The organism is Pedobacter rhizosphaerae, from assembly GCF_900111155.1.
Lineage (GTDB): Bacteria > Bacteroidota > Bacteroidia > Sphingobacteriales > Sphingobacteriaceae > Pedobacter > Pedobacter rhizosphaerae.
Map to the genome: position 1 here is coordinate 248,488 of NZ_FOGG01000003.1, position 57,138 is coordinate 305,625.

47 protein-coding genes (1 of these 47 only partly in view) are annotated in these 57,138 nt (G+C 37.2%); 16 read left to right on the forward strand and 31 right to left on the reverse strand.

What is annotated here, in order from left to right:
* Positions 1-4,918: the 5' end (the start) of a DUF7507 domain-containing protein gene (locus BMX11_RS03725; protein ID WP_139180122.1), read on the reverse strand. It extends 12,329 nt beyond the left edge of the window; only the first 4,918 of its 17,247 coding nucleotides appear in the window; the start codon lies at positions 4,916-4,918; its stop codon lies beyond the left edge, outside the window.
* 808 nt (positions 4,919-5,726) lie between these two features.
* On the opposite strand from BMX11_RS03725, the gene BMX11_RS03730 reads away from it, so the two are divergent.
* Positions 5,727-5,915, forward strand: a complete 189-nt coding sequence (locus tag BMX11_RS03730) for a hypothetical protein (protein WP_090881567.1) — start codon at positions 5,727-5,729, stop codon at positions 5,913-5,915.
* Positions 5,916-5,943: 28 nt separating this feature from the next.
* Here the strand turns inward: BMX11_RS03730 and BMX11_RS03735 are convergent, their stop codons facing one another.
* The 5 genes from BMX11_RS03735 to proS form a co-directional block, all read right to left on the reverse strand.
* Positions 5,944-6,591, reverse strand: coding sequence for a response regulator (locus BMX11_RS03735; protein WP_090881569.1), 648 nt, complete (start codon positions 6,589-6,591; stop codon positions 5,944-5,946).
* A gap of 762 nt (positions 6,592-7,353) precedes the next feature.
* Positions 7,354-7,968 carry a Crp/Fnr family transcriptional regulator gene (locus tag BMX11_RS03740; protein ID WP_090881572.1) on the reverse strand — a complete coding sequence of 205 codons (615 nt, stop codon included), beginning with the start codon at positions 7,966-7,968 and terminating at the stop codon, positions 7,354-7,356.
* A gap of 117 nt (positions 7,969-8,085) precedes the next feature.
* Complete coding sequence (locus BMX11_RS03745; protein ID WP_090881574.1) at positions 8,086-8,940, reverse strand: TIGR02757 family protein; 855 nt, start codon at positions 8,938-8,940, stop codon at positions 8,086-8,088.
* 80 nt (positions 8,941-9,020) lie between these two features.
* On the reverse strand, positions 9,021-10,160 hold the full coding sequence (locus BMX11_RS03750) for a cystathionine gamma-synthase (protein ID WP_090881676.1): 1,140 nt from the start codon (positions 10,158-10,160) through the stop codon (positions 9,021-9,023).
* Between the two features lie 203 nt (positions 10,161-10,363).
* On the reverse strand, positions 10,364-11,836 hold the full coding sequence (gene proS, locus BMX11_RS03755; protein WP_090881576.1) for a proline--tRNA ligase: 1,473 nt from the start codon (positions 11,834-11,836) through the stop codon (positions 10,364-10,366).
* Positions 11,837-12,030: 194 nt separating this feature from the next.
* Between proS and BMX11_RS03760 the strand changes: the two genes are divergently transcribed.
* Positions 12,031-12,969 carry a hypothetical protein gene (locus tag BMX11_RS03760; protein WP_090881578.1) on the forward strand — a complete coding sequence of 313 codons (939 nt, stop codon included), beginning with the start codon at positions 12,031-12,033 and terminating at the stop codon, positions 12,967-12,969.
* A 17-nt stretch (positions 12,970-12,986) separates the two neighbouring features.
* Entirely contained in the window at positions 12,987-14,516 is a 1,530-nt protein-coding gene (locus tag BMX11_RS03765) for an OmpP1/FadL family transporter (RefSeq protein WP_090881580.1), read from the forward strand.
* 499 nt (positions 14,517-15,015) lie between these two features.
* Here the strand turns inward: BMX11_RS03765 and BMX11_RS03770 are convergent, their stop codons facing one another.
* Entirely contained in the window at positions 15,016-16,848 is a 1,833-nt protein-coding gene (locus BMX11_RS03770; protein ID WP_090881582.1) for a UbiD family decarboxylase, read from the reverse strand.
* A gap of 199 nt (positions 16,849-17,047) precedes the next feature.
* On the reverse strand, positions 17,048-17,527 hold the full coding sequence (locus BMX11_RS03775; protein WP_090881584.1) for a Dps family protein: 480 nt from the start codon (positions 17,525-17,527) through the stop codon (positions 17,048-17,050).
* 281 nt (positions 17,528-17,808) lie between these two features.
* Between BMX11_RS03775 and BMX11_RS03780 the strand changes: the two genes are divergently transcribed.
* Positions 17,809-19,329: a LysM peptidoglycan-binding domain-containing protein gene (locus BMX11_RS03780; protein WP_090881586.1), complete on the forward strand. Its 1,521-nt coding sequence runs from the start codon at positions 17,809-17,811 to the stop codon at positions 19,327-19,329.
* Positions 19,326-19,976, forward strand: coding sequence for a uridine kinase family protein (locus BMX11_RS03785; protein ID WP_090881588.1), 651 nt, complete (start codon positions 19,326-19,328; stop codon positions 19,974-19,976). The genes BMX11_RS03780 and BMX11_RS03785 overlap by 4 nt, the downstream gene beginning before the upstream one ends.
* A 38-nt stretch (positions 19,977-20,014) precedes the next feature.
* Here BMX11_RS03785 and BMX11_RS03790 read toward each other — a convergent pair whose 3' ends face one another.
* The 5 genes from BMX11_RS03790 to BMX11_RS03810 form a co-directional block, all read right to left on the reverse strand.
* Complete coding sequence (locus BMX11_RS03790; RefSeq protein WP_090881590.1) at positions 20,015-20,677, reverse strand: CoA transferase subunit B; 663 nt, start codon at positions 20,675-20,677, stop codon at positions 20,015-20,017.
* Positions 20,678-20,705: 28 nt separating this feature from the next.
* Complete coding sequence (locus BMX11_RS03795) at positions 20,706-21,410, reverse strand: CoA transferase subunit A (RefSeq protein WP_090881592.1); 705 nt, start codon at positions 21,408-21,410, stop codon at positions 20,706-20,708.
* A gap of 297 nt (positions 21,411-21,707) precedes the next feature.
* Positions 21,708-22,751, reverse strand: coding sequence for a PQQ-dependent sugar dehydrogenase (locus BMX11_RS03800; RefSeq protein WP_245738570.1), 1,044 nt, complete (start codon positions 22,749-22,751; stop codon positions 21,708-21,710).
* 209 nt (positions 22,752-22,960) lie between these two features.
* A complete protein-coding gene (locus tag BMX11_RS03805; protein ID WP_090881596.1) occupies positions 22,961-25,333 on the reverse strand; it encodes an endonuclease MutS2 in 2,373 nt (790 codons plus the stop codon).
* A 1-nt stretch (position 25,334) separates the two neighbouring features.
* Positions 25,335-25,721 carry a DUF4296 domain-containing protein gene (locus tag BMX11_RS03810; RefSeq protein ID WP_090881598.1) on the reverse strand — a complete coding sequence of 129 codons (387 nt, stop codon included), beginning with the start codon at positions 25,719-25,721 and terminating at the stop codon, positions 25,335-25,337.
* A gap of 70 nt (positions 25,722-25,791) precedes the next feature.
* Between BMX11_RS03810 and BMX11_RS03815 the strand changes: the two genes are divergently transcribed.
* The 4 genes from BMX11_RS03815 to BMX11_RS03830 all read left to right on the forward strand — a co-directional run bounded on the left by BMX11_RS03815 (position 25,792) and on the right by BMX11_RS03830 (position 29,574).
* Positions 25,792-26,493 (forward strand): YggS family pyridoxal phosphate-dependent enzyme, encoded by a 702-nt coding sequence (locus BMX11_RS03815; RefSeq protein WP_090881600.1) that lies wholly within the window; start codon positions 25,792-25,794, stop codon positions 26,491-26,493.
* A gap of 3 nt (positions 26,494-26,496) precedes the next feature.
* The gene (locus tag BMX11_RS03820; protein ID WP_090881602.1) at positions 26,497-26,964 is read left to right on the forward strand and encodes a GNAT family N-acetyltransferase; all 468 of its coding nucleotides are present in this window, start codon (positions 26,497-26,499) and stop codon (positions 26,962-26,964) included.
* A gap of 1 nt (position 26,965) precedes the next feature.
* Complete coding sequence (locus tag BMX11_RS03825; protein WP_090881604.1) at positions 26,966-28,228, forward strand: aspartate kinase; 1,263 nt, start codon at positions 26,966-26,968, stop codon at positions 28,226-28,228.
* A gap of 161 nt (positions 28,229-28,389) precedes the next feature.
* Positions 28,390-29,574 (forward strand): class I SAM-dependent methyltransferase, encoded by a 1,185-nt coding sequence (locus tag BMX11_RS03830; RefSeq protein ID WP_090881606.1) that lies wholly within the window; start codon positions 28,390-28,392, stop codon positions 29,572-29,574.
* Between the two features lie 66 nt (positions 29,575-29,640).
* Here BMX11_RS03830 and BMX11_RS03835 read toward each other — a convergent pair whose 3' ends face one another.
* From BMX11_RS03835 to BMX11_RS03850, 4 genes are all read right to left on the reverse strand, one after another.
* Entirely contained in the window at positions 29,641-29,838 is a 198-nt protein-coding gene (locus BMX11_RS03835) for a cold-shock protein (RefSeq protein ID WP_090881608.1), read from the reverse strand.
* A 209-nt stretch (positions 29,839-30,047) separates the two neighbouring features.
* The gene (locus tag BMX11_RS03840; protein WP_090881610.1) at positions 30,048-30,683 is read right to left on the reverse strand and encodes a peroxiredoxin; all 636 of its coding nucleotides are present in this window, start codon (positions 30,681-30,683) and stop codon (positions 30,048-30,050) included.
* A 237-nt stretch (positions 30,684-30,920) separates the two neighbouring features.
* On the reverse strand, positions 30,921-32,021 hold the full coding sequence (locus BMX11_RS03845) for a S1C family serine protease (RefSeq protein ID WP_090881612.1): 1,101 nt from the start codon (positions 32,019-32,021) through the stop codon (positions 30,921-30,923).
* A 5-nt stretch (positions 32,022-32,026) separates the two neighbouring features.
* On the reverse strand, positions 32,027-32,593 hold the full coding sequence (locus tag BMX11_RS03850) for an RNA polymerase sigma factor (RefSeq protein WP_090881614.1): 567 nt from the start codon (positions 32,591-32,593) through the stop codon (positions 32,027-32,029).
* A gap of 204 nt (positions 32,594-32,797) precedes the next feature.
* Between BMX11_RS03850 and BMX11_RS03855 the strand changes: the two genes are divergently transcribed.
* The 5 genes from BMX11_RS03855 to BMX11_RS03875 all read left to right on the forward strand — a co-directional run bounded on the left by BMX11_RS03855 (position 32,798) and on the right by BMX11_RS03875 (position 35,900).
* Positions 32,798-33,019 (forward strand): hypothetical protein, encoded by a 222-nt coding sequence (locus BMX11_RS03855; protein ID WP_090881616.1) that lies wholly within the window; start codon positions 32,798-32,800, stop codon positions 33,017-33,019.
* A gap of 155 nt (positions 33,020-33,174) precedes the next feature.
* Entirely contained in the window at positions 33,175-33,393 is a 219-nt protein-coding gene (locus tag BMX11_RS03860; protein ID WP_090881618.1) for a hypothetical protein, read from the forward strand.
* Between the two features lie 125 nt (positions 33,394-33,518).
* The gene (locus tag BMX11_RS03865) at positions 33,519-33,740 is read left to right on the forward strand and encodes a hypothetical protein (protein ID WP_090881679.1); all 222 of its coding nucleotides are present in this window, start codon (positions 33,519-33,521) and stop codon (positions 33,738-33,740) included.
* 173 nt (positions 33,741-33,913) lie between these two features.
* A complete protein-coding gene (gene purB / locus BMX11_RS03870) occupies positions 33,914-35,260 on the forward strand; it encodes an adenylosuccinate lyase (protein WP_090881619.1) in 1,347 nt (448 codons plus the stop codon).
* An 88-nt stretch (positions 35,261-35,348) separates the two neighbouring features.
* On the forward strand, positions 35,349-35,900 hold the full coding sequence (locus tag BMX11_RS03875; protein ID WP_090881621.1) for a NifU family protein: 552 nt from the start codon (positions 35,349-35,351) through the stop codon (positions 35,898-35,900).
* A 90-nt stretch (positions 35,901-35,990) separates the two neighbouring features.
* Here BMX11_RS03875 and BMX11_RS03880 read toward each other — a convergent pair whose 3' ends face one another.
* From BMX11_RS03880 to BMX11_RS03895, 4 genes are all read right to left on the reverse strand, one after another.
* On the reverse strand, positions 35,991-36,779 hold the full coding sequence (locus BMX11_RS03880) for an inositol monophosphatase family protein (protein ID WP_090881624.1): 789 nt from the start codon (positions 36,777-36,779) through the stop codon (positions 35,991-35,993).
* A gap of 38 nt (positions 36,780-36,817) precedes the next feature.
* Positions 36,818-37,975, reverse strand: coding sequence for a prolipoprotein diacylglyceryl transferase (locus BMX11_RS03885; RefSeq protein ID WP_090881626.1), 1,158 nt, complete (start codon positions 37,973-37,975; stop codon positions 36,818-36,820).
* A gap of 602 nt (positions 37,976-38,577) precedes the next feature.
* Complete coding sequence (mtaB, locus tag BMX11_RS03890; protein WP_090881628.1) at positions 38,578-39,900, reverse strand: tRNA (N(6)-L-threonylcarbamoyladenosine(37)-C(2))-methylthiotransferase MtaB; 1,323 nt, start codon at positions 39,898-39,900, stop codon at positions 38,578-38,580.
* A gap of 138 nt (positions 39,901-40,038) precedes the next feature.
* On the reverse strand, positions 40,039-40,605 hold the full coding sequence (locus BMX11_RS03895) for a UbiX family flavin prenyltransferase (RefSeq protein WP_090881630.1): 567 nt from the start codon (positions 40,603-40,605) through the stop codon (positions 40,039-40,041).
* Positions 40,606-41,225: 620 nt separating this feature from the next.
* Here BMX11_RS03895 and BMX11_RS03900 point away from each other — a divergent pair.
* Positions 41,226-43,097, forward strand: a complete 1,872-nt coding sequence (locus tag BMX11_RS03900; protein ID WP_090881632.1) for an ATP-binding protein — start codon at positions 41,226-41,228, stop codon at positions 43,095-43,097.
* On the opposite strand, the gene BMX11_RS03905 is transcribed toward BMX11_RS03900, so the two are convergent.
* From BMX11_RS03905 to BMX11_RS03925, 5 genes are all read right to left on the reverse strand, one after another.
* Positions 43,094-43,294, reverse strand: a complete 201-nt coding sequence (locus tag BMX11_RS03905; protein ID WP_090881634.1) for a cold-shock protein — start codon at positions 43,292-43,294, stop codon at positions 43,094-43,096. The two genes, BMX11_RS03900 and BMX11_RS03905, sit on opposite strands and share 4 nt — an antisense overlap.
* Before the next feature lie 175 nt (positions 43,295-43,469).
* Positions 43,470-44,333 (reverse strand): OmpA family protein, encoded by an 864-nt coding sequence (locus BMX11_RS03910; RefSeq protein WP_090881636.1) that lies wholly within the window; start codon positions 44,331-44,333, stop codon positions 43,470-43,472.
* A 116-nt stretch (positions 44,334-44,449) separates the two neighbouring features.
* A complete protein-coding gene (locus tag BMX11_RS03915; protein ID WP_217643799.1) occupies positions 44,450-45,631 on the reverse strand; it encodes a glycoside hydrolase family 88 protein in 1,182 nt (393 codons plus the stop codon).
* Between the two features lie 200 nt (positions 45,632-45,831).
* Entirely contained in the window at positions 45,832-48,351 is a 2,520-nt protein-coding gene (locus BMX11_RS03920; RefSeq protein WP_090881638.1) for a beta-L-arabinofuranosidase domain-containing protein, read from the reverse strand.
* Positions 48,352-48,527: 176 nt separating this feature from the next.
* The gene (locus BMX11_RS03925; RefSeq protein WP_090881640.1) at positions 48,528-48,920 is read right to left on the reverse strand and encodes a nuclear transport factor 2 family protein; all 393 of its coding nucleotides are present in this window, start codon (positions 48,918-48,920) and stop codon (positions 48,528-48,530) included.
* 291 nt (positions 48,921-49,211) lie between these two features.
* Between BMX11_RS03925 and BMX11_RS03930 the strand changes: the two genes are divergently transcribed.
* Complete coding sequence (locus tag BMX11_RS03930) at positions 49,212-49,529, forward strand: RNA recognition motif domain-containing protein (RefSeq protein WP_090881642.1); 318 nt, start codon at positions 49,212-49,214, stop codon at positions 49,527-49,529.
* A 97-nt stretch (positions 49,530-49,626) separates the two neighbouring features.
* On the opposite strand, the gene BMX11_RS03935 is transcribed toward BMX11_RS03930, so the two are convergent.
* The 5 genes from BMX11_RS03935 to BMX11_RS03955 form a co-directional block, all read right to left on the reverse strand.
* Complete coding sequence (locus BMX11_RS03935) at positions 49,627-50,073, reverse strand: protein-disulfide reductase DsbD N-terminal domain-containing protein (RefSeq protein WP_090881644.1); 447 nt, start codon at positions 50,071-50,073, stop codon at positions 49,627-49,629.
* A gap of 812 nt (positions 50,074-50,885) precedes the next feature.
* Positions 50,886-52,139: a DUF2264 domain-containing protein gene (locus tag BMX11_RS03940; RefSeq protein ID WP_090881646.1), complete on the reverse strand. Its 1,254-nt coding sequence runs from the start codon at positions 52,137-52,139 to the stop codon at positions 50,886-50,888.
* 432 nt (positions 52,140-52,571) lie between these two features.
* Positions 52,572-54,101, reverse strand: coding sequence for a SulP family inorganic anion transporter (locus BMX11_RS03945; RefSeq protein ID WP_090881648.1), 1,530 nt, complete (start codon positions 54,099-54,101; stop codon positions 52,572-52,574).
* An 8-nt stretch (positions 54,102-54,109) separates the two neighbouring features.
* Entirely contained in the window at positions 54,110-56,416 is a 2,307-nt protein-coding gene (locus BMX11_RS03950) for a family 20 glycosylhydrolase (protein ID WP_090881650.1), read from the reverse strand.
* Between the two features lie 422 nt (positions 56,417-56,838).
* Positions 56,839-57,138, reverse strand: a 300-nt coding sequence (locus tag BMX11_RS03955) for a transposase (protein ID WP_139180107.1), incomplete at its 5' end; no start/stop codon positions are given.

Sequence of the window (57,138 nt, forward strand, 5' to 3'; positions counted from 1 at the left end):
TGGTGTTTAAAGTTACTTTTCCTAAACTGTTATTACTGTTTTGGGTAATCGTTACGTTAGAAGAGCTAGCCGAATTCGCCACACCGTTATATGTATCGTTGCTCAATACAGAAGCAATTGCCTGACCGCCCGAAGTTGCATTCGAAGTGCCTGCATCTGCAATTGCAGCAATGGCACCATTAGCTATGGTTACGGTCACTGTAATCGGGTTAGAAACTACCCCACCCGATGTTAAGGTATATTGATAAGTATCGGTTCCGATATAACCGTTAACAGGGGTATAAGTCACCGTACCATCGCTTTGAACAACTGCAGTGCCATGTGATCCAGTGGCCAAAATGGTTACTGTTCCATTTGTAACTGCATCGTTTATTCTTACATCATAATTCTTCGGGGTATTGATTGAAGTACTAATATTATCGTTCTGGCCTGTAGGCTTAACAGTAATGGTAGCACTTTGATTAGATATGGTTTTAATGCATCCTTTATTATCATTAATGCTAATTAAATTATAAGTAAAAACACCAGCTGCGGCGGTAGATTGACTTACCGTTACCGAAGATAAACTGGTATTAATTACCTGGTTAGCACCACCATTAACGTTATAACTCAATGTAAAAGGAGCTGTGCCACTGGTTATATTGAAGGTAATATTTGGATTTGAAGCACCAATATTAACTGTTGTTGAACCTGCAATATTTGCATCAGCTATTGGACTTACGCCAATTGCCAGTGTACTGGCCGGGCTATTTCCACAACCGTTGGTTGCGATTACCGAAAGGGTACCGCCAGTTGCATTTGAAGCAAAAGTTAAAGATGCGGTATTGTTAGTGCTGCTGATCGTTACACCTGTACCACTGTAGCTCCAGATATAACCAGTAGCATCAGTAACAGCGGTAATCGAATAATTTTGACTTGAAGCAGGTGCACAAATTGCAGTATTTCCTGCTATCGTTCCTGGTGTAGCTGGTGCAGGACCAACCAATGTAGCCGAAGTAGCCGCCGATGGACAACCCGTATTCGTTACCGTAATGTTGGTGTAAGATCCAGCCGATAGATTATTCATGCTCACCGAATTGGAAGACGCAACTTGAACAATAGCCGTTTGGGCTACCCCTCCTTTATTATAGTTAATGGTATAACTCACACCATTGGTTAAACCACCAAATACAATCTTTCCGTTAGTACCCAAACAAGTAGTCGGGTTAGTTGGTGTGGTACTGCTAATTATTGGTGTTCTGGTAACACCAATAACTAATGTAGAAGCAGTGCTGTTACCACAACTATTGGTTGCAATAACCGAGAGTGTACCGCCGCTTGCGTTTGCAGCAAAAGTTAAAGATGCCGTATTGTTACTGCTATTGATAGTCACTCCCGTGCCACTGTAGCTCCAGGTATAACCGGTAGCATCAGCAACGGTAGTGATCGAATAATTTTGATTTGAAGCAGGGGCACAAATTGCCGCATTTCCGCTTATTGCTCCTGGCGCAGCTGGTGCAGGACCAACCAAAGTAGCCGAAGTAGCTGCAGAAGCACAACCGGTATTCGTTACCGTAATATTGGTATAAGATCCTGCTGACAGGTTGTTAATGGTTACCGCATTGAAAGCAGCGACTTGAACAATAGCCGTTTGGGCAACACCTCCTTTGCTGTAATTAATGGTATAACTTACACCATTCGTTAATCCGCCTAACACAATCTTTCCGTTTGTACCTAAGCAGGTAGTCGGGTTGGTTGGCGTAGTGCTGGTAATTACAGGTGTAGTCGTAATTACTTTACTACCGTTCATTGAGACAGTACAACTCGTAGAAGCATTTGTCGCAACAACCGTATAATCGCCTGCTGTTGTAGTAGCAGGAAAAGTAATTATATTGCCGGTACCTGCAACAACAGAACCTACATTGGTATTATCTCTTTTTAGCTGATAATTAACACCACTTTGGCTTCCATCTAGTCCAATAACAGTACTGGTTCCGGTACTACATAAAGAACCCGAAGCAGTTATATTGAATACTGTAGGTAATGGATTAACTGTAACATTAACAGCATCAGACATTGGGCTTGAACAGGTACTATTTCCACCTACAACACTATAACTACCTGAACTGGTTGCACTATAGGTTTCTGCCGTAGCACCAGAAATTAACACACCATTTCTATACCATTGATAAACAGTTACCCCTCCGGTACTGGATGAGGTTAAAGTAACTACAGATCCGGCACAAACTGCCGAAGGTGTACTCGGAGAAATGGTTCTTTTTGCAGGTGCTGTTCCATTAACAGTCACCGTCCATTGTCTTCTTTCTGCAGATATACATCCTCCTGCACTTACCGTCTGAATATAATAGCTAGTAGTAGTGGTTAATGCGGGAGTAGTAAAAGGTAAGGTTCCCAGATAATTTCCGTTGGTTGGATCAGAATATACGTGGTAAGTGTTGTTAGCATTATAACCCTGTATCAAATTACTCGTCAACGTTGCGGTACTTCCAGAACAAACGGTTTGCCCGGTGATAGACGATGGACTAGTCGGTACAGTATTAGAATTGGTTAAAACTACATCATCAGTAAAAGTTCCGCAACTACCTCCAGATATAGTCCATCTCAAGGTAACGCTTGAACCTGCATTAAGCCCGGTAACAGTAGTGGTATTACTCGAAGGAGTTGTGATCACAGCTCCATTTGCCGCCCCAACAATGCTCCAGCTTCCGGTATTCGTGGCTGTAGCGTTCGCAGTCATGGTGAATGTACCGCTATTACAATTGATTTTATCTACTCCTGCATTTGCACTGTTAGCAATTACATTAACGGTAACCGTAGCACGGGGTCCCTCACAACTGCCATTAGTCTGACTTACATAATATAAAAATGTTCCACCCTGTGTTCTGCTAGGTACCGGTGCATTCGCACTTCCTACTCCACCCGAATTCGTATAATAAAGAAGCGAGTAAGCCGGGTCTGTTGTTGTAGCAGTTATCGCTGTTGCAGATTGTGTAGGGTGTTGACAATAATTATATACCGCCGGTGATACATTTGGAGCAACAGATGGTGCCACTACAGCTGTATTTGAAGAACTATTATTAGTTGTATTTCCTTCCACATTAACAGGCGTAGCTGTGTCATCAGTATAAGAAACAGCTGCGGTATTTGTATACGATGTAGTTCCAGAAGGAGCTTTCAAAGTCATTGTAATGGGATTCGCATCGGTAATACCCGCCCCTAAAGCCACGTTCGACTTATAAAAGGTGTAAGTTCTGGCGTTAGGTGCCGTTCCCGTAATAACAGGGCCGGTCCAGCCAGCGTGGCTTTCACTTACTACCGTATAGTTGGCAGGAACACTAACATTTACACTGTATCTCCGGTTTGTGGTAGTGGTTGCTGTTGAAGCCGACAAATTAGTAACCGTGTAGGTGTAGGTATTTCCATTAGTTAAATCCAAACAAGGATTGTTAATAGTAGAATTGAGCGTTAAATCTACACCTGATGAATAAATCGGAGTTTCAACAATAGAGGTATTATTATCTAAGTCCTGATCAGTAATATCAGTCGGCATCACCACCACCTTATTCAGAATTTTATTCCCAACAGGCATGGTTGCTCCTGCCTTGAAAGTACCGTTCACGGTAATTGTACCCGTAGAATTCTTGGCCAGGTTTAATGTGGCAGCAAAGTTGTTTGCAGCAGAGGAAGAAGGCATTAAAGTTCCTCCGCTAAAGCCCGAATAACTAATGCTGTTTATCGAATAATCTGATACAGGATAAACTGCTCCGTCAGCATTCTTAAGGGTATCTGTTAAATTGATATTGAACAAATCTGCCTGAGTATCGTTCACTACATCAATTTTATAATTATAATTTTGATTTGTACCTAAGGTTAGTGAGTTCTGAGTAGTTGTTTTTACCGCTCGAATATTCCCTGGTGTAGTTACCAGCAAGTTCCTGATCTCATGAAAGTTGATTCCACCACCAGTAGATGCGGCAAAACCCAGTTTTAAGTACTGCGGCGGAGCTGTCGTAGTCGTATATCTTAACAATTCCTGGAATTGCCCATTTGGAGTCTTAGTCCATCTAACAATAATTTCATATAAACCATTTACAGGTGTAATTTCGACCTGAACACGTCTGTAAAAAACAGCATCAGTTGGCCTGGTACCGGTTAGTGTATTATAATCCAATTCATCCGCAGTAGAATTTGTATTTAACTGTATCCCAGTCAAATATTTATTGGTTGGTTCTATTCCATTAACCGTTAATGGACCCGGATTAGAGGTAGTTGGTCCTCTCATCACTACAGAGTTTGGCAACAAGCCTGAACCACCATTTCTACCTTCAGTAGCATTTGAAAAGTTCCCGTACTCATCTAATCCTATCCCTACATATCCACCTGCTAAACCAGTACTTACTGGCGATGAACCACCTGTATTTGGTGCATAGCCCAATGATCCGCCTAATCCCCCTAAAGAAAAGGTAGAATTAGCATCGAATAGGAAAATACCAATACCATCAGCACCATTATAGCTATCACTATTGGTACGCCATGTCTTATATTCAAAATCGACTAATACACCAAGTGTAGTTGGAAAAGATTTATTGACATATGCATACCCTTTTTGATCTCCCAATCCCTTAGTTAGCCTCAGCCAACCGTTCCCATTCGGATCATCCCGTCCGGAAGTAAGGTAAGCTGTTCCCTGAGAACCACCTCCTCCCCCTAAAACAATGCCATTGGCATTACTGCCTTTAAAATTCTCAACGATGGTAAATTGAGCAGATACTGGTGCTAAGTTCGATACAATCAAAAAAAGTAAAACTGATAGCACACGAAAAACTAACTTAAAGCTAAACTTAGTTGAGCTCGTATTTGTTGGGTTGCTCAAAAATGATCGTGTGAGGCCACACGAATAAAGTAAAATTTTATTCATACACGGGATGTTAATGAAGATCACGCAGCATAGGGATGATGCAGACAACAATTTTTTGTAATTGCCTGCTTTTTCACGCTGTATTAAAAACTAGGTTCAAGAGCGCAGAAGAGAAGACAAATATTATGGCTCAAAGATAATATTCAAAGATGTATTTTTAATCAATAACGTTTCAAATTTGTAGTTTTAATAATACAATTAGATTTTTTTTTGACAATTATCATTAAGTAATTATTGCTGATTACACAGGGATGACGATTGGTGCATGCGAGTTCCCAAATCTGTTGACATTAATCAAACCCACACACAACCTTCAGTTGTAGATGTTCTGCACAGCTGCTCAAAAAATGATAATAAGCTGACCAACTGACTATAAACGAACAATTCTTTTGACCAGCACAGAAAAACTGCTGTAAAAGCATTTTCAGAAGTAAAAATATTTTTTATGGGTGAAATATTTATGACAGCTCATGGCTGAAGTTATCCAGGTTTTGGGAATCAAAAATCAGGTTTTAAATTTCGAATTCCTTACTATGGTAACTGAATATTGATTTCTTTAAAGATTGACAGACAAAATCGTATCGTTTAATAGCTGTTATTAGTTATTTTAATTATCTAAAAGATCATACATCAAGTAAAAGTTAACCTACTTATTTCAATGCAATTGTCTTTTTTGAAAAATAAGTCAGTGTAGAACCAGGCGAAAAAATTAGCTTATTTTAAAGTTCGTAGTACATTAAAATTAGTCAAAAGTAAATTTGATAAACTATTTACTCAACCAATTGTTCTTTGAATAAGAATAGGTATTATGGAAAGTAAGAAAGAAAAATCAGAAGCGGAAGACCAGAAGAAGACAACTGGCACATCGAAGGAAAAGGCAACTTTTGATCAGAATGGAAAGGGTGCCTCGGATAAATATGGAGAGGCGGGAGAGTCATCTAATGAATCAGGAGATGAAGATGGCCCTGGAACTACCAATAAGCACAGGGAAAAATAGAAAAGATAAAAAGAGCCGTTAACTCTTTTTATCTTTCGTAGATGCTCATCTTTTCAGCGAGTTCTATAATACTTTTTATCTTTAACTTTTGAAAAAGCCTTAATTTATAAGTACTTACGGTACCCATTTGTAAATTAAGCTGATTGGAAATTTCAAGTACCCCTACTCCTTTAGTCAGTAATTCTGCAACCTCCAGCTCTCTTCCCGAAAGTTTGGTAAACGGATTGTCAACATCATTTCCTAAAATACTGTTGAACATATTTTCTTTAACATTTCTGCTAGAATATCTGCTTCCCGCCAAAATCGTTGTGATGGCTGTAACAATCTCAGATTCTTCTGCATTTTTAGTTAAGTAACCAGAAGCACCCGATTTTAAATAAGGAACAGCATAAATATTTTCGTTCAAGGAAGAAAATACTAAGATCTTCGCATTAGGTTGAATTTGCTTTAACTGTTCAATAACTTTCAGATTATTACCACCCGGCAAGTTAACATCAATAATGATTAAACTTGGCGACTTCTCTGTTTCTACTAATGCCTCTTCTAAAGTAGAAGCGCCTATAATTTCAACACCAGGCCAAAAGTCAGAAATTAAACTTTTTAACCCTCTCCTGATAATTTCATGATCATCGGCGATAAGGACCGTAAATGTGCTTACTGCATTTTTTGCTTTCATTATATTATGTATTGTGTCGCAATGTACTAAAAGTTATTTATTCTACGTCAATGTAATTGAATTTATTGTCTAATTCTGTAAAATTTATTATACACATTTTCTCAGTTTTGAACCTAAAAAACATTTTCAAACTATAAATTGTACAAGACCCTCTCAAACAAAAAGCTAATAATGAAACAAATAACACTTATATACAGGCGATTACAAAACAGTTTCAAGATTAAATGAATTAGCTTTTATAACCACAACAGCAGTCGTTACCCCAAAAAGATGAGTTCAAAATCAAACACTCAAAAAATCATTAAAAAAGTAGTGCTTATCTTACACCATACCCAAAAAAAGACAAATGATATTATCAGTTGAGTGGATTACTCACGTTTTTTAGCTGTTCATGATGAGGTATTTATTCGCCCTGGTTCGTGACCCACGAACCAGTTTCGATTGAAAGCTTAATACTCCCCCCTGGTCCGTGCCCCACGAACCGGTTTCAATGAAAGTTTAAATGACTCCCCCTGGTCCGTGCCCCACGAACCGGTTTCAATGAAAGTTTAAATGACTCCCCCTGGTTCGTGCCCCACGAACCAGCTTCTACGAAAGTTCAATCTAATTTTGCTCAAGAATCGAACACCCAACTTTGTGTCCTCTGCGCCATATCTCTGCGTACTCTGTGGTTAAACCTGCGCCTTATCTCTGCGCACTCTTTGGTTAAACCTGCGCCTTATCCCTGCGTACTCTATGGTTAAACCTACACCCCTGCTCTACTTATATCTTCGCCCTGATCCGGCTTAGCGTTTCTAATCTTATAGCTAAAAAAGAAGCAATATACTTTAACGAAACACGATTAATCAAGTCAGGAAAGGAAACCAGAAAACGCTTATAACGCTTTTCAGCAGAAGAAATTCTACAGAGATAAGCACGTTCCTCCGCCGAGCGGTAGTAGGTCTCCATCATTTTTCTACCCACAATATTGGCTTCAGCAAAATTCTCGTATAAGTATTCAGATAATACGTGGGGAATTGCAATTAAGTCAACATCCTCTAATGCCTGAAGGTATTCCTCCGAATCACCCTCAACCCATAAATTGCGAATGGTACCCACCACTTCATTTTCCTTGGCTATCCAGGTTGTTATTTCACTCTCGCCATCCTTAATAAAGCCACGAACAACGCCTTTAACAATTAAGAAAAGATATTTATTGCGATCTACCGGAGAGACCAAATATTTATTTTTCTTATAACTAATGGGAAAAGTGTGCTGGTTAATCCTTCTTTCGATCTCATCATTGAGGGGATGAAATTTCTTAAAAATAGATATCAGTGGAGAAAAGTTGTTATACTTTTTCCACCTATCTTCATCAGATAAGTTGACTGCGATCATTAGATTTAGAAATTGGGATAGATTTAATCCTACATACCAATGTAGAACTTAGATGTAAGTATATGAAGTTTGAGGTTAAAAAAGAAGTTTTTTTTAACTTTTATTTAATACCGCTTGCTATAAAATCTTTTCTACCCCCAAACCGAAAAGTGCAAAATCGTATTTTACCGGATCCAGCGGATCTAAAGCCTTCAGATAATGAGTCAATTCTACTGCTGTTAGCCAGTCTGTTTGCTTCCGGTTAATTAAGCCTAGCAATCTTCCTACCCTATCTACATGAACATCGCAAGGGCAAATTAAATGTGAAGGTTTAATCGTTTCCCAGAGACCAAAATCTACACCACGGTCATCTTTTCTTACCATCCAGCGCAAAAACATATTTAACCTTTTGCAAGTCGATTTTTGCCTCGGCGATGAGATGTGCTTTTTTGTCCGGTGAGGATAATCTTCCAATGAAAAGAAGTAATCTCTGAAAGAATTGAGGGCTTCCTCTATGCTGAAATTCAGATTGCCCGCCATGCAGACCTCTGAACTAAGACTAACAGTTCCTACGTTTACCGTTATATCCAAATAATCAGCACGAAAAACCCGACTGCTCTGCGGAATAAAAGCCTCTTCCAAAGTGGTCGACTGAGTATAATGGAACTTAAAAAATGCAATAAAGTATAGTAGATCCGTATCGTTAAAGGTACGGTGTTTAAAGCCTAACAAACTTTTCAAATCCTGCTCCTCATGCTGAGTTACAAAATCGAATGGTGCATTATCCATTCTTTCTAAAAGCTCCTTACACTTATTAATTATAGTCTTGCGTTGCCCCCAGGCCAATATTGCAGCAAAAAAACCTGCAATTTCAATATCCTGCTTTTTGCTATATAAATGAGGAATGCAGATTGGATCATTCGGAATAAAATCAGGCCTGTTGTATTGATCAACTTTAGCATCCAGGAAATTCTGTAGTTCTAATCTATCCATCAATTTAAAGCAAAAAGGTCATCTGCCCGAAATCAGTAAGCCGATAACGCAACAGATGACCTGTCTATTTTTTAATATTCTTATTTTAAAGCATTTTCCAGATCTTCTAAAAGATCGTCAATATCTTCAACACCTACACTAAGTCGCAATAAATTGTCCGTTACGCCCACTTTTTCTCTTTCCTCTTTTGGAATAGAGCCATGTGTCATGGTAGCCGGGTGATTGATTAGCGATTCTACACCACCCAACGACTCCGCTAAGGTGAATACTTTAAAATTGGAAGAAATCCTGAAAGTTTCCTGTAAATCAGCATCCTTTAATGTAATGGAAATCATTCCACCAAAACCTCTCATTTGTTTCTTCGCTACATCATGATTGGGATGATCAGTAAAACCCGGCCAGTAAATCTTGTCCACTTTAGGGTGGTTTTTAAGATAATGAGCAATGCGCTCACCGTTTTCACAGTGCGCTTTCATCCGTAGGTGCAAGGTTTTAATTCCCCTTAAAACCAGGAAAGAATCTTGTGGCCCCGGAGTAGCGCCACAAGCATTATATATAAACCAAAGGTCTTTATAAAGTTGCTCATTACTCGTTACCAAAGCCCCCATTACTACATCCGAGTGTCCACCAATGTATTTGGTTACAGAATGCATTACAATGTCTGCACCTAAATCAATAGGGTTTTGCAGGTATGGAGAGGCAAATGTATTATCAACTGTTAATATTAAATTCTTCTCTTTAGTAATTTTCGCTACACCCTCAATATCAACAATTTGCATGGTCGGATTAGTTGGCGTTTCAATCCAAACCAATTTAGTTTTATCATTAATATAAGGTAAGATGTTCTCTGGCTTAGACAAATCTAAAAAGTGAAACTTAATACCATACTTACTAAAGATCTTTGTAAACATCCGGTAAGAACCACCATAAAGATCGTTTCCTGTAATCACCTCGTCGCCTGGTTGCAATAATTTCAGCACAGCATCTGTTGCACCCATTCCGCTCGAAAAGGCTAAACCATACTTTGCGTTCTCTAACGCAGCCAAACAATCCTCTAAAGCCTTACGCGTAGGATTTGTACCTCTCGAATATTCGTATCCCTTATTATCACCAGGAGACTTTTGCCAGTAAGTAGAGGTTTGATATATAGGTGTCATTACGGCACCTGTGGTTGGATCAGGCTCTTGGCCAGCATGTATAGCTTTTGTTCCGAATTTCATTTCTTTCTTAATATAGGCTAATAGCATTGAGATTTGAAACCAAATCCCAACGGGTTTATAATTATTCCCGAGGAGGAATTTTCCATCCCTCCTCAGCACTTTTTTCTTTTTTTGTTGCACCTATAGTCAGCCGAGTGACTAAATTTAGCTTGTGGCAATCAGACTCAGGTCTCCTAACTCAAAACTCCCAACTCAAAACCAAATTAATACGCTCTTGCAAACAATACTCTTTGTATAGATGGTTTCCCAGAGTAAATACAGATGCCATCCTCTAATTTATTGTCTAAAGGAATACAGCGGATCGTAGCTTTGGTTTCTTCTTTTATTTTCTGTTCGGTTTCTGGAGTTCCATCCCAATGAGCGGAGATAAAACCAGCTTTACCATCTAACAAGGCCTTAAATTCCTCGTAAGTATTGGCTTCTGTAATATGCTCATCTCTGTAGGCTAACGCTTTGTTGAACATGCTCTGCTGAATTTCATCCAACAATTTAACGATGTAAATATCCAGGCCTTCTTGCGGTACAGTTTGCTTTAATTTAGTATCTCTACGCGCAATTTCAACCGTTTTGTTTTCCATGTCTCTACCACCAATAGCAATACGGACAGGGACACCTTTCATTTCATAATCAGCAAATTTAAATCCCGGACGCTGAGTATCACGATCATCAAATTTTACTGAGATTCCCATACCTTTCAAACGCATGGTGAGTTCATTAACGTATGAAGTAATGTTAGCTAAATCTTCTTCCCCTTTGTAAATCGGAACAATTACCACTTGAATTGGAGCCAATTTTGGTGGAATAACTAAACCAGAATCATCACTGTGTGCCATGATTAATGCGCCCATTAAACGGGTTGATACCCCCCATGATGTTGCCCACACATGATCTAACTTACCATCTTTTCCGGTAAACTTAACATCAAAAGCTTTGGCAAAATTCTGACCTAAGAAATGTGAGGTTCCCGCTTGCAATGCTTTTCCATCTTGCATCAAAGCCTCAATACAATAGGTATCCAAAGCGCCTGCAAATCTTTCATTTGGGGATTTTCTCCCCCTCACTACTGGTACAGCTAACCAATTTTCAACGAAATCGGCATAAATATGCAACATGCGTTCTGTTTCCTCAATAGCTTCCTCTGCAGTGGCATGAGCGGTATGTCCTTCTTGCCACAAAAACTCCGCCGTACGTAAGAACAAACGTGTTCTCATTTCCCAACGTACCACATTCGCCCATTGGTTAATTAAAATAGGCAAATCGCGGTAAGATTGAATCCAGCCTTTATACGTATTCCAAATAATCGTTTCTGAAGTTGGACGAACAATAAGTTCTTCTTCCAGTTTAGCCGTCTCATCTACAACAATGTTTCCATTTCCGTCATTTTTCAGACGATAGTGTGTCACAACTGCACATTCAGTTGCAAATCCCTCTACGTGAGAAGCTTCCTTAGAAAAAAATGACTTTGGAATGAACAAAGGAAAATAAGCATTGCTATGACCGGTATCTTTAAACATTTTATCTAATACCGCTTGCATTTTTTCCCATATAGCATAGCCGTTGGGCTTAATAACCATGCATCCACGCACCGCCGAATGCTCAGCTAAGTCTGCTTTGATCACGATATCATTGTACCATTGAGAATAATCTGTTTCTCTGCTTGTAATTTCTTTGCTCATGTTATGTATTTGGAACGTAAATTGTATGTTAAAAAATGTGAAATTAGACCACAAATTTATAAATTTATGCCTACAAAACGATTATCAATACGTAGCATTAATTTTTTAAATCGTTTTTTAACTAATTTTATAGCTGATGGGATGGACAATATGGCGCTGCTATCTTCTAACACACACAACTAAATATAAACACAATGAAACCAATTAAATTTTTACCCATTGTAATGATTGCTGCCGCTGGGTTGGTGGCATCATGCTCTACATCAAAATTGGCTCAAAACAAGTCTACAGATGATGTTTACAACTCGGTTGCAAAAGCTAAAGAGGTTGAATACGTGGCTCCAAGACCACAACCTCAGGATCAGCAACAACCGGCGTATGACGATGAATACTATGGAACAAGTAATCCCTACTATGATATGGACTACGCTTCCAGAATCAACCGTTTCTATAACGGTTATTCTTTCAGAGGTTATTACGATCCTTATTATGACAACTACTATTATGGAAATAGCTACGGCGCATCTAATTACTTAGGTTTTGGATTAGGCTGGAATAGCGGCTATGGATTAAATATGGGATGGGGAGGCGGTTTCGGATATGGAAGTATCTGGAATAATCCTTTCTATTATGGCAACTTCGGTTACGGATGGAATTCTCCCTTTGGCTGGAATGCATGGGGCCCATACTCCTACTACGATCGCTTCGGTTGGGGCGGTGGCTGGTACGGTGGCGGCTGGGGTGTAGGTGGAGGCTACTACGGTGGTGGTACCGTGGCCAACAGAAACTACAGACCAAGACCAGGAAGTAACGATACAGGTATGCCAAGAACAGGAATGAATCCTGGAAGTACAAACTTTGGCAGACCAAGCCGTTCGGGTGTTGCGCAAGGGAATGGAAACTACAGACCCAACAGCAATGGTAATGTAAGTGGCAGACCTACAAGAAACCAAACTTATGGAAACCAACCTCAAGGCGGTCAAAGCACCAGACCTACCAGAAATGAAAATTACACACCATCTGCGCCAGCAAGAGAAAGCAGCAGACCAAGTTACTCTCCACCTCCATCTAATGGTGGCGGAAATAGTGGCGGCGGCGGCGGTGGCAGACCATCAAGAGCAGGAAGAGGTTAATTAAATAGCAACACACAATGAAAAAATATATTTTAGCTTCGCTAGTGGCTACAGTAGCCACTATAGGAACCAGTTACGCCCAAAGCTATGCTCCGGATGCGTTTAGGTTTTCACAAACAAATTACGGTAGTACTTCTCGTTTTAAAGGTATGGCTGGCGCGCAAATCGGCGTAGGTGGCGATATCGGCTCCATCAGTGCTAACCCCGCAGGACTGGGCTTATTTACTAAATCAGAATTCAGTATCACCCCTGAATTTAATGCAGTATCTAATCAAAATGCCTTTTTAGGGAACACCTCCAAATCAAGTAAGAATCAAATTAACCTTAATAATATAGGTGTGGTTTTTTACAATCCAACTTATAAAGCAAAGGGAGCCGATACTGAAAAGGGATTAGTAAGTGCTGTTTATGGTTTAAGTTATGCCCGTAACAACGATTTCTTTAACAACATCAACTATAGTGGTATAAATAATAACAGCTCTATCAGAGATGCTTATGCTGAGCAAGCCAATAGCTTTGGTATCGACAACAGTGTTGCCGGCGATGCCTACAATAGCTACCTGATCAATAAAAATGCACCCAATTATCCAAATGGATACTCAGCAGAGCCTTACAATGGCGTTAATTTTGACCAAAACTGGAATGAAACCAGGTTGGGTTCAACGTCTGAATTTAACGTAGCTGGAGCGCTAAACTTTTCAAATAAACTTTATATTGGTGCAACAGCAAGCTTTGTAAACGTGAAGTACAACAGCGATGCATATTATGTAGAGTCTGGCGTAGTGAATACTTACGACGATCAATTAGCTGTTCCAATCTATACCGGCAATGAAAACTATACACTTACTCATTTTAGAAATCAGCAAACAAAAGGGGGTGGTTTCAATTTAAAACTGGGTATGATTTTCAGACCTGTAAACGAATTCAGAATTGGTATTAATTTCCAAACACCTACCTGGATGAACTTACAAGATGACACCAGCGAATCCTTACAGGCAAATCTTGCTGGAAATGCAACCAACTCTCCTACCTCATCTAGCAATCCTACCCGCTACTATACCTTTACATATAACTTGCGTACGCCGCTTAAAGCATCAGCTGGTTTAAGTTATGTTATCGGTGGAAGGGCATTGATTTCTGCGGATGTAGATTATGTAGATTATTCTTCTATGCGTTTCTCTGCAGATAATGGTTCAGATATTCAAACCATTAACAGTTCAAATACTTTCATCCAGAATTCTTACAAGGAAGCAGTAAACTATCGCATTGGTGCTGAGGTTAAAGTAAGTAATGAGGTAAGTTTAAGAGGTGGATACGGTGTAAATGGAAACGGGGTTAAAGGTGGAGATAACTCATTTTATCAAAGTCAGTTTTATACTGGTGGTATTGGCTACCGCGTAGATAACTACTATTTCGATGTAGCTTACCAAAACCTAAAAACTAACTTCAGTTCTAGTCCTTATGAATTGAATGATTATAGCGAACCCGTTGCTGATATAAAAAGCAATCGAAATAATGTATTTCTAACCTTTGGTGTTAGGTTCTAATAAAAAAATCCCCTGTTACTCAGGGGATTTTTTTTTATTAAATTATCTAATTAGCGATGTGCCTTTTTCACCAAGAACATCAACTCTAGAACGTTTTCAAATTGAAGCTATTGAACATTGTCACGTTGAGACTATCGAAACGCTTTCAACATAGCTCCCACTAACCATTAGACAATTTATCTCACATTTATCATCAAGAACTTCAAGTTGTCTCTTCAAAACTGTCACGTTCAGCCTGTCGAACCGCTTTGAACATAGCTCCCACTAACCATTAGACAATTTATCTCACATTTATCATCAAGAACTTCCGATTGTCTCTTCAAAATTGTCACGTTCAGCGTGTCGAACCGCTTTCAACATAGCTTCCACTAGCCATTCGACAATTTATCCCTCATTTATCATTCAAGAACTCGCGGTTATCTTTAACATTGTCACGTTGAGCCTGTCGAAACGCTTTCAACATGGAAAACCTAATTTATGATACAGCTTTTTTTATTACTTAAATCACTCCAAATAATGAACCGCCTTTCTGGCCCAGGGCATCTACCCGCTTCTCCACTTCAGCATCTCTAATTAATTCCGGTGCATGGTGAGGCTTCTTCCTCGCATCTATAATCAGCGATCCTTTACAGCCCCAATGTTTATTGGCTGTAAAATCATTAGTTCCATAAATATCTGCCGCAGGATTACTTCTTGTAAAGGCTACCCAGACTAAATTATCGATATTTTTTGCAGTAAACTCCGCATCATCCGCAATAACGATTAATGGAAATCCTGTTAAATCCTGGTCCTTTAAGCTCAAATTAAGTATAGCTATTTCAGCAGCTGTTTTCTCTGCATTTAAAAATGAATTCCCCTCCAGAATCAAAATACCTTGGTCTGCTACCTGAGGATTAGAAAAACCACCAGGCAAATTTAATGCAGGCAATTTCGAAGAAAGGACTCGCTTCTTCTCCCCTGCCGCCGCTATAACCACCTTTGAACCACTATTTAACCCATCACCGCTGTAATCTAAGGTATCAATCGTCGTATTGGTATAAAAATGTACGTCTCTTGTAAAATCAACCCTTTCTAATATATGACTTAAAAAACCAGATATATTATGCGTATCTAAAGTTGCATCATCCTCTTTTGCAGCTATAAAAACATATTTCGCTAAACTCAACTGGTTTTTACCCAAAATATGATTCGCAATGGTTAAGATCTCTTGTGGACTTCTCTCCTTTAAATAAGGTGTGTAACGTTCGCTTCCAATAGCAAATAATAATGGATGTACCCCGGCAGCATCAACTGCATGAACCTCTTTTAGGCCATGAATTTCCTGAGGAATAGCTGAACCTGTAATCTCATGAATTAAAGCGCCAAAACTGGTATCTTCCTGTGGAGGCCTGCCCACAACCGTGAATGACCAGATTGCATCAGGTTTATGGTAAACGTTATGCACCTTCATCAGTGGAAAAGGATGTGTAAGACTATAGTAACCTAAGTGGTCGCCAAAAGGACCTTCTGGCTTATTGTCATTAGGATAAACTGTCCCAGTAATGATAAAATCGGCATCCGCAGATATGCAGAAACCTTCATCATCATAAAAATACCTGAAACGCCTGTCACCCAATGCGCCTGCAAAGGTCATTTCAGATAAGCCCTCAGGCAATGGCATTACTGCCGCCAAAGGGTGCGAAGGTGGACCACCTACAAAAATACTTACCTTTAAAGGCTGTCCCAGTGCATTCGCTTTAGATTGATGCACACCAATTCCGCGATGAATCTGATAGTGCAACCCAATTTCCTGATCTTGTACATAGTCATTACCACCCAATTGGATACGGTACATGCCTAAATTAGAATTTAAAACACCCGGCTTTTCTACATCTTCCGTATATACCTGTGGCATGGTCACAAACGGACCTCCATCCATAGGCCAGTTTACAATCTGCGGCAATTGGCTAATACTGGTTTTTAAAAACTTCTGTTTTGCCGATGGTGTCTTCCATGGCAGTGCAGATAAAGCAGATAAGGCCGAACCAGCATACTTAAATGGATTTTTTAATACCTTCATCGGATCATTACGCAATCCTACCAATGCCTGCACTTTAGGTAAAGTATCTCTAAATATAAATTTCGAGCGCTCCAATGTTCCAAAAAGATTGGAAACTGCCGGAAAGGGACTCCCCTTTACCTTTTCGAAAAAAAGAGCGGGTCCTTTGCTTTCAAAAACCCTTAAATGAATAGCAGCCATCTCCAGATAGGGATCCACTTCTTCCTTTATTCTAATTAAATGACCGTGTTTTTCTAAGTCGGAAACGCATTCTGCTAAACTTTTGTACGCCATGCCCAAAGATAGATATTTCGAATTTCTATACCACAAAAAAGCCGCTAATTGAAAGATTTTACAATGTCCTTTCAATTAGCGGCCATCCTTGTCATCCAGGCTATAGTATCTTTTTCGCGCTCTTGATACTCAATACTTGCTACTCGATACTTGATACTAGATACTTTATACTAAATACTAGACACCCCAAACTCAGTTCCTATTTCTTTCCTGCAAAAGACCTCAACATCCAGGTATTTTTTTCCTTAAACTGCATGAAACGGTTTACCATATCATTAGTACCATCATCACTGGCTTCATCGGTTGCATCTAACAATTCTCTCTCCAACTCAATCAATATCGCCATATCATCTAAAATAGCATCAACCATATCCAAATCCTTCAAGCCAATAGTATTAATCTCTTTAATCCGCGATTCTTTGATATAGTCGGCAAAACGGCTATGTGGCGGTTTACCCAAAGTTAAAACACGTTCTGCAATTTCATCAATAGTTAATTGAGCATTCGTGTATAACTCTTCAAATTTAATGTGAAGGGTAAAAAAATTCTGTCCTTTAATATTCCAATGACAGCCCCTTAATTTCTGATAATGAATATGATAATTAGCAAGATAGTCATTTAACAGGTCTACAACCGGTTTTACTTCTTTTTCATTTAGGCTTATTTCCTTAGCGTCCATTGTATTATGTTTTATGTTTTTTTCTGCCTGATTAACAATTCGTACCCTATAAAAGTTTGCGTCCACTTCACTTTTTGTACAATACCTGATTTAGATGTACGTTTATTAATCGTAATTCTAATGTAGCGTCCGTCAGCAAGTAATTGTTTTTGAATAATATATCCCTAATTGACCAAAAAGTCATTTATCTTTAGTCAAAAACCCTTGTTTTAGCTGAGGTCGATTTACAATATTATTCGTATAATTGCTTCCTTTGACTTATAAAATTTATACAAAAATAAATGCATAAAATATATTTATCTGCTGTATTGTTGCTCGCTATCAATGCGGCAAATGCAAAAGCTACCGCAGTAAGAGACTCCATCGGCGTAGAAAACAATAAAGGCAAAAAATTAATTATCCATCAAACCGTAGCTAAAGACACCTATTATTCTATCGGCAGAAGATATAATGTATCTCCTAAAGATATTATGGCTTTTAACGATAATAAATATCTTCAGGTAGGTGTAGTGATCAAAGTACCTACAAACATTCCTTTTTCAGGCCCAACATCTACTCCATCTCCTTCATCAAAATCTAACGTTATTGAGCATACGGTTATCGCAAAGGATAACCTGAATAAAATTGCTGAGAAATACGGCACAACAGTTAATGACATCAAGTCCTTAAATAACCTATCAGGAAACAATCTCAGTATCGGTCAGGTATTAAAGGTACAGCTCAAAGGTCAGGAGCAAGCTACTCCAGAGCCTGTAAAAGAAAGTCCGAAACGCAAGGAAGAGCCCGCAAATACCAGTTCAAATTCAGTAGATCCAACAACCATTGAACATACTGTACAACCTAAGGAGTTTTTAGGCAAAATTGCTGAAAAATATGGCACAACTGTCGAAGAAATTAAAAAAGCAAACGGATTATCTGGAAACAATCTGCGTATCGGTCAGAAGCTGAAAATTCCTGCTACACAAAATGTCACTCAGGATAAAGTAATTAATGCTGGAGAGCCAAAAGAAGAACAACAAAATAACCCTAAAGATAATCCGGGTACACATACCGTACTCCGAAATGAAACCATCTTTACCATAGCTAAACAATATGGTGTTACTGCTTATCAGATTAGAAAACTAAATAACTTAGAAGATAATACCTTAAAAATCGGACAAGTAATTAAAGTACCTTCTGATATTGTGGTTGATGTTCCTAAACAAGAAGAGAAAAGGGAAGAAAAAAAGAAAGAAGAAAAAGTAAAGGATACATCAGTGGAAAAAGAAGAGAGCTTTGTACACACTGTTGCCACCGGCGAAAACATCTTTTCAATTGCTAAAAAATATAATTTAACCGCATATCAGATCCGTACCGCCAACAAATTGGAAGATAACACGATTACTGTTGGCCAGAAATTAGTGATTCCTAAACCTCCTCAGCCACGTTCGGTTAATGATGCTTCTAAAGAAGATCAGCAAAGCGAACCTGATAGCACCATGGTAAAAGATCCTAAACTCCGCAGAGATCCAAGTGTTTACGGCTTAAGCCAGATTGAAGAAAAAGGCACCGCAGTTTGGATTGCCGATCAAGATTTAGATGCCTCTAAAATGTTGGTGTTGCACCGTACCGCACCTATTGGAAGAGTAGTAAAAATAACTAACCCAATGACCAATCGCAGTACCTTTGCCAAAGTTGTTGGTAAATTTACAGAGAACGAATCGACTAAAGATGTTATTATTGTGATGACTAAGGCGGTTGCTGATTCATTAGGTGCTTTAGACAAAAGATTTTTCTGCAACATTACTTACAGTGCTCAATGAGTTTAAATAAAAAGCCTTTTATTATCGGTATTGCCGGAGGAAGTGGCTCAGGCAAAACATTTTTTCTAAACTGCTTTCTTCATCACTTTAAACAAGATGAAGTAACGTTGGTATCTCAAGATGATTATTACATTCCAGCCGGCGAAATGACCCAGGAAGAGAATAAACGCTATAATTTTGACTTACCTAAAACCATCGATAGCGAACAGTTTTTAAGGGACATCAAGCAATTGATAAATGGAGAGGTAGTTTATAAAAAAGAATACAACTTCAATAACCCTTTAGCCGTAGTTAAGATTCTGGAGATTAAATCTGCACCAATAATTATTGTAGAAGGATTGTTTATTCTCCATTTCAAAGAAATTGCCGCGCTTTTAGACCACCGTATTTTTGTAGATGCAGACGAACATATTGCATTAGACAGACGCATCAAACGTGATGGTTTGGAAAGAGGCTACCCTGAAGAAGATGTTTTATACAAATGGCACAACCACGTTGTACCAGCTTATAAAGAATATCTTTTGCCTTATAAAAACGAATGCCATAAAGTAATTATAAATAATACCAATGAGCCTGAGGAAATAATCGCCATTACGGAAGAGATTTCCAATGAACTTAGAAATCGGGTTTTAATAGACCTGGCTTAAGAAAAACGGGATGGTTTAAAGCCATCCCGTTTTTGCATTTAATTTAACTGCATTTCAGGAATATCCCCTTCTACAAGTAATCTCCCCGCAGTAGATTGTTTAATTAAATCTACACTAACACCAGGTGCCCTTTCAATCAGCTTAAAGCCCCCTTCAGGTAATACATCCAAAACCGCTAATTCAGTAACAATTTTCTTAATGCACTTAACGCCTGTTAAAGGCAAGGTACATTGAGGTAACAACTTACTTTCACCAGCTTTATTTACATGCTGCATAGCCACAATTATATTTTTTGCCGAAGCCACCAAATCCATCGCCCCACCCATCCCTTTAACCATTTTACCCGGGATTTTCCAATTGGCAATATCTCCATTTTCAGATACTTCCATCGCACCTAAAATAGTTAAATCTACCTTTTGTGCTCTAATCATACCAAAACTCATTGCCGAATCAAAAATCGCCGATCCAGGCAAAGTAGTAATGGTCTGCTTACCGGCATTAATTAAATCTGCATCTTCCTCACCCTCAAAAGGGAAAGGTCCCATGCCCAATAAACCGTTTTCCGATTGTAATACTACATTGATACCTGATGGGATGTAATTAGCCACCAAAGTTGGAATGCCGATCCCAAGGTTAACATAGTATCCATCTTTTATTTCTCTAGCGATACGCTTTGCTATTTCTTCTTTTGAAAATGCCATAATATTTTTTAAACTCAATACAGCCCACTTAGGGCTTAAGACTTAAAACGGTTCTTTGCTCTATTCTTTTCTCGTAGTCCTTACCTTGAAAAACACGATGAACATAAATTCCTGGGGTATGGATATGATCAGGATCTAATGCTCCGGCTTCAACCAGCTCTTCTACTTCTGCAATGGTAACTTTACCTGCCATAGCCATCACTGGGTTAAAATTTCTACTTGTCGACCGGAACACCAGGTTTCCGGCAGTATCTCCCTTCCAAGCCTTCACAATAGCGAAATCGGCCTCAAAAGCATATTCCATTAAGTAGTCTTTTCCATCGAAGTTGCGAATCTCCTTTCCTATCGCCACTTCTGTACCCACACCGGCCGGAGTAAAAATAGCAGGCATACCATATCCGGCCGCTAAGCAGCGCGTGGCTAATGTGCCTTGCGGTATAAGTTCTACTTCTAGCTCTCCACTCAGTAACTGGCGTTCGAATTCGGCATTTTCACCCACGTAGGAGGATATCATTTTCTTAACCTGACGCTGCTTAAGCATCAAACCGATACCAAAATCATCAACCCCTGCGTTGTTGGAAATGCAAGTCAAATCTTTAACCTTTTTAGTTACCAAGGCATGTATACAATTTTCCGGAATACCACAGAGACCAAAACCGCCTAACATGAGTGTAGCGCCGTCTGCAATATCATGAATAGCCTCTTCAGCCCCTGATACAACTTTATTTATCATTTTACGAATTGTTGGTTAGTTTGGCTAAATTACAAATTGCACATACAAAACAAAGAGTATTATCGTTTAAATGATTTAAGAATATTTAATTAATTGGAATTAATCTAAATTACACTTACCTTTGTATCGCAATGACTTACGAGAGAGAAGATATAAATTTTATACTACCAACTGACCCTGAATTCCAAAAAGGAATGGGATATATTTTCAGTTGTACGGCAGAACATAAAAAATGCTGCAAAAAATACAAAGAAGGTAAACGCTGTAAAAAGTGTCCTGGTAGGAAAAAGTAATTTTCTACTTCGCTATTTCAATAATCTTGTCATCACTTCCATTACTGGTACAGAAATAAACTTTTCCTTCTGGTGAAGTTGTTACCGCCCGTAATCTTCCATAGGTGCCTTCATAGAAATCTGTAGTTTCCAAAATCTTCGATTGATCGCCATCTAGTTTAAGCTGCATTAATTTACTTCCTTTAAGTACAGCCAGTAACAAAGAATTTTTAAACTGAGGAAGGTAGTCCGAATTATAATAGGTTAAGCCACTGGGTGCAATAGTCGGTGTCCAATTGATCAATGGCTGTGCAACATTATTGGCAGAACAAAAGCTCTGCTCAGCACTCTCATTGCAAAATCCCCTAACCGTCGGCCATCCATAATTTCTTCCTTTTTCAATGATATTGATTTCATCATCGGAATCAGGTCCATGCTCGGAAGAGAATATTTTATTACCAACCTGAGCCAATCCTTGTGCATTTCTATGCCCCAATGTCCATAATGGATTATTTGGAATCGGGTTATCTGCAGGAATGCTACCATCGAGATTAATTCTCAATACCTTTCCGGCAATAGAATTTGTATTTTGAGGTGTCGATGTATTCGATGCATCACCCGTTGTAATGAAAAGCTTGCCACCACTAATTAACAACCGGGAACCATTATGAATAGAAGCCCCCGGAATTTGATCTAACAAAATCTGCGGACTAGACAATGTTCCACTGTTATAAGTATAGCGAACAACTTTTGAACGGTAAGTACTACCGTAACCATATACAACGTAAACGTATGGATTTGTAGAAAAATCTGGATGAAGCGCCATCCCTAATAGCCCTCCCTCTCCATTCGATCGAACATCTGCGATGGTAATAACAGGAGTAACTTGACCCGTAGTTGGATTCAAACGGCTAATTTTACCAGCCTTTTCAGTAAACCAAATGTGGTTATCCGGCCCATAAACAAGCTCCCAGGGGAGATTCAATCCGGTAGCAACAACTCTTGTTTTTAGCTCTGCATCAGGCAAATCAGTAGAACCGTCATCACCTCCATTTTTTTTGCAATTCATACCAATCACAAGTATAAATATGCATAGTAATATTGACCTCATAACCCATAACGTTTTATAAATAACACAGTTATGAGCATTTAGTTTTACCATGGTCCGTGACACACGGACCATTCGTGACACACGGACCGTTCGTGACACACGGACCATTCGTGACACACGGACCATTCGTAGCACACGGAGTGTTTGTGACACCCTGACCAAAAACCCTAATTCAAATAAACATACGTAATCCCATCACCACCCCTATCCGCATGTTCGTCTTCCATCCTGTTTACCTGGCTATATTTTCTCAAATACTCTCTGATCATTTTCCTCAAAATACCATCCCCCTTACCATGAATTAGCTTAATCGAAGGAAATCCAAGCATGATGGCTTTATCCAAATATTTTTCTACTTCAAACAATGCATCTTCTGTACGTTTTCCCCTTAAATCTAATTCAGGCCGGAAAGAAGAAACAGCGTCATTCATTTTTCCGGCAAAAGAATTCATTTGAACTACTTTCTTAGCCTGTTTATTGCTAATTTTTTCCACGCGATTTTTTTTCACGTTAGAGCGGAGATCACCAATAGCCAAAACCAATTCGTTCCTGTTAATCTCTAAAACCTGACCTGTAGTTTCACTATCATTAAACTTAACCCAATCGCCAACCGCAATTTCTCCACCTACAACTACTGGAGCAGGTTTCGGCTTTTCCTTGGGGATTGTATTTTTTACCAATTCCTTTTGCAAATTTTGGCGTAATTCTTTCGTCGCTGTTTTATCTGCCTGTTTCTGCTTAATTTCAGCAATTGTATTTTCAACCAGCTTATTGGCATTTTTGATAATACTTTGTGCCTCTAACTTAGCTTCCTTGATCAGTATTTTTTTGTTTTCCTCTAAAAAGGCATTTATTTTCTCATTTTCAGCTAAAAGATTTTTAGCTTTATTTTGTTGATGAGCTAAGCTAACTTTCGTGTCATAAATGGTTTTCTTCTCCCTTTCCAGATCAACTAAAAGTGTATCTATCCTATTTTGATTAGAACCTGTTTTCTCCCTGGCTAACTCAATAACCTGTTTAGGTAATCCAATATTTTGGGCAATCTCAAAGGCATAAGAACTTCCCGGTTTACCCATTTCCAAAATATAGAGCGGCTTCATTTTGGCATTATCGAACAACATTGATGCGTTCTCCAAACCTTCCGTATTCCCTGCAAATAATTTAAGATTAGAATAGTGGGTAGTAATTACGCCCCTCACTTTTTTCGTATTCAATACTTCCAGAACGGCCTCTGCCATTGGCCCGCCAAACTGCGGATCAGTTCCGGTTCCAAACTCATCTATCAAAACCAATGTTTTTGGAGAGGCATGCTCTACAAAATATTTCATCTTCGTTAGGTGGGCACTGTAGGTGCTCAAATCGCTCTCAATAGATTGATCATCACCAATATCAGCAAATATATTTTCAAAGACTCCTACCTCACTATTACTGTCAACCGGGATCAATAAACCTGTTTGCAGCATGATCTGCAAGAGGCCTACCGTTTTCATACAAACAGATTTACCACCCGCATTTGGGCCTGAAACCAGTACCACTCTGGTTTCAGCATTGATGTGTATATTCAACGGAGTAACCGTTTTCTGCTCTGCAGCTAACGAGAGGGTAAGCAATGGATGCCTGGCGTTAATTAACTTCGTGGAAGACTCTTTAACCAATCCTGGCATTTCAGCTTCAATATCTAAGGCAAATAGGGCTTTAGCTCTTACAAAATCTAACTTGGTTAAAAATCCATGATAAGACAAGAGTAAAGGAGAATATGGCCTCAGGTCATCTGTTAAAGCGATCAAAATCCTGATGATTTCTCTTCGTTTATCGAATTCCAAATCCCTCAACTTGTTATTTAAGGTAAATACTTCTTCAGGCTCAATATAAACGGTTTGCCCGGTAGCCGACTCATCGTGAACAAAGCCTTTAAGCTTTCTTTTGTTTTCCGCCAAGATCGGAATACACATTCTTCCATCCCGAATGGTTAAACTTCCATCGGCAACCCAATTACTGGCAATGGCTTGCTTATAAATAGAATCCATTCGCTTCCGCACATCCTGCTCGGTTTTACTAATCGAAGAAGTAATTTCCTGAAGTTCTCTTGAAGCATTAGGCTTGATCTTACCTTTTTGATCAATTACAGTTTCTATTTTTCTTAAAATATCCTTCTCAATCGGCAAGTGCTCAAATAACGCTTCCAATGTCGGATAAGTCTCTGCCCTTTCTTCAAAAAAACGAAGCACAGAAAAAACGGTCTGTAAGGAAGTATAAACCTGAAACCACTCATCTTCTAAAAGATAAGTTCCTTCAACCCTGATTTTATCAACCAGTGATTTAATATCAAAAAAAGTATTGATCTGAAGCGGCTCCTGATTTTCAAGGATACTTTTAAATTCATGCGTTTGCCGTAAAAATTTATCTATTTGATCAAAACGGTTCATGACCTGCATTTTCTGAACCATATTCTGCCCCATTGGGCTTAAGCAATGCTTACTAATGAGCTGCCTGATTTCAACAAAACCTAAACGCTCTAAACAATTTTCAGGATACAACATACTATTTTGGGGCAGGTGTTTCTTGCGCTTTTGGTTTTTGCAGAGACAAAGAGTCTGCCTTTTGCATCTTCAGCTTTTGCGCATCTAACTTCTTAGAAATATTTTTATAGATCTTTTCCAACTCATCAGGATTGTTATTGTAATAGGTTAAACTCCTCGAGTAGGAAACAGAATCAATGTTAAATTTTTTATAAATACCTTTATAATAGGCAGCCGCAACCCGCTTGGCTGAGTCGGGAATATAAATCGTAGAAAGATACCCATCTACAATGTGCATATCATAAACAATCTTCTCCATTTTATCGGGCTTAATTATATGCTCAGGGATACCTGGCTTACAGCCAAACATCAGCAAAGAAGCCGCCAAAACCCACATTAATCTCTTCATTATTGAATTAAAACATTATTTTTTGCCCAAATTGCGGCAAGGTTATTAATTTTACCAAAAATAGTTATAAATGAGCATAGCTGATAATCTAAAACAATATAAAAGTGAAGTCGAATCTGATGGAGTAACTCTGGTAGCCGTTTCGAAAACGCAACCAGTAGAATCTATCTTAGAAGCTTACGAAGCAGGACAACGTGTTTTTGGCGAAAACCTGGTTCAGGAAATGGTTGATAAAGCCGCAGAACTCCCTAAAGACATAGAATGGCACTTAATTGGCCACCTGCAAACCAATAAGGTAAAATACATTGCACCCTTCGTAAAACTGATTCATGGAGTAGACAGCTTAAAACTTCTTCAGGAGATCAATAAACAAGCCTTAAAAAACAAGCGGGTTATAGATTGCTTGTTACAGGTTTATATTGCCGATGAAGACACTAAATTTGGATTAGGCTTTGATGAAGTAGTAGAATTATTACGCGCTGAAGAATTCAGTCAACTGGAAAATATTCGAATTGTAGGTCTGATGGGAATTGCAACGAATACTAAAAATGAAAAGCAGATTTCAGTGGAATTTAATGAGTTGAAGGTCTTTTTCGATGGAATTAAAGTTAGTTTCTTTAGAAAAGATGAAGCTTTTAAAGAAATTTCAATGGGCATGAGCGCCGATTATAAATTGGCTATCGAAGAAGGAAGTACTATGGTGCGTATTGGAAGCAGTATTTTCGGAAAGCGAGTAATTAAACATTTCAAACCCAATATCTCTGCAAACTAGCACATGAATATAGATTTAAGAGTAGCAGAAGCTAAAGACTGTCCTCAAATATTAGCGCTTATTAACGAATTGGCAGTATATGAACGTGCTCCTGAAGAAGTTACCGTAGATCTCAATCATTTTATTGATGCTGGCTTCGGTAAAACCCCGGTATGGAAGGCTTATGTGGCAGAAGTAGCAGGTGCGATAATTGGCTTCGCGCTCTTTTATACCCGATATTCAACATGGAAGGGCTGCAGACTCTATCTCGAAGACTTTATAGTTACAGAAGAATACAGAGGAAAGGGAGTTGGTAAAATCCTTTTCGAAAAGGTGATAGAAGAATCAAAGAACGGCAATTACAATGGTATGGTTTGGCAGGTTCTAGACTGGAACGAACCAGCAATTAATTTTTACAACAAATACAACGCAACCTTAGAAAGTGGTTGGCTAAATGCTGCCTTATCTACTGAGCAGGTTAAAGCATTTTAATATGGATATTTTTAAATTTGGTGGTGCCTCGGTTAAAGATGCTGAAGGAGTAAAGAACGTTGCTAATATTATTCGCGATTACAAAAAGGGAAATTTGCTGGTGGTCATTTCTGCTATGGGCAAAATCACCAATAAGCTAGAAGAACTTACCCATGCTTATTTATCGCAAAGCGAAGATACGCATACCATATTTGAAGAAATTAAGCATTTCCATTTTAATATTATCGAAGAACTATTTCAAGGGAAAGCCAGCTCAGTATACGATGATGTTGCCAATACATTTGTGGAAATTGATTGGTTAATAGAAGATGAACCAGATAATGACCCCGATTACATTTACGATCAGATTGTATCTGTAGGAGAAGTGGTTTCTACCAAAATTGTGGCGGCCTGGCTAAATGAAAATGGCAGTAAATCAATGTGGGTGGATGCAAGAAACTATATTCAAACAGACAATAGCTATCGCGAAGGAAAGGTAGATTGGGTAAAAACCAATCAAATTATCCAAAAAGACCTCATTCCTTTATTAAATGAAAACATCGTCATCACTCAGGGCTTTATAGGCGGTACGAGCGAAAATTATACCACAACACTCGGAAGAGAAGGCTCAGATTATTCAGCAGCAATCTTCGCATCATGTTTGGAGGCAGCCGCAGTTACCATTTGGAAAGACGTTCCGGGAGTATTAAATGCAGACCCAAAATGGTTTGACGAAACGGAAAAAATCCCCCATCTCTCCTATCACGATGCAATAGAGCTAACCTACTATGGAGCAACTGTCATTCATCCAAAAACGATTAAACCCTTGCAAAACAAGGGCATTCCGTTATTTGTACGGTCTTTTATTCAACCAGAAGGTGCCGGAACAGCCATTACGAAAGAAAATAGTCCGCTGCCTGTACCCTCTTTCATTTTCAAGGTAAACCAGGCGCTGATATCTATTTTCCCAAAAGATTATTCTTTTATAATAGAGGAAAACCTAAGCAATATATTTGAATTGTTCCATAAGCATAAAATTAAAATCAATACCATGCTCAATTCGGCCATCAGCTTTTCAGTAAGTGTAGATGATCAGGCCGATAAGATAGAAAAACTGATTAAAGACCTGTCAGCTGAATTTACAATCAAATACAACAAGGGTTTAGAATTAGTTACGATTCGGTATTATAACCAACAAACCATAGAGCGGGTTACCTTAGAGAAAGATATCTTGCTAGAGGTTAAGAGTAGGCATACTTGTCAGATGGTGATGAAAAATAAGTAGTCAAGCTGAACTATTCAAAATCTTGACCAAGAAAAGGGCTCAATGATAATATCTCTAATCCTTGTTCTTTGATCCATCTTGATACTCGATACTCAATACTTGCTACTAAATACTTAATACTCGCTACTAAATACTCGATACTAAATACTTGATACTAAACAATGAACAACTATCTTTTAGCCCCTGCAGTCCAGGCTTACATTCGCGAAAATATAAATGCCGATGTAAACAAGATTGCTTTGGCTAAAAGTCCTTTTCAAAATATCTCGGCAACAGAACTGGCAGCACAAATAACAGCAAAGAAAAAGGCAGAAAAAAAACTCCCCACTTGGTTTAGTACCAATGGAATTTACTACCCCACTACTTTATCTATCGAACAAACCTCTTCTGAAATCGCCGCAGAGTACAAGGCTAGTCTAGCTAAGGGAAATAACTTAATAGATCTTACAGGCGGATTTGGAGTAGATAGCTATTATTTCTCCAGGAAACTAAAAGCAGTAACCCATTGTGAAATTAATTCAACACTCTCACAAATAGCACAAAATAATGCCATAGCGCTACGCGCTGATAACATTTCTTTTTTTTCAGGTGATGGCCTCTCCTACCTTATACAGACAGAAGAGAAATTTGACACTGTTTATCTCGACCCAGCAAGACGAGCAGAAAAAGGGAAGGTTTTTATGCTTAAAGATTGTACACCAAACGTGGTCAGCAATCTGGACTTTTTGTTGTCTAAATCAAATCGGATCATTATTAAAACTGCCCCCCTACTGGATATTACAGCTGGTTTACTGGAATTAAAAAATGTTAGTGAAATTCATATCGTAAGCATCAAAAACGAGTGCAAAGAGATTTTATGGGTAGTGGAAGCCAACGCTAATCCCGATCCGAAAATTATAGCGGTCACCATAAACGAAACGCAGAAAGCATTTTCATTTTTAAAGTCAGAGAACAACACTTCCGCTGCTTATACAAATAATATTTCCACTGGCGATTATCTTTTTGAACCAGATGCTGCACTGCTAAAATCAGGTGCATTTAATTTGATCGGCAATAAGTATGATTTACAAAAACTACATCCTCAAACTCAATTGTATATTTCAAAGAGCTTAAATCCCCTATTCCCAGGTAGGGCTTTTAAAATAGAGGAGATCTATTCCACTAACGACTTAAAAAAACTTAAACTAATTAATGGAAACGTAATCGTAAGGAATTATCCGGCAAAGCCTGAAGATTTAGTAAAAAAATACAAAATCAAGCCCGGTAAAGATCAATTTTTAATCTTTACAAAAATCCTGAATGGTGATCATATCATCTTAAGATCTTCCATCCAACAATACTATTAAAAAATAAAGCCTCCCTTAAAAAGGAAGGCTTCAGGTTAGGGATGAAAATTTGGTATAATTTTTTGCCTAAACTTTCTTTACGTTTACTGCTTGTAAACCTTTTCTGCCGTCGGCTACTTCATATTCAACAGTGTCGTTTTCTTTCAAGCTATCAATGCCGCCAACTACGTCTTTAAAATGTACAAATAAGTCTTTATTGTCTTCTTGCACAATAAATCCGAAGCCTTTTTGAGTGTTAAACCATTTAACTTTTCCGGTTGCCATAAAAAAATAAAAAAATGTATAAAATAAATAAACTCTTTATGCTTTGATCAGCATTTCTTCAAACCAATTGGAAGTAAAAACAATTCAACAATCAGATTAAGCGTTAATATTGAAACAAAACTACCAAATATAATAATTTACAGATATAATGCAAGCGATTTTTCCGCAATAAACAATAAAGTTGCATTAAAAACCACTTACAAATCTATTTATTTATTAGGCTGTGGTGTAGTTCGTAAATAAGGTTTAATTACTTGATGCCCTTTTGGAAACTTAGCCGGTATATCTTCAGTCTTGATACTGTTAACCACGATTACATCTTCCCCATCTTTCCAATCAGCTGGGGTAGCTACACTATAATTAGCTGTAAGTTGTAACGAATCAATCACCCTCAATACCTCATTAAAATTTCTTCCGGTTGAAGCAGGGTAAGTAATAATTAACTTCACCTTTTTATTGGGGCTGATTACAAATAATGACCTTACTGTTAATGTTTCCGAGGCATTAGGATGAATCATATCATACAGATCGGCTACTTTACGCTCCGGATCTGCTATAATAGGGAATTCTACATTGGTATTTTGTGTTTCATTGATGTCGCTAATCCAGCCTTTGTGAGACTCAGCAGAATCAACACTCAGTGCCAATACCTTTACATTTCGTTTTTCAAATTCGCCTTTAAGGGCCGCAGTCCTGCCCAATTCTGTAGTACAAACCGGTGTATAATCAGCTGGATGTGAAAATAAAACACCCCAGCTATCGCCCAGGTATTCGTAAAAATCAATTTTACCTATTGATGTTTCCGACTGAAAATTCGGTGCAACATCGCCTAATCTTATACTCATAGTATTATTTTTATTTAAGTGATATAAACAAATCTAAACAATAGTATACTAAATACATAGATTTAATATTTATTTAAGACAATTAAATGATATACAAACGCTAAGGTGTTTGGGCTAATCACTACAACCTTCAATCATAATCAGTACGAAATTGTTTGAGCGAAAAATGACCTGAAACAAAAAACCCTAAAGGGGTTAGCCTAAAGGGTTTCAAGAATATTAATTTGTTTGGGTAAATTAATTATAAACCTTGATCATGAAAACATAATCCTGCAATTTTTCAATCTGTTTAGTACGTTTCATGCCAGACAATAAACTTCTCTTGTTGGCAGATAAACGATTATCACCTAACGAATCTTGCGGAATTGCACGCATAGCTTCTAAAATATACTTAGATTTAATGGCAAAGGCAGCGCCTTCTGTTTGATCTTGTTTACCACTGATAATACCAACAAGATTTCCATTATTATCTAAAAGTGGTCCGCCACTGTTACCTGGATTCACTAAGATAGATACCTGATACTGTGTTGTATCGCCAACAAAACCAGTTCTGGAACTTACAGATCCCTCACCTAACACGATATCGTCTTTTGGATAACCCAAGGTATACACACTTTCACCTAAGCCAGAAATACTCTTTTTAATAGTATAAGGTATAGTAGATAAGTGATTGAAATTTTTATCGCTGATTTTCAGGATAGCAATATCGTTTTGAGAATCAGTATACACAGCCTTCACTTTAAAAGACTCGCCCTTATTGTTCTGAACATATAAAGAATCAGCGCCATTTACTACATGTAAATTCGTTAAAATATATCCATTTGTAGAGACAGCAAAACCAGTTCCTCCAAAGTTCCCTGGATTCACATTTTTGGCAGCAGCACTAGAATTATTAGATTGTATAGTTCTAATTAAGCTATTCTGCGATTTTTTAACTTTTGATAACTCTCTGCTCACTTGCTCATAACGGTCTTCTTGTTTGCTGTTATGCTGAATAGAATAAATAGAAACTAAAGATAATACCAGGAAAGATGCCGCAACTGCAATGGCCGATTTATGTTTACGCCACAGTTGTACCACCTTAGAAGGATGTGGCCTCAAATCTGCCGCTAAAGTCTCTACATCAATCTCATCATGTATGCTGTTCAGCTTTTCTTTCAAACGCAATTGAACAGCAAATTCTTCCATAGACTGAAGGAAGAATTTATGGGAAACGACTTTATGATCAACTGTAGCATCATTACGCCTAAGTTGCTCAAAAGCCTCCTTTTCTTCTGCATTTAGTTTACCCAGAAGGTAATCCTCGATAATTGCATCTAACTCTAAATCGTTTCTCATTTCAATTATGGTTGAAAAAATATTTTTTTTAATCGTTGCAAACACTTGTATTTCTGCGTCTTCGCATTATCGGTATTGGTATAACCGAATTTCTCACAAATATCCTGCATGGATAAATTATGGATATAAAAATCCTGAATAATGGTTTTACAAGGCTCTCCTAAATGACTCAAAGCGGATTGCATCTTAACAAATTGCAAATCCTTCTCTTCATGATCTTCTACATCCTCTTCAACAGCGAAAACATCTTCATAGTCGTTAATGTTTCCTGTCTTTTTGCTGTTCTGGGTTAATTTCTTAAGCCAGATTCGCCTGCATACAGAATAGATATAGGTTTTAAGTTTACTGCTAAGCTCAAAATTACCTTCCTTTACTTTGTTATATAAAATAATGATGGCTTCCTGGTATACGTCTTTCGCATCATCCTCATCGCCGTTATTATTTAAGATAAACTGCAAAATCATCGCAAAATATCCTTTGTATAACTTGTTAAGTGTATCTTCTGAGTTATTTAGAATACCTAAAATAACCTCTCTATCTGTTGGAACTGAACTCTTTAAACTGTTATTCACTAGTTAATACGTTTTTCTAAAAATAGTAACCCAATATTAGTAAAAATATTTATAGCTGTTACTTCGATTAATACAACATACCTTAAAAGGGTAACCTTCAGAGGCGAAAAAAATATTTTTTATCTTTTTTTTAAAATATTCGGGTTACCTTTTTACCTTTGCGGCATTAACGTTAAATTAATTACTTAAAAAAATTCGAAAAAAATGAAAAATGCATTCAAATTAGGCTTTTTAGCTTTAGCTTTATCTTTATCAGTTGTTGCTTGTAACTCAGAAAAAAAAGCTGAAGGTGCTGATACTACTGTAACTGATTCTTCTACTATCGTTACTGATACTAACAAAGTTGATACTACAGTTACTGATTCTACTGTAAAAGATACAGCTGTTAAAACTACTACTACAACTACTGAAGAAGTTAAACACTAGTCTAAACTAATAGATATAAAAAAGGCCTTTGGGATATCCCAAAGGCCTTTTTTATTTTTTTTAACTTTTTTTTTATTTTTTAGGGTTACCTTTTTCACTTACCAGTATTAACAAGTGTAAATTAATTAATTACTTAAAACAAAAATTCTAGAAAAATGAAAAATGCATTCAAATTAGGCTTCTTAGCTTTAGCTTTATCTTTATCAGTTGTTGCTTGTAACTCAGAAAAAAAAGCTGATGGTGCTGACACTACTTTAACTGATTCTTCAACTATCGTTACTGATACTAACAAAGTTGATACTGCAGTTACTGATTCTACTGTAAAAGATACAGCTGTTAAAACTACTACTACTACTACAGAAGTTAAACACTAGTCTGATTCAATCTTATAAAAAAATGTCTTAGAAATTCTAAGGCATTTTTTTTCGCCATTTTTTTGGGTTACCTTTTGATTTTCAAGGTATTAATAATATATATTAACCCTAAAACAATTATCAAAATGAAAAATGCATTCAAATTAGGCTTCTTAGCCCTGGCTTTATCTTTAACTGTTGCAGCATGTGGAGGTTCTGGAAAAACTGGAACTGGTTCTGATACTACGGTTACAGATTCATCAACTATCATTACCGACACTAATTCTGTTGACACTATCGTTAAAGATTCTACAGTTAAAGACACAACTGTTAAAGCAACGACTGAAAAAACTGAGGTTAAACCTTAATTTGTTTCAAATAAGATCTATAAACTGATTGAGTTTTATTACTCAATCAGTTTTTTTATTTAAAGCTACGTGATGAATGAGAGACCTTTTGATGCCTAAAAGCATTTCTTTCATAATTTACCACTTAAAGTCCTTCAATTGTAGTAAATTTGCGGCAAAATATAATCCGCATAATGAATTTAACCCCTTTACAAGCTATTTCACCTGTTGACGGTAGATACAGAAAGACAACTGAAAGTTTAGCTAAATACTTTTCTGAAGAAGCATTAATCAAATATCGTGTTTTTGTAGAAATAGAGTACTTTATTGCGCTTTGCGAAATCAATTTACCTGGACTTGAAAACTTTGACAAAGGTCTTTATGCTGATTTAAGGAAAATACATGAAAACTTTTCTGAGACTGATGCTTTAGAAGTTAAAGAAACTGAAAAGGTAACTAACCATGACGTTAAGGCGGTAGAATATTTTATCAAAAGTAAATTTGATGCTTTATCTCTGCAAGAATATAAAGAGTTTATCCATTTCGGATTAACCTCTCAGGACATCAATAATACAGCAATCCCCTTCTCTGTTAAGTTAGCCTTAGAAGAAAGCTATTATCCAGCACTCAATGACTTAATAAATAAGATTAATGATCTGGCTGTAGAGTGGAAAGAGATTCCAATGTTGGCCCATACTCACGGACAACCAGCTTCACCAACCAAACTGGGAAAAGAATTTTTAGTTTTTGCAGATCGTTTGGCTATTCAGCTGGAAGGTTTAAAATCAATTCCTAATAGTGCCAAATTTGGTGGTGCTACAGGTAATTTTAATGCGCATCATATTGCGTACCCTCAAGTTAAATGGATAGATTTTTCTAACCAATTTGTGAATGATACCTTAGGGTTATCAAGGGCACAGCATACTACACAGATTGAACATTATGATCAATTTGCGGCGCAATGCGATGCATTGAAAAGAATCAACAATATTATTATTGACCTTGATCGTGATATCTGGACTTACATTTCTAAAAATTACTTTAAACAGAAGATTAAAGCAGGAGAAATTGGTTCATCGGCTATGCCACATAAGGTTAACCCTATCGACTTTGAAAATGCTGAGGGTAATGCTGGTATTGCCAACGCATTATTTGAATTTTTTGCTGCAAAATTGCCAATCTCCAGATTACAAAGAGACTTAACTGATTCAACTGTTTTAAGAAACATTGGCGTTCCATTAGCACATACTTTAATCGCTATCAACTCTACGTTGCGTGGATTGAACAAAATTTTATTGAATGAAGCAGCATTAAATGCCGATTTGGATGACAACTGGGCGGTAGTTGCAGAAGCTATTCAAACTGTTTTGCGTAGAGAAAACTACCCCAATCCTTATGAAGCACTAAAGGAATTAACCAGAACCAATTCAAAAATAAATGCAGAAAGCATTGCGAACTTTATTGATGGTTTGGATGTAACAGAAGCAATTAAGGTACAATTGAGAACGATTACCCCTTTTAATTATACTGGTCTTTATTAAGATTCATTAAATTGACGCTAAACAGACAGCCTAAAAAATTTTAATTGATTGGGATTTGTTAATTTTGTTTATTCTAATTGATTAAGACATGACTATTAACGTATATACAGAACAAACTCCGAATCCAGCAACCATGAAATTTATGGTTAACAAGCTGTTGATTAACGGAAGTGAAGATTTTGCAACCAAAGAAAGTGCAGAGCATTCACCGTTCGCAAAAGAATTATTCAAGTTTAGCTTTGTTGCGGGTGTATTCTTCGCTAGTAATTTTGTTACTATTACTAAAACTGAAGATGCAGAATGGCCAGATATAGAGCCAATTCTTAAAGAATTTGTTAAGGGTGCTGTAGAATCTGAATTGAAAATAAAAGAAGCTTCAGCAGATGAGGCTCCTGTATTTGAAGGCTCGGAAACTGAAATCAAAATTCAGCAGATATTGCACGATTATGTTCGTCCGGCTGTTGAACAAGATGGAGGAGCAATTACCTATAAATCTTTTGATGAAGGCGTGGTAACTGTAGAGCTAAGAGGATCTTGTAGTGGTTGTCCTTCTTCAACCATCACCCTGAAATCGGGCATTCAAAATCTTTTACAAAGAATGGTTCCTGAAGTTACAGAAGTAGTTTCTGAAGCATTATAACTGAGCATTTTTCATAGTTTCTATAATTTGAAAGGGTCCGAACATTGTTCGGACCCTTTCTTTTTTTATGAATTCGTTAATAATGGTCAGTTAAAAATATTTCTTAATGGCCGTAAGCATCTCATTGGAAAGCTTGCCATTGGTAGCCACAATTTCTCTTTTGTCAAAATAGGCTGATCCTCCGGAAAAATCAAAAATCTCCCCACCTGCCTGTTGGATGATATAACAACCAGCAGCAAAATCCCACTGTTGTAAATTATATTCAAAAAAGGCATCAAATCGCCCACAGGCCACATATACTAAGTCTACAGCAGCTGCGCCTATCCTGCGTACCCCATGGCTTTTCTGCATCATTTCAGTTAATAGCTGAACATATTGCGCTTGTTTATCAAACTCATAATATGGAAATCCGGTAGCCAACAAACTCGATTTTAAATCGGGATTATCAGAAACCTTTATTCCCTTTTTATTCAGGTACGCCTTTCCACCTTTGTAAGCGTAAAACATCTCTGCCCTGTTTAATTCATAAACCACGCCCACAACAGGAATACCATCTTCATAAAGTGCTACACTGATTGCATAAGTTGGGATTCCATGAATAAAATTAGTAGTACCATCCAATGGATCAATAATCCACTTATAAGTTTTTCCCTCTCTATTAATCGTTTTCTCTTCTGTTAAGAATCCAGCATCAGGAATAAGTTTTTCAAGGTTTTGCACAAGTTTCTGTTCCGCAGTTTTATCTACGTAAGAAACCATATCATTTAAACCCTTATACTCAATTTTATTGAGATCGAATTGCATGGCCTCTTTCCGTATAAAATTTCCGGTGAGCCTCACAATTGAGATCACTTTATTGCATAGTAATTCGTAATTCATCATTGTTTAACAAAAGTGTAAAGAATTGGTTGAGTAATTTATGATTTTAACTCCAATTCATTTTTATTTCTTAATGAATAGATACAAAGCGCTGTACCACCAATAACCAAAATGGTAGAAATCATTTCTGCTTGTGTAAATGATAAGCCAAAAACATGATATTTTGAATTTACACGGATTAATTCGATGCAGAATCTTTCTAGACCATTTAAGATCATATATATACCGAACATTAAGCCTGGTGCTTTTATCTTATCGCGGATGCTCCATAAAAAAGCAAAAAGTAACAAACAAATAATTACTTCATAAATTGGAGTTGGGTATACTCCTTGTGGCAATTCATTGCAATATTTACCTACACAGTTAGGAATTGGAATTCCTTCCCCTACTACGTTATTTGGATACTTATAAGACCATAACCAATCTGGCAACCAAGTAAAGGGTTTCGGATTTGGATTTGGAATTCCCCAATCCCCATCGCCAGACATGTGACAGCCTATGCGTCCTACTGCATATGCTAACATCATACCGGGTCCACCAACATCGAGCATATGCAAGGGCTTAATGCCGTTCTTTTTAGCGATATACAATACCGCTGCACCTCCGCAAATTAAACCACCATAAAATGTTAAACCGCTAAATGAGAGTAAACGTTCTATCGGATGCTGAACAAAATCATCCCAATATTCTAAATTATCAAAAAATTTAGCCCCTAAAAAACCCCATATAGCTGCCCATACAATAAGGTTACTCATCAATTGGTATGGATGAACCAATACTTTAGTTTCCTTTGGTTTATCTAGTTTATTTTTTTCTTTTTCCTTATAATCCCAGTAGGCAAAGAGACCTGCAAAAAATAATCCACCCAAAATATTTCCCTTTGCTGACATTAAAATTGACTGTGCGTCATTAACAAACATTTTATAGTTTACCAATGCATAAACCAGCTTATAACCAATTAAGAATCCAAACAGGGCATTCATAATTAATTCTGAAACAGTGGCTGGCTTGCCCAAAATTATTGTTTTTTGCACTGGATGTAATACACCCAAGGCTTCTTTACGTTTTAATTCTTTCGTGAACGCCCAATATCCGGCAACGAAGGCTAACGCAACAAATACGCCAAATGTATTAAACGGTAAAGGTAAGTTGATGCCTAAAAAATATTCTAGAAAATGTGATACGGTAGGAAACATATAAATTATTTGTTGCGAAGATAGTAAAGAAAGCTGAAAGGCTAAAGACCAAAAATGGCCGAGGAAATCAGGATCTTGAGGAAAAAGGCGTGATGGAAAACACGGTAGAAAAAAATCGCCTTAATGGTTGATTATATTTGATGTAAAATGGAAAGGTGGAAGATGGAATCCTTAAGAATAGCCTTAATTACTGCTTCTCTTTGATGTAAAATGGAAAGATGGACGATGGACATCCTAAGAACATACTTAATGACTGCTTCTCTTTAATGTAAAATGGAAGATGGAATCCTTAAGAATAGCCTTAATTACTGCTTCTCTTTAATGTAAAATGGAAAGATGGAAAATGGACTTACAAAAGAGTAACTCAATAACAGTTTATCGTTTGATGTAAAATGGAATAATGGAAGATGGAAATCCTAAGAATAGCCCTAATGACTGCTTTTCTATAATGTAAAATGAAAAGGTGGAAAATTGACTACAAAAGAGTAACTCTATAAAGGTTTATCATTTGATGTAAAATGGAAGATGGATTTACAAAGAATATTCCTTAGAATGTGGTGTGTCCAGGCTATGGACTAAAGACTTTGGACTAAGGACTCCCTCTAATGCTGTGCGTAAACGGTTTCCAGTTCTTCTACCTCTACTTCACCATCAGCCGTAATTCCAACCAATTTAACGCCTTTAAGTTCATTCACCAATAAAGGATCATACTTAGCACGGACTTTTACATAGTTTTTGGTGAATCCATGCATGTAACCGGCCTTTTGATCTGCTTCAAAAAGTACTTCAGCCTTACTACCTATCTGAGATTCGTAGAAGGCTCTGCGTTTTTTATCTGAGAGAATATGCAGCATTTTACTGCGATCGTTACGCTCGCTTCCCGCTACCACACCTTTCATTTCTGCCGCAGCAGTTTGCTCACGTTCTGAATAGGTAAACACATGTAAATAAGAGATATCAAGACCGTTTAAGAACTGATAAGTATCTAGAAAATCTTCTTTTGTTTCTCCAGGAAATCCTACAATTACATCTACGCCAATACAGCAATGCGGTATCACTTCTTTGATCTTTGCAACACGCTCTACGTATAAGTCTCTACGATAACGGCGGCGCATTAAGCCTAGAACCTTATCAGATCCTGATTGCAATGGAATATGAAAATGAGGCACAAAGCGCTTAGATTTCGCTACAAACTCAATAATTTCGTTACTTAATAAATTAGGCTCAATTGATGAAATCCTAATTCTTTCTATTCCTTCAACCTCATCTAAAGCTTTAACCAGGTCGAAAAATTTATCTTCACGTTCACCATTTCTGATTCCGAAATCACCAAGATTCACTCCTGTTAATACAATTTCCTTCACACCACTTTCGGCAATTAATTTTGCTCTGTTTACCACATTTTCTATGGTATCACTACGACTTGCGCCACGTGCCAAAGGAATTGTACAATATGTACATGGGTAATCACAACCATCCTGCACCTTCAAGAAAGTACGCGTACGATCACCAATGGAATAAGAGGCGATAAAATTATGATTAACCTTCTCTATATTCGTTTGATGAACAACGGCTTTGGGTTGTTTAGTTAAATCTGTAATGTATTCGATAATTCTAAATTTCTCGGCAGCACCCAAAACCATATCTACTCCTTCTATTTCAGAAATTTCCTGGGGTTTTAATTGTGCATAACACCCCACAATGGTTACAAATGCATTTGGGGAATACTTGAGCGCTTCTTTAACTACCTTGCGACATTTTTTGTCGGCATGATCTGTTACAGAACAAGTGTTGATCACATAAACATCAGCCTGATCTTGAAATTCTACCACACTGTACCCGGCATCGGCGAATAAACGACCAATGGTTGAAGTTTCAGAAAAGTTTAGCTTACAGCCTAATGTATAAAATGCGACCTTTTTCATTTAGCCTGCAAAGATAAGAAATTTGTTTGTAGTACAAGCCCGAGAAAGGGATGAGCTCATAAATTACAGAGAAATAACAATACAGTTTTAGGTTAACGGTTTTAAGTTACCGGTCAACTGATTGAGTGCAATATCAAATTATTCTTTCCAGCGGTAGCTATCCTGTTCGAATCCAGCTAAATCTAAAACTCTACTGATTACCGTACCAGCTACCTCCTCTAGTGTTTTGGGCAGGCTATAAAAGGATGGATTGGCAGGGCAAATTATTCCTCCCGCTTCGGTAACGATTTTCATGTTATTAATATGAATTAAACTAAAAGGTGTATCCCTAACCACAGCAATTAACTTTCTGCGTTCCTTTAAAATAACATCGGCAGCTCGTGTAATCAGGTCATTTGATATGCCATGTGCAATACGTCCGAGTGTTCCCATCGAACAAGGAACAATAATCATGGTATCGTACTTAGCTGATCCAGAAGCGAAGGGTGCATTAAAATCATTTTTATGATAGAAAGTAAAACTGTTGTCGTTGTAATGCTGATTTCCCAATTCAAACTGCCAAACTTCCTTGGCATTATCACTCATAACAACGCCAACCTGCTCTATTTGCTCATGAAGAATGGTTAATTGATCAAATAAAACCTTTGCGTAAACAGCTCCGCTCGCACCTGTAACTGCAACTATTACCTTCTTTTTTTTAGTCATAAAACAAAAGTAAGCTTTTCCCTGTTCATAAAACAAAAAAGGGCCAGAACTACCGTTCTGACCCTACATCTACCTATGAAAAACATACCCTCGAAAGGGTAAGAACAAATATATATATTTTTTTAAAAAAAGATCATGTATAGGAATTAAATAGTACAAATACTCAACTATTTTCAAAACAATCAATCAACACGCTGTAATACAGGTAATTAACAAACAGAAAATTAACATTTTAAGTATCATTTTTGTTAACAAACTCGAAAACATTGACAAAAGTCAATGAGAAAGTACATTCAAATTCTGAATCAAGTAGAAAAAAGCGTTTTCTTTTGTCTGTGAACTCGTACAAGAGCACATCTTTTTGCATCAGGAGAACGTCTGCGTTTTAAACGCTCTTTTTTACTGGTGTTTATCAAATCCTCCAACTAGTGCAGTATTTCCTTTATAAAAAACACCTCCTATTTTTTTAAAGTTAGGTGATATTAATAGTCTGATAATTTTAGCTGTATCCTTATTCCGATGATAAAAATTTTTAATCTTTTATAAACGAATGATATTCGATAAATTACATTGTCAAATCAAAACAAGAAAATTATATTTGGCTAAGCTTCAAATTATCTATGAATAATTACCCAATCGAATTTTTATCTGCTCTGCTTCAACAAAATAAAAACCCGACCTTTATTTTTCATGCTAGCGAATATTCGATTTTATCCTCAAACCGGTTATTTGAAAAGCTGATTAATAGTCTGTCTTCAAAAAAAGGTAATCGAACTCTCACAACCCTAATCAATCTTTTGGCTGATGAGGAGAAGGATCTACTTATTGCTAAATTGAAAGAAAGTATCTCCAGCGGGGCTTCTTTATCTATACTTGTTCATCCTATTTATTCGAACAAGCCACAGTCTACATGGGAATTTAATTTTACACCAGTTTTAATTAAAGAACAGCCGATCGAATACATCACCTGCAGTATCGCCGAGCAATGGATTTCTGATGAAGCTACTATCCAACATAAACCAAACCATTCGACAGACAGGATACATTTCAAAGCCTTATTTGATAATGCGCCCCTAGGTGTTTGTGTATTGCGTAGTCGGGAATTAATAACTGAATATGCCAACGATAATATTCTGAAATTGTGGGGCAGAAATCGCTCAGAATTAATAGGTTTTCCTCAAGAGATTGCAAGACCTGAATTAAAAGATCAAAAAGATGTTATTGAAAAGGTTAAGAATATTTTCAGTACCAAGAAACCATTAGTTATTGAAGAAGTTAAAGTCTCTACTCTTGTTTTAGATGGTTATTTCAGTGCTGTTTACCAGCCCTTAACCAATGAAAGAAATGAAGTTACCAGTATTTTAATCATTTTAAGAGACATTTCACAGCAAGTTATTTTTAAGAAAGAACTTCAAAAGGCAAAAGATATTTTAAAGCTGGCCATGGATGCTTCAGAAATGGGATCGTGGAATGTAGACCTGTCGACCAAAAAGGTTGTTTTTTCAGAACGTGCGAAGCAGATTTATGAACTGGATGATTATCGTTTAGATATTGAAGAAGCAAAATCCTTTATTGTTGAGGAACACCTCGAATATATTACAAATAACATTAAGAAAGCGCTGCACCACAGGTCTGGTTTTAGCCTGGAATATCAGATTAAATTTACTGAGGGCAAGACAAAATGGGTTAGAGTTGCTGGTAAAGCCTATTATGATAAAGAAGGCAAACCACTTTATATTGCAGGTGCTATTTTAGATATTACAGAACAAAAGCAGGATGAAATCAGGAAAAATGATTTCATAGGAATGGTAAGCCACGAACTTAAAACGCCCCTTACATCTTTAAGTGCTTATGTTCAATTGCTTCAATATAAGAAGAGTGGCTCTAACGATTTTACGACAGAAACCTTGGACAAAGTGAGTGTTCAATTGAAGAGAATGTCTATCATGATTGATGGGTTTCTTAATATTTCATTGTTGGAATCGGGCAAAATTACGCTGAACAAAACCTATTTCAACCTCAATGAGCTTATAGCAGGCATCGCTGAAGAAAACCGTTTAATTCTGCCTAGTCATTTTATTCAGGTTATTGAATATAAAAAAGTAATGATTTATGCTGATTGGGAGAAGATTGCAACTGTAGTAAACAATCTTATCAGTAACGCGGCAAAATATTCGGGCAAAGACTCCCTAATTGCAATAAAATGCGATGCCAACAAAAGCGAATGTATTATCAGTGTTGAAGATGAGGGAATTGGAATAAAATCGAATGATATTCCTAAGCTGTTTGATAGATTTTATCGTGTTGATAGTCCGAATACAAAGACCATTGCAGGTTTTGGAGTAGGTTTATATATCTGTTCTGAGGTGATCAAGAGGCATGGAGGGAGAATATGGGTAGAAAGTGAATATGATAAGGGATCTACTTTCTATTTTAGTTTACCTTTAAATACTAAAGAATCTGTTAATTTGGACATTTCTAAATTAAATTAAAGAAGTAAGCTAATATTAATAGCCATCAATCCCTGGTCTACTTTAATAATATCGAAGTTAACCAAACTATCTACAGAGATTAATCCGGATACTTCTGATAATAAAAAATATATATCCTGACCATTTTGATCAATGATCAATCCAAAGCCAGTTTCGGGATTAAGCTCCACTACCTTTCCTTCTCTATACTCGTTCATTACATTCGATTAGCTAGGCTACAATATTACACAATTTGTAAAACAAAAAATACAAATTAATAATTTTTTGTTAATTTTTACAAACTACTAATAAATGACATCAGCAGGCTGATGTATTTTTATAGCCACGAAAAAAGGCAGTCTGAGAGACTGCCTTAATGCTATTTTAACTATACTAATTTGTGCCCTGATCTGGCGCTTTGCCTATTAATTCCATGAATTGGTCTAATTTCGGCGTAATAATAATCTGAGTTCTTCTATTTTTTGATTTACCAGCAGCGGTTGCATTGTCGGCTATTGGATTAAATTCACCCCTACCACCTGCAGTTAAACGTTTAGGATCTACCGCATACTTAGTTTGTAAAGCTTGTACTACAGATGAGGCTCTTAAAGCACTTAAGTCCCAATTATTTCTAATGTTTGTTTGTGCAATAGGAACATTATCAGTATTACCTTCAATCAAGACATCGTAGCCGCTGTAGTCTTTAATGATTTTAGCAATTTTGCTCAAGGTCTCTCCTGCTTTATCAGAAATTTCATAGCTACCAGACTTATATAACATATTATCGGAAAGCGAGATATAAACCACCCCTTTTAATACCTGAACATCAACGTCGCTTAGTTCCTCTCTGCTTAGTGATCGGGTTAAATTATTAGTTAACACCATGTTAAGCGAGTCGCTTTTATTTTTGGCATTTATCAATTGCTTAATGTATTTATTAGAGCTATTGATTTCATCTACCAGCTTAGAAATATTAACATTTCCTTGATTACTGGACTTTAAGCACTTATTTAAAGCATCTTGAAGGGCTGTTACATTAGATCGCTCTGAGGCGATTTGTTCTTCCAGACTTTTCACTCTGCTGTTTACACCGCTTAGTTCTCTTTGACTATCCTGATATTTATTACTCAACTCCTGATTTCTTTCTCTCAGCTGAGCATAAGTTGTTTGAAGTTCTGTATATTTTTTATTACTAACACAGCCTGAGATCAAAATCAAGCCTAAGAACATTAAAGGGAGTGATTTGTATAATTTCATAATCTTGTTTTTTATTAAGATTATATCAATACAAAATCCTTGCCGTAAAAGTTTTAGCTGTATTTCTAATGCTGTTAAAATTTGTTTTTAACAAACTTTAACAGCATAATTTTGCTTTACAAATACCATTTTTTATATCTGGCTAAAGCTTCCAGATAATAGTAATCTGCATACACTAGAGGAACATCAATCTCACTATCCAATGGCAATGCACCTGTACTGTGCTTCAGTATAAATCCACCGTTTTCACCGAGCTTAGCTTTATAAGCTTCGCCAGATAATGAGTTAATCATGATTTCAGCAGCTGATTTATAGTTATTTTTTTCCTTTTCAGCTACATATTGACTAAGTTCTAAGAGTGCTGATGCTATTAACGCTCCTGCAGATGCATCACGTTTTGAAAATGGCATGAAAGGTGCATCAAAATCCCAATAAGGTATTTTATCTGCAGGCAAATTGGGGTGATTAAGAATAAAGTTTGCTATACCATTAGCCTGATCCAGGTATTTACTGTCTTTGGTAAATCTATACATCATGGTATAACCATATAATGCCCAGCCCTGCCCTCTAGCCCAGGCAGAAGTATTTGCTGCTCCTTGCCAAGTGGCTTTACGAAGTACCTTTCCTGTTGATAAATCATAATCGACCACATGATAAGAGCTAAAATCTGGTCTAAAGTGGTTTACAATGGTTGTATTAGCATGTTTAACAGCTATTTCTTTAAATTTCTTATCACCGCCATTATCGGATGCCCAATTCAACATTTCTAAATTCATCATATTATCAATAATTACAGGGCAATTGAAATATTTGTTTTTATTCCATGATTGAATAGAAGCTATTTCCGGTCTGTAGCGAGTGGATAGCGATTCGGCAGAACGTTGAATAATGGCTTTATATTCCGGTTTTCCGGTTAGTCTGAAGGCATTACCGAAGCTACAATACATCATGAAACCAAGATCATGATTACCGGTATAGGTTTGGTTTGGTTCCAGGATCTTTAGCGCCTTTTCGGCATCTTTCTTAATCTCAGCATCTTTTGTTTGTTCAAAGATATACCATAACGAGCCGCTGTAAAATCCGCTACACCACCATTTGATATCAAAGGCAATAAGTTTATTGGTTTTAGCATTAAAGCTTTGTGGCGTTAGGCCAGCAGGTATACTTTTATCAAGAACTTTATACTGTTTGGCTGCGAATTGAAATTCACTATCAATCAGTTTACGCATGTCTTGTGTTTGAGCCAAACCTGTCTGACTGGCTAACAAAAGTGCTCCTACGATTAATTTTCGTGTCATATATTATAAGATTGTTTTTATAGAAATTTGATACAATAAATCAGATCATAAATCCTTTGCAAGGGACATAAACTGACCCTTACTTAAATAACAAACATATAATTTCACACTATCCTTGAGGGGGTAATTATGTAAACTTTTGGGGGTAAAAATCTACATCAACATTATGTTACGAGCTTTCTACCCTTCCTAAAGGTAGTTTATACCTTTTTCACCTTTACCGAATCAAAAGTTGCCTGGGCCTTATAAGTTCGCAAACCAATACTGCCGGCGGAATAATCTTTATCCTTTGCGATGATAATCGGTTTTTCCATTCCATCTACATACACACTAAATTGATCGCCCTTAGCTACTACCCGAAGTTGATAAACTCTGTTTTTTTGGAAAGTATATTTTTGGGCCTGGATGCTTATCCATTTGAGACCTGTAGCCTTACCTAATTCTATTGTACCAGTAGTTGGATTGATCCCTACATAATAACCCTGATAAGCATCTGGTCCGATTGCGGGATTTGACACTCTGAACATTAACCCGGCATCTCCATCTGTATTAACCTTTATGGAAGCCTGAAAATCCAGATCTCCAAATTTTGTAGCATTTGCTACGATTTTAGATCCATTAATTCCGAAACCTCCAGAACCTGCATTGGAAGCTGCGTGAACTGCTCCATCTTTCCAAAACCAGCCACCGCCGTAGAAAACCCAATCATTTGGCATTTGTGTATTGAATTCTTCAGTAAGCTTACTTGACGTTTTTTGTGATTCACCAATAACGGGAAAGCAGCTCAAACGAATACTTTCAGCGCCGTAAGGTATCAATGTAACTTCTTCGAGTGTCTCTTCAGAATTCACCGGACTGAAAGGCACATCGAAGGCCGATACTTTATTGTATGCCAATGTCCATGACGGAATCTTTTTAGCCTTAAAAACTAACTTTACGGGGGATTTAGCAGCATCAAATGGGTTTCCTGGCATTTCGCTTTTTACCAATTTAGCGGCATCTTTAATATTATTTCTATTGAGTACCAAGCCATAATTCCATGGAGAAGCAGGTCTGATTTCAAAGTCATTAAATCCGTTCACAGGATGTGTTTTGGTTATTTTATTTTCCGGCTTTATTTCCAAAGCATACACCAGAGGGCCTCGTTCTATACTTATTGAGTTATTAACCTGCTTTTGACCAGAAATTTCCATTGGAAACTGTAATTCAACCCTATCTCCATTTGTCCACTCTCTATTCAACGTTAATAAAGTTCCAGCTCTGGCACCTTTCACTAATGCTCCGTTAACTTTTACCGTAGGGGATATACTCCATGCTGGAATTCTCAATACTAATGGGAACTTTATATTTTCATCAGTTGTAATTTTCAGTCTTATAAGGTCTTCAAAAGGATAATCTGTTTCTTCTAAAATTTTAATCCTTTTATTATTAAGTTTAGTTTCTACCTCCATGGGGCCATAGGTTAGAATGGCTAAGCCATGATCTGGAGTTGCAGAAATACTATTTTTAACATAATAAGGCCAGCCCATATGCATGTTATACCTGCAACAGCCATAACCAGAATAAGGGCTTGAAACAACACCAGAGCTGTAATCCTGATTAAAACCATGCTCGCCGTGGATACTTTGTACCTGATTAGGCAAGGTGTAATAAGAGTGATTTTTAAAATCACGGCTAAATTGTGCTGGTAATGCATTAAAAGCTACCTTTTCTAAATTATCGGCAATTTTAACATCCTGTATAATTCTTACCGCTGTTTCCAGACTTTGCATCCATTCTACCACGGTACAAGTTTCTACCCCCTCAATAGATGCCGTTCCTGCCAAAAACTCTGTTCCGGAGCCCAAACCTTCAGGTTGTCCATGATCGCGCATGATATGATTTACCCCATTCATCATTGCCTTAAGGTAAACTGGCGATTGATCCAGTTGGGCGTATATCGCAGGAAACTTTAAAGCTTGTGCCACATTTACCATGTGCTTAGGCTGAAAATCATCTCCGAAGTAGTAGAACTGATTATTATTATAGATATCTATCCAAGGATAAGCCTGTGCTTTGAGCTTATTAACAAGTGTCAACAAGCCATCGTCGCCAGTTTTATTGTAAAGCCAAATGGCAATTTCCATGTTATCTGCCGCTCTTGACTTTCCCCATTCCTTAAGCGGGTCTGCATCCAGATTTGCCAATTCATACTTGAAATATTTGGTTAAAAAAGGTAGCACCCGCTTATCGTTCGTAACCTCATAATAACTTTGTAAAGCATACATCATGGGCATTCTAGGCCACCAATCCTTCATCTTTGGAGGGCCAAACAAACCATTAGGCTGCTGACTGTTTAATGTCCATTCTATATATTTTTGAGCTTTCTCCTTCAGTTTCTGATCATCAAGTGTATAGGCTAAGGCTATGAGCCCTTTAACATAATAGGGAGCCCGCTCCCAGCTACTTCCTTTTCCCCCCAACCAATCATTATTACTCCCCAGATTATCATCTTCGGCATAAAGTTGTTCAGCCATACCTGTTGCACCATCACGCTGCTGTTCTAATTGTTTCAATAGCCAGCCCCTTGCCTTAATGCTTCCAAGAGGTAACTGAATGAATACATCCTGTTTTAATGGAGCTTTGTTAAAATGAACCAATTGATTGTTTTGTGCCTTAACTTGATTAGTGAAAGCCATACAAAGAAGCACTGCCAATACAGACTTTAAGTTATTTCTCATATTTAATCGGAATGGTTAGATAATTTTTCTAAAACTAATACTTTTAAAATAAATAATAAAACGATTTAGTTAAATATTAATGAAGATAAACATGAAGTTTTAATGCTGTAGGATAAATGAGTTATACCGATTATGGTTTTTTACAGTTACAAGGGAAAGACTTTACAAAAGTTGATTTAACCATTTGATATTGAGCAACTGCTAGAGATCACCTTCCATTCGCCGTTTACTTTTGCCCAGGTTCTAACATATTGATAGGTGCCATTAAGCATGATTTTAGCATAGATGCCTTTGATTTTTAGTTTTGTGGAAACGACGACTGCGGAATCGAAAACATGAATATCCCGTTTGTGTAGTATGATCTCATATATGCTAATCAATTTAGAGCGATAAGTATCTATAATCACTTCCTTTTCGAGTACGTGGCTAAATTCATCAAAAAAAATGATTGCATCAGCAAGTAAAAGTTCTAAGCACTTGATATTGCACTTGGATATACTTGTTAATAAAATATCTTCTAGTTCTGCGATGAGCAGAATGGTTTCTTGCTTAGTTAAAATGTTGAGCATAATTTCCGATTAGCTCATAAAAATATACACTCCCCAATTAAGAATAACAATAACTTAGTAATTGTACAGGCTTTACATTTTCATTAAAATGATTACACAGTTTATTAATATCCTGGTCATTAATTTTGTTTGGTTTAGGGAACCCTTATGAATTCCATTATGAACCTGAATTTTCTTTTGTTTTGAGGAATTAATTATATTAATTTGCAACAAATTGTAACTTTTAAGAGATAAATATCAAATAATACTACTATTTTTATGTCTCTTTAACATTTAAATCAGATTTGCGCTATGACTAAGCTTTTTATTGGGGGACTTTCGGAAAATATTCAAGAGATGGACTTGGCTATTTTTGTGAGTTTGCATGGGCAGATTGAAACTATCAAGGTGGTTAGAGACCGTTCTACTGGAAAATGCAAGGGATACGCTTTTTTGGAAGTTAACAAACTAGCAGATGCCAATAACATCATTTCCAATTTAAATGGGGAAACATTTAAGGGCAATGTTGTGACAGTAAAAATCTGCGAAGAACAGCCGGTAGCTCCAAAGAAATTCCAGCCAAAGGGAAACCCTGCCATCAAGAGTAAGCGCCCGAGACTACAACGTTAAAAAAATAAGGGATATGTTATCCAACATACCCCATTATTATCATTAACTAACATTAAAATTCAAATAGGCCATCTACTACCTATAGAATAACTTTATCCTATTTTACGGGAATGCTAAACTCTACCTCTTCGGGCGGCAAGCATTGTTTATCATTACAAACCATAAACTCAACTTTTCCTTTAACCACAGGCTTTCCAGCTTTAAATTTTATCCTTTGCTGAAATAGTACTGTATTCTCAAAATAGCTTACATCCATTTTAAAGGTAGATTCGAACTTGGTTATGGGTTTAGGTTCAATGGTTTTGCCAACTAGCGTATAGGTTGTTGATGCCGGCCAGGTGAAAGACGTTTTTACCGGGCCTCCATCCTTTACTGTTTGGGAGTATAAATGCCAGCCATTTTCAATATTAGCTTTAAGATAAATAACCGCTTCTGTTGCACTGGTTTTCTTTGCGGCATAGCTCCAGGTTACGGGCTTTTCAATTTGCGCATAAACCGTGAGATTAATCAATAGAGCAGCAATGACTAAAAGTGTATTTTTCATTGTGGTTCGTAGTTTTGGTTATCATTTAAGCTACTGATAGCGTACAACCCAAAAAATGGGTCAAGCATTAATAAAGCACTCGTTTATTTGTTCCTTTAAATAATCTGCTTGAGATGTTATTTGGTTTTAACAAAAATGAATATTACCTGCAATTAGATCAAGCATTTCAATATTATCCGTAAATTTTACGGAGAAAACCAAAATATCGTTCGTTTTACATGATTTAATCTTGAATATGTTTTTAAAAGCAAAAATCTTCCGATTTGAAACTATTTGCGGGTCTTAAAGAAGCTGCCTGTAAGCAATCTCATTGATACATTTGAAATGATAAAACTGGTCTTCTATGTTGTAGAAATTCTAAACCATAAAAAAAGAGAGAAGTTTTTATGCTTCTCTCCTAGTGTGTTAATCTAAATCGTCCCGTTGATTTAATTCATAACATATCAAATTTGGACATTTGTATTCCAAAAAACAATACTTTAAGATAGGTATTTAGTTTACGTACGACTTTGTAAATTTAATTAGCAAAAAGCCTATCTTAACCTACTGACTTTAAAGCAAATAAATTGAATACCAATAGTAGAAATATAAAAATAAGCCTGTTATCATGCTCATCATTCATCTTTGGAATACTTCTAAACAAGGTATTTATCTGCTCATTTACGTCATTTCCTTAAAAATCTTTACTGAATCAAAATTAAATATTCATTTGATCTAAGATAGTTTTAGGATTGTGCGTAACGGCATTACCGCTACGCCAAGCCTTCTAATCAACAAACTCACTTCTAGTGTAGTATTTTTAAACTATGCCATTAGTATTCTACTTTGTAATCTTTCTTGAATGACTGACCTGACCATGCTTTTACGGCTGTCCAGGGAGCAGAAGGGTCACTCCAAAATTTATTTTCAGCAGGAAGTCCTAAAGGGAGAAAAGCTAGTGTGGCCATATAAAGGCTTCCTGTTGAGGTGTATACATCTGCAAGCTCGGGCTGATGACCATTGAATCCTAACACCAGCCATCCTTTATCATCAAAATTTTGATTTCCATCATACATTTTAAGAAATACCTGAGTGAGTGCACAACGAACTTGGGCAGGAGTTACTCCAGCAGGTAATTGATCCATTAAGGCTACTTGTGCCAAAGCCTGAAAAGCTGCTGTACGATATGTTACGGATCTGCCATAGGCCGGATAACTTCCATCTGTTCCAATAATTCTCTCCAGGTATTCAGCATAACGAACCATCCTTTTTAAAGCCTGATTGTAGTTATCTGTGCTTCCCTTTTTTTGCTCGGACAAAATCTTAGTTAAATCGACCATCATCGGATGCATCACATATGAATTATAATAATCCATGCTAAACTTCTCTCCATCTTTGTACCAGCTGTCTCCCACATACCATTCTGTAACCTTATTTACAGCAAATTGAATTCTGGCAGGGTCGTATTGTTCACCAATACTCATTAAAAAGCCTTCAGTTAAACCTGCAAACAGCAACCAGTTATTGTATGCACCTGTGCGGGTTCTTAAAGATTTAAATTCTTCTATATAACGTTTTTTAGTTACTTGATCTAAAGGTTCCCATAATGCTTTTGGGGCTCTAATGAATGTTTGAGCTAGATATGCGGCATCTACAATGGCTTGCGCCTGAGATCTAAAATTCAGGTAATCCGGATTTTGAGGGTCTACAGCATTTTTTAAGCCCTGCAACAACTCTAAGCGCATTCCTTTTCTCAAATTACCTTCTTCTGTATTGTCATCCGGCAATCCCAGCCAAGGTGCAACACCAGCAATAGTTCGGCCTACAGCTTCCAGATAGGTCACATCCTGGAGTTTCAGGTTATAATTATTTCCTTTTTCTAATGGTAAGTTTTGTTTAAGCGTTCCCTTGGACAGATTATGGATTACGGGATAAGCTATTTTATAAAGTGCTTTAACCCAAATTTGTCTATCCTTTACACCATTTGAATTTTGCTGAGCGTGGCTTCTGTTAAAGGATAGGGAAAGCAATAAAATAGTGAGGATACTAAGTTTGATTAAATTTTGTTGGTGTGTATGTACAATCATCTTTTGAATAAAATTGGTCAGAAATTATAATTCAAAAGTATGGGGTATGTAAGATACGAGGGGGTAAAATCGGTAAAATTTAGGGGTAAGAATGCGAAGATGGTGAGGGGGTTAGAGGTTTAATTGATTAATTGTTTAATTGCTTAATTGTTTAATTGCTTAATTGTTTAATTGCTTAATTGTTTGACTGACTAACTGTTGAATTGCTTAATTGCTTAATTGTTTAACTGGCTAACTGTTGAATTGCTTAATTGCTTAATTGTTTTAACTGACTAACTGTTGAATTGCTTAATTGTTTAATTGTTTAATTGGCTAACTGTTGAATTGCTTAATTGCTTAATTGCTTAATTGTTTAATTGGCTAACTGTTTAGTTGCTTGAATGGTGGGTTGGTAAGTTGTTTTTAGCTTTAGTTGATTGATTGTGTAATTATTTAGGAGACTACCCTATAATTAGGATCATCGATTATGTTTACTTCAATTACACTTGCAGCATTGTTAAGCAACTTCTTACAATCCGGGCTAAGGTGTTTTAAATGCAGTTTTTTCCCTGCATGTTGATATCGTTCTGTGAGCTTATTTAAGGCTTCAATGCCACTCATATCTGCCACCCGGCTGTCTTTAAAATCGATCACTACCTTTTCCGGATCGTTTTCAATATCAAACTTTTCTACAAATGTAGCCACAGATCCAAAAAATAAGGGTCCGTAGATTTCGTAAGTTTTCGCACCGTTGGCATCTAAATATTTTTTTACTCTAATTCGCTTAGCACTTTCCCAGGCGAAAACCAACGCAGAGATAATAACCCCTATTAATACAGCAAGAGCAAGATTATGAAGATAGATTGTAATTGCAGCTACTAAAACGCCGACAAAAATATCTTGTTTAGGCATTTTATTGATAATTCTAAAACTTGAACATTCGAATGTGCCGATAGCTACCATAATCATTACTCCTGTAAGAGCGGCCATAGGCACGCGCTCTATCACTGGCGCTCCAAAAAGAATGATGATTAATATGGTTATGGAGGCTATAATTCCCGATAGCCTGGCTCTTGCACCTGCAGAAAGGTTTACTAAGGTTTGTGCAATCATTGGGCATCCACCCATCCCCATAAAAAAGCCGCTGGTGATATTTGCAGCACCCTGCGCCAAGCATTCTCTGTTCCCATTGCCTTTAGTTGAGGTCAATTCATCAACCAGATTAAGGGTTAACAAGCCTTCCGTAAGTCCTACACCGGCCATAATTAAAGCATAAGGAAAAATGATTTGTAATGTACTCAGGTTAAAAGGAATTACGGGAATGTGAAAAGAGGGAAATCCTCCCTTTACTGAGGCGATATCTTTAACTGTTTTGGTATCAATTTTAAATACGAGTACCAATACAAAAACAACGATTATAGCAACAAGTGATGGCGGAACAGCTTTGCTTATTTTAGGAAATACAAATACGATTCCAATAGTAAGTAATACAAGCCCTAACATAATTAACAATGGTGTGCCCACCAACCAGGAGGTTTGGGTACCACTAGTAACCTTAAATTGTTCTATTTGGGCCATGAAGATCACAACGGCTAAGCCATTTACAAACCCATACATTACTGATTGCGGGACTAGCCTGATAAACTTTCCCAGTTTGAATAAGCCCACCAAAATCTGAAAAACACCTGCCAACGCTACCGCAGCAAGCACATATTCTATACCATTGCTTTTCATAAGTGCAATAAGTACAATTACTGTTGCTCCTGCTCCACCGGAAATAAGGCCAGGTCGACCACCAAAGACCGCAGTAATTAAGCCCATGATGAAAGCGGCATACAATCCTGCTAAGGGCGGGAAACCCGCAAGTATGGCAAATGACAGCGATTCTGGCATCATCGTCATTGCTACCGTTAATCCTGCTAATATTTCAGTCCGATAGTTAATTTTCTGTTCCAAATCGAAAAGACGAAAGATGGCTTTCATGTGTACGCTTAATTAATTCTTTTCAACCAGGTATCAGGAATTTTTTTCAATTCGCTACCATTCAGGCTATATTCTAACTTTAAGGTATATCCGCCGCCTGCTTCAACAAATGGTAAGCTAATGCGATGAAGTCCTTTTTCAAGTGCAACCTGACCACTCTTTTGTATCGGGTAGTGCCAACCATCGTTGTCTATTACCTTTTCTCCATCGATGTATAAGTTAGCGCCATCATCTGCTGTCAAATAAAAGCTGTAGATTCCGGTTTCCGGAACGTCGATATAGCCCGACAACCTTACACTGAAGGATGCACCTTCTTTAGCCAAACCCTCTGCAATAGCAAAATTTGATACTACAACAGCTGTGTCGGATTTTAGAGGCAGGTCTGCTACGCTTTTTATTTTATTACCGAAAAAATAGAGTTGTAAACCTGCACTTAAATTGCCTGCTGCCTGTGGTTTAAAATAATCTTGTTGTTTATAATTTAAAGTATAAATATCCCCGCGATTGCCGGTTGGCCCAAAGGCTGCAATTTTAATTTTACTTGCTGAACTGACCATAAAAGGATTTGATAAAACAGGTGAATTTGTAGTTGGCAGCTGCCCATCGTTTGTATACCTGATGACCAAAGCAGGAAGTGGTGTATTAATTTTTAAAGCAACAGGTTTGTTAAAAACATTTTCTTCTGTAAATCCTGTTAAATCAGGAATTCGATAATTTACATTAAATTTATCTAAAATAGGATATTGCGCCTCCAGTCTCTTTAAAAAGCCCTGATAATCATTTTTGTGTGTCCAAAGTACTTCAGCTAAAGCTGTCATCCTTGGCATAAACATATAATCGGCTCTTTTTTCTGAAGGAATGTATTCTGTCCAGATATTTGCCTGTGCTCCGAGAATATATTTACCCTCTTCAGCATTAAGATTTTTAGGTACAGGTTCGAAATGATATACATTAAAGATAGAATTACGATCAGGAACAACATCAAAGTATAAAGGATTTCCCGGCGTCATAATCACTTTATTGCCATTCTTTGCAGCTTTGATAGGTGCATCAGGCACCCATCCTCTCCAATACATTACCAATGCAGTTTTGCTTACCCCTCCTTCTAAAATCTCATCCCAGCCTATTAATTCTTTCCCTTTGCTGTGAAAAAACTTTTCCATTCTTTTTACAAAATAGCTTTGCAACTCGGCGGTTGTACTGAAATTATTTGCCTTCATCATTTCTTTGCATATAGCAGATTCAGCCCAAGTACTTCTTTCTACTTCATCGGCACCCAAGTGTATATATTTAGATGGAAACAATACGGATACTTCTGAGAATACATTTTCTGCAAATTCAAAAGTACTTTCCTTACATGGGCAAATTGGGGTACTAAAATCCTTCCCCCAGGATATTCCTTCTTTGGTACTTAAAAATGGATAAGCATTAATTGCAGCCATCATATGACCGGGCATATCAATTTCAGGAATGATTTCTATGTGCCGCACCTGCGCATAGCGAATTAAATCTTTAAGTTGTTCTTGTGTATAATAACCACCATAAAGTGTTTTGCCATCACGTTGAATGATATGTGCCGGATCGATCTCCATATCCGGATTGTCTATGGCTTTTTTCATACAAGCAGAGTCTTGCGCGTTGAAAGTCCGCCAGGCTCCTTTTTCGGTGAGCAATGGATATTTCTTAATTTCTATGCGCCATCCCTGATCATCAGTGAGATGTAAATGAAACTTATTCATTTTATAAAGCGACATTACATCAATAAATTTCTTTAAATATTTGATCGAGAAAAAGTGCCTTGATACATCCAAATGCATTCCTCGCCAGCCGAAAGCTGGTGCATCGGAAATTTTAATACCAGGAAGATTCACTTGTCCTTTTTGATGCGCATTTTGAAGAATAAGTTGCCTTAAAGTTTCAACACCCCTATAAACCCCTGTATTGTTTTTTCCTTCTATCACGATCTGAGTATTGTTAATGCTTAATGCATAACCTTCTTCTTCGTTAATATTGCTGTTGATTTTTATAATAATATTCCTCTTGCCAGGTGTTGTAGTCAATCCTAATGTAATTCCTAAATCTTGCTTGATTACTTCCTGTAAATATTTAGCTTCATTCAACAAGGTTTTCTCCGCTAACGGATACTCAATTTTCACATTGGCTCCAATGGTAAATGTGCCATTTACAGGAGTTAAATTTTTAGGATAAGGAATTAGCCCATACCCGTGGTTAGCAGTTTGTTGTGCAGAAGCTGAATGAATACCTATAAATGCAGAAAAGAAAAGGGCAAGCGCCAGCCTAATAATGGAGTACATAAATCGATTTTAAATATATTGGAGCGAGAAACCGAAGGTATAAAGAATAATTAAAGCGGCAAAATTGTGTGGATAAAGTATGGGGGTTGAAGCGGAGTATCCAATGCAATTAACTTAAGCTAAACGCTGTCCTGAGCCTGTTGAAGACGTTCTTGTTAAGTTGAAAACTAAAATGGATTACCCTTCGACATACTCAGGATTGACAATCCATTTTAGTTTTCTCGATAAGTTAATAGCATTGGCGGAGTATTGAGCAGCAGGTATAATGAGCCACGATTTATTTCACTGGTGCGTTTAGTTGGTGGGTTTAACTGGTTCATTTAACTGGTCCGTTTAACTGGTTTATTTAACTGGTCCGTTTAACTGGTTCATTTAACTGGTTCATTTAACTGGTCCGTGGGTCACCATAAGTGTTCGGAAGATCACTTTGGGGGAATTTTAAGTAATAAATCTACTTTATTAGGATCACCACCACATAAGGCCACAATATCTTTCATCAATAATTTTTCCAGCTCATTCAAGAAGTGTTGTTTCATGATTTTATATCCTTTCAGCCCATTAATTTCTTTATAGGTTAATAGGAGTGTTGCGGCAATCATGGTAGTGTAAAGTACTACCATGATGCCATTTTCACTTCTGTTTATTAGATGGCTGAAATTTAATTCCTGTTTGAGGAATTTGAAGAAGACTTCAATATCCCATCTGCTTTTGTATAACAGGGT

What these genes read in the sequence shown, in the direction of transcription:
- BMX11_RS03730 (WP_090881567.1), top strand. Translation starts at nt 5,727, where the DNA reads ATGGAAAGTAAGAAAGAAAAATCAGAAGCGGAAGACCAGAAGAAGACA.
- BMX11_RS03735 (WP_090881569.1), bottom strand. Translation starts at nt 6,591, where the DNA reads ATGAAAGCAAAAAATGCAGTAAGCACATTTACGGTCCTTATCGCCGAT.
- BMX11_RS03740 (WP_090881572.1), bottom strand. Translation starts at nt 7,968, where the DNA reads ATGATCGCAGTCAACTTATCTGATGAAGATAGGTGGAAAAAGTATAAC.
- BMX11_RS03745 (WP_090881574.1), bottom strand. Translation starts at nt 8,940, where the DNA reads ATGGATAGATTAGAACTACAGAATTTCCTGGATGCTAAAGTTGATCAA.
- BMX11_RS03750 (WP_090881676.1), bottom strand. Translation starts at nt 10,160, where the DNA reads ATGAAATTCGGAACAAAAGCTATACATGCTGGCCAAGAGCCTGATCCA.
- proS (WP_090881576.1), bottom strand. Translation starts at nt 11,836, where the DNA reads ATGAGCAAAGAAATTACAAGCAGAGAAACAGATTATTCTCAATGGTAC.
- BMX11_RS03760 (WP_090881578.1), top strand. Translation starts at nt 12,031, where the DNA reads ATGAAACCAATTAAATTTTTACCCATTGTAATGATTGCTGCCGCTGGG.
- BMX11_RS03765 (WP_090881580.1), top strand. Translation starts at nt 12,987, where the DNA reads ATGAAAAAATATATTTTAGCTTCGCTAGTGGCTACAGTAGCCACTATA.
- BMX11_RS03770 (WP_090881582.1), bottom strand. Translation starts at nt 16,848, where the DNA reads ATGGCGTACAAAAGTTTAGCAGAATGCGTTTCCGACTTAGAAAAACAC.
- BMX11_RS03775 (WP_090881584.1), bottom strand. Translation starts at nt 17,527, where the DNA reads ATGGACGCTAAGGAAATAAGCCTAAATGAAAAAGAAGTAAAACCGGTT.
- BMX11_RS03780 (WP_090881586.1), top strand. Translation starts at nt 17,809, where the DNA reads ATGCATAAAATATATTTATCTGCTGTATTGTTGCTCGCTATCAATGCG.
- BMX11_RS03785 (WP_090881588.1), top strand. Translation starts at nt 19,326, where the DNA reads ATGAGTTTAAATAAAAAGCCTTTTATTATCGGTATTGCCGGAGGAAGT.
- BMX11_RS03790 (WP_090881590.1), bottom strand. Translation starts at nt 20,677, where the DNA reads ATGGCATTTTCAAAAGAAGAAATAGCAAAGCGTATCGCTAGAGAAATA.
- BMX11_RS03795 (WP_090881592.1), bottom strand. Translation starts at nt 21,410, where the DNA reads ATGATAAATAAAGTTGTATCAGGGGCTGAAGAGGCTATTCATGATATT.
- BMX11_RS03800 (WP_245738570.1), bottom strand. Translation starts at nt 22,751, where the DNA reads ATGAATTGCAAAAAAAATGGAGGTGATGACGGTTCTACTGATTTGCCT.
- BMX11_RS03805 (WP_090881596.1), bottom strand. Translation starts at nt 25,333, where the DNA reads ATGTTGTATCCTGAAAATTGTTTAGAGCGTTTAGGTTTTGTTGAAATC.
- BMX11_RS03810 (WP_090881598.1), bottom strand. Translation starts at nt 25,721, where the DNA reads ATGAAGAGATTAATGTGGGTTTTGGCGGCTTCTTTGCTGATGTTTGGC.
- BMX11_RS03815 (WP_090881600.1), top strand. Translation starts at nt 25,792, where the DNA reads ATGAGCATAGCTGATAATCTAAAACAATATAAAAGTGAAGTCGAATCT.
- BMX11_RS03820 (WP_090881602.1), top strand. Translation starts at nt 26,497, where the DNA reads ATGAATATAGATTTAAGAGTAGCAGAAGCTAAAGACTGTCCTCAAATA.
- BMX11_RS03825 (WP_090881604.1), top strand. Translation starts at nt 26,966, where the DNA reads ATGGATATTTTTAAATTTGGTGGTGCCTCGGTTAAAGATGCTGAAGGA.
- BMX11_RS03830 (WP_090881606.1), top strand. Translation starts at nt 28,390, where the DNA reads ATGAACAACTATCTTTTAGCCCCTGCAGTCCAGGCTTACATTCGCGAA.
- BMX11_RS03835 (WP_090881608.1), bottom strand. Translation starts at nt 29,838, where the DNA reads ATGGCAACCGGAAAAGTTAAATGGTTTAACACTCAAAAAGGCTTCGGA.
- BMX11_RS03840 (WP_090881610.1), bottom strand. Translation starts at nt 30,683, where the DNA reads ATGAGTATAAGATTAGGCGATGTTGCACCGAATTTTCAGTCGGAAACA.
- BMX11_RS03845 (WP_090881612.1), bottom strand. Translation starts at nt 32,021, where the DNA reads ATGAGAAACGATTTAGAGTTAGATGCAATTATCGAGGATTACCTTCTG.
- BMX11_RS03855 (WP_090881616.1), top strand. Translation starts at nt 32,798, where the DNA reads ATGAAAAATGCATTCAAATTAGGCTTTTTAGCTTTAGCTTTATCTTTA.
- BMX11_RS03860 (WP_090881618.1), top strand. Translation starts at nt 33,175, where the DNA reads ATGAAAAATGCATTCAAATTAGGCTTCTTAGCTTTAGCTTTATCTTTA.
- BMX11_RS03865 (WP_090881679.1), top strand. Translation starts at nt 33,519, where the DNA reads ATGAAAAATGCATTCAAATTAGGCTTCTTAGCCCTGGCTTTATCTTTA.
- purB (WP_090881619.1), top strand. Translation starts at nt 33,914, where the DNA reads ATGAATTTAACCCCTTTACAAGCTATTTCACCTGTTGACGGTAGATAC.
- BMX11_RS03875 (WP_090881621.1), top strand. Translation starts at nt 35,349, where the DNA reads ATGACTATTAACGTATATACAGAACAAACTCCGAATCCAGCAACCATG.
- BMX11_RS03880 (WP_090881624.1), bottom strand. Translation starts at nt 36,779, where the DNA reads ATGAATTACGAATTACTATGCAATAAAGTGATCTCAATTGTGAGGCTC.
- BMX11_RS03885 (WP_090881626.1), bottom strand. Translation starts at nt 37,975, where the DNA reads ATGTTTCCTACCGTATCACATTTTCTAGAATATTTTTTAGGCATCAAC.
- mtaB (WP_090881628.1), bottom strand. Translation starts at nt 39,900, where the DNA reads ATGAAAAAGGTCGCATTTTATACATTAGGCTGTAAGCTAAACTTTTCT.
- BMX11_RS03895 (WP_090881630.1), bottom strand. Translation starts at nt 40,605, where the DNA reads ATGACTAAAAAAAAGAAGGTAATAGTTGCAGTTACAGGTGCGAGCGGA.
- BMX11_RS03900 (WP_090881632.1), top strand. Translation starts at nt 41,226, where the DNA reads ATGAATAATTACCCAATCGAATTTTTATCTGCTCTGCTTCAACAAAAT.
- BMX11_RS03905 (WP_090881634.1), bottom strand. Translation starts at nt 43,294, where the DNA reads ATGAACGAGTATAGAGAAGGAAAGGTAGTGGAGCTTAATCCCGAAACT.
- BMX11_RS03910 (WP_090881636.1), bottom strand. Translation starts at nt 44,333, where the DNA reads ATGAAATTATACAAATCACTCCCTTTAATGTTCTTAGGCTTGATTTTG.
- BMX11_RS03915 (WP_217643799.1), bottom strand. Translation starts at nt 45,631, where the DNA reads ATGACACGAAAATTAATCGTAGGAGCACTTTTGTTAGCCAGTCAGACA.
- BMX11_RS03920 (WP_090881638.1), bottom strand. Translation starts at nt 48,351, where the DNA reads ATGAGAAATAACTTAAAGTCTGTATTGGCAGTGCTTCTTTGTATGGCT.
- BMX11_RS03925 (WP_090881640.1), bottom strand. Translation starts at nt 48,920, where the DNA reads ATGCTCAACATTTTAACTAAGCAAGAAACCATTCTGCTCATCGCAGAA.
- BMX11_RS03930 (WP_090881642.1), top strand. Translation starts at nt 49,212, where the DNA reads ATGACTAAGCTTTTTATTGGGGGACTTTCGGAAAATATTCAAGAGATG.
- BMX11_RS03935 (WP_090881644.1), bottom strand. Translation starts at nt 50,073, where the DNA reads ATGAAAAATACACTTTTAGTCATTGCTGCTCTATTGATTAATCTCACG.
- BMX11_RS03940 (WP_090881646.1), bottom strand. Translation starts at nt 52,139, where the DNA reads ATGATTGTACATACACACCAACAAAATTTAATCAAACTTAGTATCCTC.
- BMX11_RS03945 (WP_090881648.1), bottom strand. Translation starts at nt 54,101, where the DNA reads ATGAAAGCCATCTTTCGTCTTTTCGATTTGGAACAGAAAATTAACTAT.
- BMX11_RS03950 (WP_090881650.1), bottom strand. Translation starts at nt 56,416, where the DNA reads ATGTACTCCATTATTAGGCTGGCGCTTGCCCTTTTCTTTTCTGCATTT.